At 71.7% G+C, this 54,045-nt stretch carries 61 protein-coding genes (2 of these 61 cut by a window edge); 37 read left to right on the plus strand and 24 right to left on the minus strand.

Annotated features, from left to right (window positions below; translation table 11 throughout):
• A protein-coding gene (locus IH45_RS0102445) for an NAD(P)H-binding protein (protein ID WP_030660455.1) crosses the window boundary here: on the minus strand, nt 1-252 show its 5' portion. 603 nt of this gene lie to the left of the window's left edge; 252 of the gene's 855 nt are visible here — the first part of the coding sequence; it begins with the start codon at nt 250-252; its stop codon lies off the left edge, out of view.
• Between the two features lie 327 nt (nt 253-579).
• Here IH45_RS0102445 and IH45_RS0102450 point away from each other — a divergent pair, with 327 nt between their 5' ends.
• The gene (locus tag IH45_RS0102450; protein WP_234440400.1) at nt 580-1,962 is read left to right on the plus strand and encodes an LmeA family phospholipid-binding protein; all 1,383 of its coding nucleotides are present in this window, start codon (nt 580-582) and stop codon (nt 1,960-1,962) included.
• 110 nt (nt 1,963-2,072) lie between these two features.
• On the opposite strand, the gene IH45_RS0102455 is transcribed toward IH45_RS0102450, so the two are convergent.
• From IH45_RS0102455 to IH45_RS0102480, 6 genes are all read right to left on the minus strand, one after another.
• Entirely contained in the window at nt 2,073-3,500 is a 1,428-nt protein-coding gene (locus tag IH45_RS0102455; RefSeq protein ID WP_030660461.1) for a sensor histidine kinase, read from the minus strand.
• Nucleotides 3,501-3,643: 143 nt separating this feature from the next.
• On the minus strand, nt 3,644-4,381 hold the full coding sequence (locus IH45_RS0102460; RefSeq protein ID WP_030660464.1) for a response regulator transcription factor: 738 nt from the start codon (nt 4,379-4,381) through the stop codon (nt 3,644-3,646).
• A gap of 161 nt (nt 4,382-4,542) precedes the next feature.
• The gene (locus IH45_RS0102465) at nt 4,543-4,842 is read right to left on the minus strand and encodes a hypothetical protein (protein WP_030660467.1); all 300 of its coding nucleotides are present in this window, start codon (nt 4,840-4,842) and stop codon (nt 4,543-4,545) included.
• A gap of 286 nt (nt 4,843-5,128) precedes the next feature.
• Complete coding sequence (locus IH45_RS0102470) at nt 5,129-6,295, minus strand: S1C family serine protease (protein WP_030660470.1); 1,167 nt, start codon at nt 6,293-6,295, stop codon at nt 5,129-5,131.
• Nucleotides 6,296-6,440: 145 nt separating this feature from the next.
• Complete coding sequence (locus tag IH45_RS0102475) at nt 6,441-7,511, minus strand: LacI family DNA-binding transcriptional regulator (RefSeq protein WP_050514468.1); 1,071 nt, start codon at nt 7,509-7,511, stop codon at nt 6,441-6,443.
• A 24-nt stretch (nt 7,512-7,535) separates the two neighbouring features.
• Entirely contained in the window at nt 7,536-8,375 is an 840-nt protein-coding gene (locus tag IH45_RS0102480) for a response regulator transcription factor (protein ID WP_030660474.1), read from the minus strand.
• 293 nt (nt 8,376-8,668) lie between these two features.
• Between IH45_RS0102480 and IH45_RS0102485 the strand changes: the two genes are divergently transcribed.
• Complete coding sequence (locus tag IH45_RS0102485) at nt 8,669-9,529, plus strand: alpha/beta hydrolase (RefSeq protein ID WP_030660478.1); 861 nt, start codon at nt 8,669-8,671, stop codon at nt 9,527-9,529.
• Nucleotides 9,530-9,626: 97 nt separating this feature from the next.
• Here IH45_RS0102485 and IH45_RS0102490 read toward each other — a convergent pair whose 3' ends face one another.
• Together IH45_RS0102490 and IH45_RS0102495 are read right to left on the minus strand one after the other, a co-directional pair.
• Complete coding sequence (locus IH45_RS0102490) at nt 9,627-11,528, minus strand: ABC transporter ATP-binding protein (protein ID WP_234440403.1); 1,902 nt, start codon at nt 11,526-11,528, stop codon at nt 9,627-9,629.
• 59 nt (nt 11,529-11,587) lie between these two features.
• Nucleotides 11,588-13,321 carry an ABC transporter ATP-binding protein gene (locus tag IH45_RS0102495; RefSeq protein WP_030660484.1) on the minus strand — a complete coding sequence of 578 codons (1,734 nt, stop codon included), beginning with the start codon at nt 13,319-13,321 and terminating at the stop codon, nt 11,588-11,590.
• Between the two features lie 229 nt (nt 13,322-13,550).
• Here IH45_RS0102495 and IH45_RS0102500 point away from each other — a divergent pair, with 229 nt between their 5' ends.
• From IH45_RS0102500 to IH45_RS01000000143025, 7 genes are all read left to right on the plus strand, one after another.
• Nucleotides 13,551-13,814, plus strand: coding sequence for a MoaD/ThiS family protein (locus IH45_RS0102500; RefSeq protein ID WP_208853437.1), 264 nt, complete (start codon nt 13,551-13,553; stop codon nt 13,812-13,814).
• Nucleotides 13,815-13,822: 8 nt separating this feature from the next.
• On the plus strand, nt 13,823-15,346 hold the full coding sequence (locus IH45_RS0102505) for a hypothetical protein (protein WP_030660487.1): 1,524 nt from the start codon (nt 13,823-13,825) through the stop codon (nt 15,344-15,346).
• A gap of 185 nt (nt 15,347-15,531) precedes the next feature.
• Nucleotides 15,532-16,242, plus strand: a complete 711-nt coding sequence (locus IH45_RS0102510; RefSeq protein WP_030660497.1) for an LmeA family phospholipid-binding protein — start codon at nt 15,532-15,534, stop codon at nt 16,240-16,242.
• Between the two features lie 260 nt (nt 16,243-16,502).
• Nucleotides 16,503-16,610, plus strand: coding sequence for a putative leader peptide (locus IH45_RS1000000150935; protein ID WP_394298653.1), 108 nt, complete (start codon nt 16,503-16,505; stop codon nt 16,608-16,610).
• Between the two features lie 133 nt (nt 16,611-16,743).
• Entirely contained in the window at nt 16,744-17,589 is an 846-nt protein-coding gene (locus IH45_RS0102515; protein WP_030660500.1) for a sulfurtransferase, read from the plus strand.
• Between the two features lie 57 nt (nt 17,590-17,646).
• A complete protein-coding gene (locus IH45_RS0102520; RefSeq protein WP_030660503.1) occupies nt 17,647-17,934 on the plus strand; it encodes a DUF1416 domain-containing protein in 288 nt (95 codons plus the stop codon).
• Between the two features lie 122 nt (nt 17,935-18,056).
• A complete protein-coding gene (locus IH45_RS01000000143025) occupies nt 18,057-18,344 on the plus strand; it encodes a DUF3099 domain-containing protein (RefSeq protein WP_030660506.1) in 288 nt (95 codons plus the stop codon).
• A 35-nt stretch (nt 18,345-18,379) separates the two neighbouring features.
• Here IH45_RS01000000143025 and IH45_RS0102530 read toward each other — a convergent pair whose 3' ends face one another.
• Entirely contained in the window at nt 18,380-18,745 is a 366-nt protein-coding gene (locus IH45_RS0102530) for a DsrE family protein (protein ID WP_030660509.1), read from the minus strand.
• A gap of 281 nt (nt 18,746-19,026) precedes the next feature.
• Here IH45_RS0102530 and IH45_RS0102540 point away from each other — a divergent pair, with 281 nt between their 5' ends.
• The 6 genes from IH45_RS0102540 to ygfZ all read left to right on the plus strand — a co-directional run bounded on the left by IH45_RS0102540 (nt 19,027) and on the right by ygfZ (nt 24,347).
• A complete protein-coding gene (locus tag IH45_RS0102540; RefSeq protein ID WP_030021049.1) occupies nt 19,027-19,590 on the plus strand; it encodes a heme-binding beta-barrel domain-containing protein in 564 nt (187 codons plus the stop codon).
• A 290-nt stretch (nt 19,591-19,880) separates the two neighbouring features.
• Nucleotides 19,881-20,912 (plus strand): FecCD family ABC transporter permease, encoded by a 1,032-nt coding sequence (locus tag IH45_RS0102545; protein WP_234440404.1) that lies wholly within the window; start codon nt 19,881-19,883, stop codon nt 20,910-20,912.
• A 64-nt stretch (nt 20,913-20,976) separates the two neighbouring features.
• A complete protein-coding gene (locus IH45_RS0102550) occupies nt 20,977-21,771 on the plus strand; it encodes an ABC transporter ATP-binding protein (protein WP_030660516.1) in 795 nt (264 codons plus the stop codon).
• An 8-nt stretch (nt 21,772-21,779) separates the two neighbouring features.
• Nucleotides 21,780-22,826, plus strand: coding sequence for an ABC transporter substrate-binding protein (locus IH45_RS0102555; protein WP_030660519.1), 1,047 nt, complete (start codon nt 21,780-21,782; stop codon nt 22,824-22,826).
• Between the two features lie 36 nt (nt 22,827-22,862).
• Nucleotides 22,863-23,318: a Fur family transcriptional regulator gene (locus tag IH45_RS0102560; protein WP_030660523.1), complete on the plus strand. Its 456-nt coding sequence runs from the start codon at nt 22,863-22,865 to the stop codon at nt 23,316-23,318.
• A gap of 48 nt (nt 23,319-23,366) precedes the next feature.
• Nucleotides 23,367-24,347, plus strand: coding sequence for a CAF17-like 4Fe-4S cluster assembly/insertion protein YgfZ (gene ygfZ, locus IH45_RS0102565; protein ID WP_030660526.1), 981 nt, complete (start codon nt 23,367-23,369; stop codon nt 24,345-24,347).
• A 60-nt stretch (nt 24,348-24,407) separates the two neighbouring features.
• Here ygfZ and dtd read toward each other — a convergent pair whose 3' ends face one another.
• Entirely contained in the window at nt 24,408-24,833 is a 426-nt protein-coding gene (gene dtd, locus IH45_RS0102570; RefSeq protein ID WP_030660530.1) for a D-aminoacyl-tRNA deacylase, read from the minus strand.
• A gap of 311 nt (nt 24,834-25,144) precedes the next feature.
• Between dtd and IH45_RS0102575 the strand changes: the two genes are divergently transcribed.
• The 9 genes from IH45_RS0102575 (at nt 25,145) to IH45_RS0102615 (ending at nt 33,030) form a co-directional block, all read left to right on the plus strand.
• On the plus strand, nt 25,145-25,693 hold the full coding sequence (locus tag IH45_RS0102575; RefSeq protein WP_394298655.1) for an RsiG family protein: 549 nt from the start codon (nt 25,145-25,147) through the stop codon (nt 25,691-25,693).
• Nucleotides 25,694-25,750: 57 nt separating this feature from the next.
• On the plus strand, nt 25,751-26,731 hold the full coding sequence (locus tag IH45_RS0102580) for an asparaginase (RefSeq protein WP_030660535.1): 981 nt from the start codon (nt 25,751-25,753) through the stop codon (nt 26,729-26,731).
• Between the two features lie 88 nt (nt 26,732-26,819).
• Nucleotides 26,820-28,061: a GNAT family N-acetyltransferase gene (locus IH45_RS0102585; protein ID WP_030660537.1), complete on the plus strand. Its 1,242-nt coding sequence runs from the start codon at nt 26,820-26,822 to the stop codon at nt 28,059-28,061.
• A 118-nt stretch (nt 28,062-28,179) separates the two neighbouring features.
• A complete protein-coding gene (locus IH45_RS0102590; protein ID WP_030660540.1) occupies nt 28,180-28,611 on the plus strand; it encodes an ankyrin repeat domain-containing protein in 432 nt (143 codons plus the stop codon).
• 146 nt (nt 28,612-28,757) lie between these two features.
• On the plus strand, nt 28,758-29,450 hold the full coding sequence (locus tag IH45_RS0102595) for a FadR/GntR family transcriptional regulator (protein WP_050514469.1): 693 nt from the start codon (nt 28,758-28,760) through the stop codon (nt 29,448-29,450).
• The gene (locus tag IH45_RS0102600) at nt 29,447-30,736 is read left to right on the plus strand and encodes an MFS transporter (RefSeq protein WP_234440401.1); all 1,290 of its coding nucleotides are present in this window, start codon (nt 29,447-29,449) and stop codon (nt 30,734-30,736) included. The genes IH45_RS0102595 and IH45_RS0102600 overlap by 4 nt, the downstream gene beginning before the upstream one ends.
• On the plus strand, nt 30,733-31,866 hold the full coding sequence (locus IH45_RS0102605; protein WP_030660549.1) for a GDSL-type esterase/lipase family protein: 1,134 nt from the start codon (nt 30,733-30,735) through the stop codon (nt 31,864-31,866). The genes IH45_RS0102600 and IH45_RS0102605 overlap by 4 nt, the downstream gene beginning before the upstream one ends.
• Nucleotides 31,867-32,007: 141 nt before the next feature.
• Nucleotides 32,008-32,574 (plus strand): NADPH-dependent FMN reductase, encoded by a 567-nt coding sequence (locus tag IH45_RS0102610; protein WP_030660552.1) that lies wholly within the window; start codon nt 32,008-32,010, stop codon nt 32,572-32,574.
• A gap of 96 nt (nt 32,575-32,670) precedes the next feature.
• Nucleotides 32,671-33,030, plus strand: a complete 360-nt coding sequence (locus IH45_RS0102615; protein ID WP_030660555.1) for a winged helix-turn-helix transcriptional regulator — start codon at nt 32,671-32,673, stop codon at nt 33,028-33,030.
• A gap of 24 nt (nt 33,031-33,054) precedes the next feature.
• On the opposite strand, the gene IH45_RS0102620 is transcribed toward IH45_RS0102615, so the two are convergent.
• A complete protein-coding gene (locus IH45_RS0102620; protein ID WP_030660558.1) occupies nt 33,055-33,270 on the minus strand; it encodes a hypothetical protein in 216 nt (71 codons plus the stop codon).
• 126 nt (nt 33,271-33,396) lie between these two features.
• Complete coding sequence (locus IH45_RS0102625; protein WP_032916654.1) at nt 33,397-34,782, minus strand: carotenoid oxygenase family protein; 1,386 nt, start codon at nt 34,780-34,782, stop codon at nt 33,397-33,399.
• Nucleotides 34,783-35,131: 349 nt separating this feature from the next.
• Between IH45_RS0102625 and IH45_RS0102630 the strand changes: the two genes are divergently transcribed.
• Both IH45_RS0102630 and IH45_RS01000000143030 read left to right on the plus strand, forming a co-directional pair.
• Nucleotides 35,132-35,986 (plus strand): putative protein N(5)-glutamine methyltransferase, encoded by an 855-nt coding sequence (locus IH45_RS0102630; RefSeq protein WP_030660564.1) that lies wholly within the window; start codon nt 35,132-35,134, stop codon nt 35,984-35,986.
• 308 nt (nt 35,987-36,294) lie between these two features.
• A complete protein-coding gene (locus tag IH45_RS01000000143030) occupies nt 36,295-36,771 on the plus strand; it encodes a hypothetical protein (protein WP_050514470.1) in 477 nt (158 codons plus the stop codon).
• Between the two features lie 93 nt (nt 36,772-36,864).
• On the opposite strand, the gene IH45_RS0102640 is transcribed toward IH45_RS01000000143030, so the two are convergent.
• From IH45_RS0102640 to IH45_RS0102655, 4 genes are all read right to left on the minus strand, one after another.
• Nucleotides 36,865-39,255, minus strand: a complete 2,391-nt coding sequence (locus tag IH45_RS0102640; RefSeq protein ID WP_030660567.1) for an ATP-binding cassette domain-containing protein — start codon at nt 39,253-39,255, stop codon at nt 36,865-36,867.
• A 189-nt stretch (nt 39,256-39,444) separates the two neighbouring features.
• The gene (locus IH45_RS0102645; protein WP_030660570.1) at nt 39,445-39,858 is read right to left on the minus strand and encodes a VOC family protein; all 414 of its coding nucleotides are present in this window, start codon (nt 39,856-39,858) and stop codon (nt 39,445-39,447) included.
• 121 nt (nt 39,859-39,979) lie between these two features.
• On the minus strand, nt 39,980-40,420 hold the full coding sequence (locus tag IH45_RS0102650) for a helix-turn-helix domain-containing protein (protein ID WP_030660574.1): 441 nt from the start codon (nt 40,418-40,420) through the stop codon (nt 39,980-39,982).
• 4 nt (nt 40,421-40,424) lie between these two features.
• Nucleotides 40,425-40,661, minus strand: coding sequence for a hypothetical protein (locus tag IH45_RS0102655; RefSeq protein WP_158812873.1), 237 nt, complete (start codon nt 40,659-40,661; stop codon nt 40,425-40,427).
• A gap of 115 nt (nt 40,662-40,776) precedes the next feature.
• Here IH45_RS0102655 and IH45_RS0102660 point away from each other — a divergent pair, with 115 nt between their 5' ends.
• A complete protein-coding gene (locus tag IH45_RS0102660) occupies nt 40,777-41,145 on the plus strand; it encodes a hypothetical protein (protein ID WP_030660580.1) in 369 nt (122 codons plus the stop codon).
• A 4-nt stretch (nt 41,146-41,149) separates the two neighbouring features.
• Here the strand turns inward: IH45_RS0102660 and IH45_RS0102665 are convergent, their stop codons facing one another.
• On the minus strand, nt 41,150-41,755 hold the full coding sequence (locus IH45_RS0102665; protein ID WP_050514471.1) for a hypothetical protein: 606 nt from the start codon (nt 41,753-41,755) through the stop codon (nt 41,150-41,152).
• Between the two features lie 207 nt (nt 41,756-41,962).
• Between IH45_RS0102665 and IH45_RS0102670 the strand changes: the two genes are divergently transcribed.
• The gene (locus IH45_RS0102670; RefSeq protein WP_030660587.1) at nt 41,963-42,523 is read left to right on the plus strand and encodes a GNAT family N-acetyltransferase; all 561 of its coding nucleotides are present in this window, start codon (nt 41,963-41,965) and stop codon (nt 42,521-42,523) included.
• A 75-nt stretch (nt 42,524-42,598) separates the two neighbouring features.
• Here IH45_RS0102670 and IH45_RS0102675 read toward each other — a convergent pair whose 3' ends face one another.
• Nucleotides 42,599-42,964 carry a winged helix-turn-helix transcriptional regulator gene (locus IH45_RS0102675; protein ID WP_050514472.1) on the minus strand — a complete coding sequence of 122 codons (366 nt, stop codon included), beginning with the start codon at nt 42,962-42,964 and terminating at the stop codon, nt 42,599-42,601.
• A 64-nt stretch (nt 42,965-43,028) separates the two neighbouring features.
• Here IH45_RS0102675 and IH45_RS0102680 point away from each other — a divergent pair, with 64 nt between their 5' ends.
• Both IH45_RS0102680 and IH45_RS0102685 read left to right on the plus strand, forming a co-directional pair.
• Nucleotides 43,029-43,892: an SDR family oxidoreductase gene (locus IH45_RS0102680; RefSeq protein WP_030660594.1), complete on the plus strand. Its 864-nt coding sequence runs from the start codon at nt 43,029-43,031 to the stop codon at nt 43,890-43,892.
• Between the two features lie 83 nt (nt 43,893-43,975).
• Nucleotides 43,976-44,326 (plus strand): YybH family protein, encoded by a 351-nt coding sequence (locus IH45_RS0102685; protein ID WP_030660597.1) that lies wholly within the window; start codon nt 43,976-43,978, stop codon nt 44,324-44,326.
• Between the two features lie 59 nt (nt 44,327-44,385).
• Here the strand turns inward: IH45_RS0102685 and IH45_RS0102690 are convergent, their stop codons facing one another.
• Both IH45_RS0102690 and IH45_RS0102695 read right to left on the minus strand, forming a co-directional pair.
• On the minus strand, nt 44,386-44,760 hold the full coding sequence (locus IH45_RS0102690) for a VOC family protein (protein ID WP_030660601.1): 375 nt from the start codon (nt 44,758-44,760) through the stop codon (nt 44,386-44,388).
• A 92-nt stretch (nt 44,761-44,852) separates the two neighbouring features.
• A complete protein-coding gene (locus tag IH45_RS0102695; protein ID WP_030660604.1) occupies nt 44,853-45,413 on the minus strand; it encodes a hypothetical protein in 561 nt (186 codons plus the stop codon).
• Between the two features lie 126 nt (nt 45,414-45,539).
• On the opposite strand from IH45_RS0102695, the gene IH45_RS0102700 reads away from it, so the two are divergent.
• The 4 genes from IH45_RS0102700 (at nt 45,540) to IH45_RS0102715 (ending at nt 47,732) form a co-directional block, all read left to right on the plus strand.
• The gene (locus IH45_RS0102700; protein WP_030660607.1) at nt 45,540-46,058 is read left to right on the plus strand and encodes a hypothetical protein; all 519 of its coding nucleotides are present in this window, start codon (nt 45,540-45,542) and stop codon (nt 46,056-46,058) included.
• Between the two features lie 187 nt (nt 46,059-46,245).
• Nucleotides 46,246-46,659 (plus strand): helix-turn-helix domain-containing protein, encoded by a 414-nt coding sequence (locus IH45_RS0102705; protein WP_030660611.1) that lies wholly within the window; start codon nt 46,246-46,248, stop codon nt 46,657-46,659.
• Nucleotides 46,660-46,693: 34 nt separating this feature from the next.
• Nucleotides 46,694-47,293, plus strand: a complete 600-nt coding sequence (locus tag IH45_RS0102710; RefSeq protein ID WP_030660615.1) for a hypothetical protein — start codon at nt 46,694-46,696, stop codon at nt 47,291-47,293.
• Between the two features lie 97 nt (nt 47,294-47,390).
• Nucleotides 47,391-47,732 carry a DUF2516 family protein gene (locus IH45_RS0102715; RefSeq protein ID WP_030660617.1) on the plus strand — a complete coding sequence of 114 codons (342 nt, stop codon included), beginning with the start codon at nt 47,391-47,393 and terminating at the stop codon, nt 47,730-47,732.
• 84 nt (nt 47,733-47,816) lie between these two features.
• Here IH45_RS0102715 and IH45_RS0102720 read toward each other — a convergent pair whose 3' ends face one another.
• From IH45_RS0102720 to IH45_RS1000000150570, 3 genes are all read right to left on the minus strand, one after another.
• Nucleotides 47,817-49,259 (minus strand): PP2C family protein-serine/threonine phosphatase, encoded by a 1,443-nt coding sequence (locus tag IH45_RS0102720; RefSeq protein ID WP_030660620.1) that lies wholly within the window; start codon nt 49,257-49,259, stop codon nt 47,817-47,819.
• 451 nt (nt 49,260-49,710) lie between these two features.
• Nucleotides 49,711-50,736, minus strand: a complete 1,026-nt coding sequence (locus tag IH45_RS0102725; protein ID WP_030660622.1) for a C40 family peptidase — start codon at nt 50,734-50,736, stop codon at nt 49,711-49,713.
• A gap of 207 nt (nt 50,737-50,943) precedes the next feature.
• Entirely contained in the window at nt 50,944-51,066 is a 123-nt protein-coding gene (locus tag IH45_RS1000000150570) for a hypothetical protein (RefSeq protein ID WP_267885116.1), read from the minus strand.
• A 254-nt stretch (nt 51,067-51,320) separates the two neighbouring features.
• On the opposite strand from IH45_RS1000000150570, the gene pstS reads away from it, so the two are divergent.
• The 3 genes from pstS to pstA all read left to right on the plus strand — a co-directional run.
• Entirely contained in the window at nt 51,321-52,448 is a 1,128-nt protein-coding gene (pstS, locus tag IH45_RS0102735; protein WP_030660625.1) for a phosphate ABC transporter substrate-binding protein PstS, read from the plus strand.
• 115 nt (nt 52,449-52,563) lie between these two features.
• The gene (gene pstC, locus IH45_RS0102740) at nt 52,564-53,559 is read left to right on the plus strand and encodes a phosphate ABC transporter permease subunit PstC (RefSeq protein WP_030660627.1); all 996 of its coding nucleotides are present in this window, start codon (nt 52,564-52,566) and stop codon (nt 53,557-53,559) included.
• Nucleotides 53,556-54,045, plus strand: partial view of a phosphate ABC transporter permease PstA gene (gene pstA, locus IH45_RS0102745; protein ID WP_030660630.1) — the 5' end (the start) only. The gene runs 590 nt beyond the window's last position; the window shows 490 of its 1,080 coding nt (coding positions 1-490); it begins with the start codon at nt 53,556-53,558; the stop codon falls past the right edge of the window. Before pstC ends, pstA begins: the two co-directional genes overlap by 4 nt.

The raw sequence follows: 54,045 nt of genomic DNA on the forward strand, positions 1-54,045 counted from the left end.
CGCCGCGTCCACGACGGTACGGGCCGCGTCGCCGCCGCCCGCCGCGAGGTTGAGGAAGAGCGCGTCGGCGCCGTTCAGGGCCGGTTCGAGCGAGGCCGGGTCGGTGAGGTCGGCCCGTACCGTCTCGGCTTCGGCCGGCAGTCCGGCCCGCTCGGGGTCGCGGGTCAGCGCGCGTACGGCGGCACCCTCCGCGAGCAGGTGATCGACCAGACTGCGGCCGATGTTGCCGGTGGCGCCGGTTACTACGATCATCGCGGGCTCTCCTGGTGGTGTGGCACGGATGCGGCGTCTTTCGACTGCTGCTGACTTCGGTCAACGTCGGGGCGCGCGGGGAATTCCCGTACCGCGGAGATACTCCGCGCGGCACCGGTCCGGCACGCCTCCGCCCCTCATGGCGACCGGTTTTGGCCATGCGGGCGGGACAAGCCCGCGCATACCTCACTTACCGCCAGTAGGACTTGCGTTCGAGGGTTGTACGCATGGTGGGATGTCCTGATGCGCATCCCCACACGCATACCCTCACCTTCCTCGAACCCTCCCCCCACACCAAGCACAGACGAACAGGGCAGCACGGGCGATATGGGCAGTACAGCCGGTACGGGCGGAGACGACGGAAAGCGTCAGAACGGCGGCGGCGATCCCGGCCGCGCCTCGGGCGATGGCGACACCGCACGCTTCGAGAAGATCAACCCGTACGCGGATCTCGCCGCGCTGGCCGACCCCGAACCGGACCCGGACGCGGAGCCCGCGAGCGGTCCGACGCGGCTGAACCGGCGTACATACCTGAACGAGCGGGACGAAAGCGACGACCCGCTGGGTCTGGGCCTGCGCTCCGAGGAGGACGATCCGGAAGCCTGGGCGCCGCCGAACCACCGCCGCCGCAAGCGCGGGATCAGCCGCTTCGCGGCGGCGCCGAAGACGGCGAAGCTGCTGGTCGCGGTCCTGGTGTGCGTGGCGTTCCTGGCACTGTCCGACCGGTTCGCCGTGCTGTACGCGCAGCATGCGGCCGCGGAGAAGCTGAAGGAATCGCTGCATCTGAACGCCGCGCCGGAAGTGGACATCAAGGGGTTTCCGTTTCTGACGCAGGTCGTCGGCAAGCGGCTGGAGCAAGTGGATGTCACCGTTCCGGACCTGGCGGCCGACCGGGTGTCGCTGGCCAAGGTCGAGGCGTCCGCGAAGGACGTACGGCTCGACGGCGACCTGCCCACCTCCCTCACGGGCGCCACGGTCGGCAGCATGCAGGGCACCGTGCTGCTGTCGTTCGACGACATGAACCGGGAACTGGGCGCCTCACAGGTCAAGTTCAGTGAGCTCGGGCCGAACTCCGTGCGCGCGGTGGGGCAGCTGCCCATCGCCGGGCACGAGTTGCGCGTACAGGCGGAGGCGCACATCCGGCAGGCCGGTGACCGCGGGATCAGCACGGACATCGGCAAGATGCGGCTGGACATCGCGGACGTGGCCGTCTACCGGCCGGGCACCGGCAAGGAGGATGGCCTGCGGCTGACCCGTAAGGCCGCGGCCGAGGTGAGCCGGCAGGCCGCCAAGGTGAAGGCCATGCTGGGCGTGCCGGCCATCGCGGAGCGCCTCGGCATTCCGCAGCAGGCCATCGACGAGGCACTGCGCAGCGAGGAGAAGCTGCACGAGCTGACCGGGGCGCCGCGCTTCATCGAGCAGCTGATGCAGGTCAACCTCGTCGACGTGGTGGTCGATCATCCGTGGCTGCTCCAGAAGGTCGGCATCGATCCGAAGATCCTGGGCGCGCTGTCCGGCCTGACCAAGCCGCAGCTGGCCGACCGGCTGTCGCTCTCCTTCCGGCTGCCCAAGACGCCCGGTGACGTACGGCTGCGGGACATCTCGGTGGAGCGGGACGGAATCCGGGTGAAGTTCTCCGGGGCCGGGCTGCCGATCGGGAGCGCGGCCAAGGACAAGGGGAACGGTAAGGGGGAGGGGAAGGGGAAGTAGGGCGAGCGCGCGCTGTGCCGAGCGCACGCGCTGCGCGGGGGCCGTGCCAGGCCGCGCCCGGCCGTGTCAGCCCGTGCCGGGGTCGCGGAAGCGGCCCCGGCACGGCCTCCTCAGCCCTCCGGCAGGTCCGGCGGCGGCGTGGCCGCCCCCGGCAGGCGCAACAGGGCCTCCGCGCCGCCGCCCGCCGCCGCCAGCAGCTCCACCGTGCCGCCCGCCTGGTACGCCGTGCGCGCCACGATCGACAGGCCGAGCCCGCTGCCCGGCAGGCTGCGGGCCGACGGTGAGCGCCAGAACCGTTCGAAGACGTGCGGCAGCTCCTCCTCGGGGATGCCGGGGCCGTGGTCGCGTACCCGCAGCTCACCCTTGCGCAGGCTGACCTCGACGGCGCCGTCCTCCGGACTGAACTTGACCGCGTTGTCCAGCAGGTTGACCACCGCACGCTCCAGCGCGGCCGGTTCGGCCCGTACGTACCAGGGGTCCAGCTCGGCGGTGATGTCCAGCGTCGGGCCGCGCAGCCGGGCGCGGCGCAGGGCCGAGTCCACGATGTCGTGCAGCGCGACGACCGGTACGCCGGCCGAGCCGCCCGGCCCGGTCTCCGGCGTACGGGAGAGTTCCTGGAGGTCGCCGATGAGCGCGGCCAGCTCCCCCATCTGCGCCTTCACCGAGGACAGCAGCGCCTGCTTGTCCCCGGCGGGCAGCTGCCGTCCGGACTGCTCGCTGCGCACCAGCAGGTCGATGTTGGTACGCAGGGAGGTCAGCGGCGTGCGCAGCTCGTGCCCGGCGTCCGCGATCAGCTGCTGCTGGAGGTCGCGGGAGGAGGCCAGCGCGGCCGTCATGGAGTTGAAGGAGCGCGAGAGCCGGGCGATCTCGTCCTCGCCCTCGGCCGGGATGCGGATCGTCAAGTCCTCCGTACGGGCGACATGTTCGACGGCTTCGGTGAGCCGGTCCACGGGTCGGAGGCCCGCGCGGGCCACCCACAGGCCGGCGGTGGCGGCGCCCAGCACGCCGATGCCGGTGACGATCAGGAGGATCAGGGCGAGCTGGCTCAGGGGCTGGGTGACCGGGTCCATGGGGGTCGCGATGGAGACCGCGACCCGGTGGCCGGACGCGTCGAGCAGCGGGCCGCGGTACGGACGGGTGATCACCCTCATCTCGGTGCCGTTGGCGGCCCGGGTGGTGTGCAGCGCCTGCTCGGACCGGCCCCGCGCCACGGCCACGTCGGACGACTCCACGGGGATGCGGGTCTTCTCCCACCAGGTGCAGACGCTGCCGTCGGACATCACGATCTGCACCGTGTACGGCGTGGGCAGCCGCAGCTGCACGTTGTCCGGCACCGGGCTGTTGCACCTGCCGGCCAGGTCCTGCACGTACTCGTCGGCCACCCCCTGGCGGCTCAGCGTCTCGTCGACCTGTTCCGTCAGCCGGTCCCGGGTCACCACCCAGCAGGCGGCGGCCGAAGCGGCCACGGCGACCGCCACGGCGACGGCGGTCAGCACGGCCAGCCGGGAACGCAGCGGCAGCTGCCGGTAGCGGTGCACCACGCGCTCCTTCAGGCGCCGCCATACGCTGCCGCCCTGGGCCGGCTCTCCCAGGGCCGGGCCTCCCGGCGCCGGACCGCCCGGAGCCGGGCCTGCCGGGCCCGTACCGCCGGAGGCCGCACCGTCCGGAACCGCTCCCCGTCTCATTCAGCCCCGCCCTCGGCCCGCAGCACGTACCCCACCCCGCGCACCGTGTGCACCAGCCGCGGTTCGCCGCCCGCCTCCGTCTTGCGGCGCAGGTACATCACGTACACGTCCAGGGAGTTGGAGGTCGGCTCGAAGTCGAAGCCCCAGACCGCCTTGAGGATCTGCTCGCGGGTGAGCACCTGGCGCGGGTGTGCGAGGAACATCTCCAGCAGCGTGAATTCCGTGCGGGTCAGCTCGACCTGCCGGTCGCCGCGGGTCACCTCCCGCGTCGCCAGGTCCATCCGCAGGTCGGCGAAGGTCAGCGCGTCACCCTCCGCGGGCTGCGCGCCGGCCGCGGCCGCGTACGAGCTGCGGCGCAGCAGCGCGCGGATCCGGGCGAGGAGTTCGTCCAGCTCGAAGGGCTTGACGAGGTAGTCGTCGGCGCCGGCGTCCAGCCCGGTGACACGGTCGCCGACCGTGTCGCGGGCGGTCAGCATCAGGACCGGTACGGTCACCCCGCTCGCCCGCAGCCGCCGGGCGGCCGTCAGCCCGTCCATCCGGGGCATCAGCACATCGAGGACGATCAGTTCGGGGTCGTACGAGGCGACCTTCTCGACCGCGTCGAGGCCGTCGACGGCCTGCTCTGTCCCGTACCCCTCGAAAGCGAGGGAGCGCTGCAGCGCCTCGCGGACGGCCGGCTCGTCGTCGACGATCAGGATGCGGGCGGGCTGATCACCGTGCTCGGCGGGGCTCATTGCTCTGACTACCTCGGGTGTCGATGTGGGTGGCTGACCGGGGATTCCGCGGTCCTGCCCGTCAGCCTCGCACGTCGGCGGCCGGGGTGTGCCGCTCGGCACGGTGTTCAGGTCGTACGGGGGGTATGGCGCCGTGCGGTCGGGATACGGGGGCGTGGCGCTCACCTCCGTGCGGCGGCCCGGGGCGGCCGGGCCGGGCCCGCCGCGCCGGGCCGCTTGGGGCGGGTACGCGCCGCCGCCGCGACTTCGGCCGGGCGTTCCACGCGGGCTCCCGACACCCGTGCCTCGGCCTCCGCCAGGTCGAGGGCCAGATCCAGGTCGGCGGGCCCGGTACGGGCGTCCGCGCCGTGGTCGACGGTCCACACGCCCGCGCTGCGGCGTTCCTCGCCGGCGCTCCAGGCGATGGCGGCCGCGAGGGCGCGGCGGGCACGGTGGACCGGGACGGTGATCTTGCGGGCCATGGGGGCCTCCTCGTACGTGAGGTTCAGGATCGGGAGGGAGGGAGGGAGGGGCGGAGCAAGGAGGCAGGAAGCGGGAGGCAGCGGGAGGCAGAAGGAAGGGGCCGGGGCGGGAGGGCGGCGGGTCAGGGAAGAAACGTTTCAGAAGCGGTGCCGAAGATGGGGCCGGAGACAGGACCGGAGGTGGTGCCGGAGGTGGTGCCGGAGACGGGACCCAGAGGCGGGACCGGAGCCGGTTCCGCGAGCGGCCCCGGAAGACGGCGTACGCATGGCCGTCCGCCGCACCACCTCAGCTGCTCTGGCTGCCCCCCGCCCGCAGCTTCGCCAGGTCCGCCTTCACCGTGTTGATCGGGATCGCGAAGCCGAGGCCGACGCTCCCCGCCGAGCTGCTGCCCTGCGCGGAACTGGGCGAGTACATCGCCGAGTTGATGCCGATGATCCGGCCCTTCATGTCGATCAGCGCGCCGCCGGAGTTGCCGGGGTTGAGCGCCGCGTCGGTCTGGATGGCCTTGTACGTGGTCTTCGACTGGCCGGTGTCACCGTTGTACTGGTTGCCGCCGAACTCGAACGGCCAGCCCGGGCCGCCCTGCTCCTGCTGCCGCTGCCGCCCCTCGTCCTTGGGGACCGTCACATCCCGCTTGAGCGCGGAGACGATGCCGCTGGTGACCGAGCCGGTGAGGCCCTCGGGCGAGCCGATCGCGACAACCTCGTCGCCCACCGCCAGGTTGTCGGAGTTGCCGAGCGAGGCGGTGGTGAGGTTCTTGGCGCCCTTGACCTTGATCAGCGCCAGGTCCTTGTCCGGGTCGGTGCCCACGACGTCGGCCTGCTTCTTGCTGCCGTCGCTGAAGGTGACCTCGACCGAGGACGCGCCGGCCACCACGTGGTTGTTGGTGACGATCTCGCCGTCCGGGGTGATCACCACGCCGGAGCCGGTGGACTGACCACTGGACGTGCGCGCCTTGATCTCGACTATGGCGGGGCTGACCGCCTTGGCGACCGCCGAGACGCCGCCGCTCTTGGACGAGCCCGCGTTGACGGCCGGGGTGGTCGTACCGGCCTGCGGACGGTCCGTGGCGCTCCCTATGAGCGCGGCGCTGCCGCCGCCGATCAGGCCGGAGGCCAGTGCCACGGCCGCGATCAGCGCGACCGGGCGGCGGGCCCGGCGGCGCGGCGCGGGCGCGCCCGTACCGGTGGCGTCGGGGCCTTCCGGACCACCGGGGCCGCCAGGGCCGCCGAAACCGGCCGTACCGCCCGGACCGCCGGGGCCCGTGGGGGTGTCCTGACCCGCGGAAGCGCCCACCGCCGACATCTGCGCGCCGTACGGGGGGTGGGGCGGGGGCGGCGGATAGCCCGCCCCGCTCGCCCCGCCGCTCGTCCCGCCCTGCGCCTGCGGCCCGTGGGCGTAACCCTGGTACTGAGGTGTTTCGTCGCCGCTTCGGCGGTAGGTCTCGGTCATGTACCCGACTTTGCGAGCCGACCATGAGAACCGTCTGAGAACGCCCTGAGAGGCCCGACAGAAGTAGGTATGCCCGGTGTAAGGAAGATCAGCCGCGGGGCTGCCGGGCGGCCTCGGGACAGCCGGTCACGCGCGAGCCGGCCGGTCAGGCGCGAGGTGACTGATCGACGCTCGGCACCGAGCCGCCGGCCGCCGGACCGCAGCCGCACGAGCCCCGGACCACCAGCCGCGCCGGGAACTGCCGCAGCCGCTCGCGCCGCGACCCGACCACCCGCAGGCCGTCGTCCAGCACCAGGTCCACCGCGGCCCGCGCCATCGCCACCCGGTCCGAGGCGACCGTGGTCAGCGGCGGGTCGGTCAGCGCGGCTTCCTTGACGTCGTCGAATCCGGCCACGGCCAGTTCGCCCGGTACGTCGATGCGCAGCTCGCGGGCGGCCCGCAGGACGCCGATGGCCTGGTCGTCGGTCGCGCACATGATGGCCGGCGGCCGGTCGGGGCCGGCGAGCAGTTGCAGGGCGACCCGGTAGGCGTCGTAGCGGTTGTACGGCGCCTGGAAATACCGGCCTTCGAGCGACTTTCCGGACTCCTCCATCGCCCGGCGCCAGCCCTCCAGGTGGTCGGTGACCGGGTCGCCGGACTTCGGGGTCTCCTCCGTACCGCCGAGGAAGGCGACGTACGGGTGGCCGTGCTCCAGCAGATGCCGGGTCGCCAGCTGCGCGCCGCCGATGTCGTCCGTCATCACGGCCACGTCGTCAATCGCGTCGGGGCGCCGGTGCAGCAGCACCACCCGGGCGTCCCACGCGTCGATCTCCGCGGCGGCGTGCTCGCTGGGCCCCTGGCTGATCAGGATCAGGCCCGCCACCCGCATGCCCAAGAAAGCGCGCAAATAGTGCACTTCGCGCTCGTCCAGATAGTCGGCGTTGCCGACCAGGACCATCTTCCCGCGCTCGGCGGCCGCCTGCTCGACGGCGTGCGCCATCTCCGCGAAGAACGGCTGCCGGGTGTCCGGCACGATCAGACCTATGAGGTCCGTACGCCGGGACGCCATCGCCTGGGCCACCCGGTCGGGGCGGTATCCCAGTTCCTTGATCGCGGCGAGCACCCGCTCGCGCGTGGCCGGGGCGACCGGCCTCGGTCCGTTGTTGATGACGTAACTCACCACGGCGGTCGAGGTACCCGCCAGTTTTGCCACATCATCCCGCGTCACCTTGGCCACGCGCGGCAGTCTACGCGGGTGGTTCTACCGCTCGGCAGGCCGAGCGGCGGCGGCTTCCCTCCCGGCACCGGCGCGCGAGGGCGCCGTGCGGCGCGCGCCCGCGCCCGCGCCGTCCTCCGAGCCGTCGCCGTTCGCCGCGGCCCGGCCGCTGCGCTTGTCCTGCGGCTCCCGGTCCTCCGCCGTACGCTCGGGCTTCTCCGGGGTCACGAAGCGGTAGCCGACGTTGCGCACGGTGCCGATCAGCGACTCGTGCTCCGGGCCGAGCTTCGCGCGCAGCCGCCGTACATGGACGTCGACGGTGCGCGTACCACCGAAGTAGTCGTAACCCCAGACCTCTTGCAGCAGCTGGGCGCGGGTGAAGACGCGGCCGGGGTGCTGCGCCAGGTACTTCAGCAGCTCGAACTCCTTGAAGGTCAGGTCCAGGACCCGGCCCTTGAGCTTGGCGCTGTAGGTCGCTTCGTCCACCGAGAGATCGCCGTTGCGGATCTCCATCGGGCAGTCGTCGGCGGTGATCTGCTGGCGGCCCATGGCCAGCCGCAGCCGGGCCTCGACCTCGGCCGGGCCCGCGGTGTCCAGCAGGACGTCGTCGATGCCCCAGTCCGCGGTGACGGCGGCCAGCCCGCCCTCGGTCACCACCAGGACCAGCGGACAGCCCGGGCCCGTGGAGCGCAGCAGCTGGCACAGCGACCGTACGTGCGGCAGATCACGCCGCCCGTCGATCAGTATGACGTCGGCGCCGGGGGTGTCCACCAGGGCCGGGCCCTCGGCGGGGGCGACCCGCACGCTGTGCAGCAGCAGGCCGAGCGCGGGCAGCACCTCCGTCGAGGGCTGGAGGGCGTTGGTCAGGAGCAGCAGCGAGCTCATCGCCGATCACCCGCCCGGGTCCCGGCCGGCCGTTTACTGCCCTTCGTGTCCTGCACGCTTCGCTCGCCCATTGCGTCTGGTTCCTCCTCGGTCCCTGCGAACGGGGCCCCTCCCATGACGTTCTTCCCGGCCATGGGGGCGTCTGCGGCACTGCTTCCTACGGACGGGCTCCGCTGCCGCCCGGAGGGCCCTGCGGAGCGCCGGTGCTCATCGGCGCGTGAACGCGTTTCAAAGCACAAAAGGACCCGGGGGCAACGCTGCCCGGATCCTTCTTGCCCAGCAGAATAGCCCACATGACTTCCGGACCCGAGGCGGATTTTGCGCGATCTTGTGTTCCGTCGATCACTTCGAGTGGCCGGCGCACGTCGTTGTTGACGGAGGACGGGGTCCGGATCGAGGCCGCGTACACGCCTCCGCGCGCCCCCGTGGGCGCCCCCTCGGACGGCCTCGCCGTGGTCCTCGCGCACGGCTTCACCGGAGCGCTGGAACGGCCCGCGCTGCGCCGCGCGGCCGAGGTCTTCGCCCAGCATGCGGCCGTGATCACGTTCTCCTTCCGGGGCCACGGGCGGTCCGGCGGGCGCTCCACGGTCGGCGACCGCGAGGTGCTGGACCTGGCCGCGGCGGTCGGCTGGGCCCGGGCCCTGGGCCACCGCCGGGTCGCGACCGTGGGCTTCTCCATGGGCGGCTCGGTTGTCCTGCGGCACGCCGCGCTGTTCGGAGGGGCGCGCGGGGGGCGCACGGATGCGCGGACCGACATGGTGGTGTCGGTGAGTGCTCCCGCGCGGTGGTTCTACCGGGGTACGGCCTCGATGCGCAGGCTGCACTGGGTGGTGACGCGGCCCACGGGGCGCCTGGTGTCCCGCCTGGGGCTGAGAACCCGCATCCATCCGGAGGACTGGGACCCCGTACCGCTCTCCCCCGTCGCGGCCGTCCCGCGTATCGCCCCCACCCCGCTGCTGATCGTGCACGGCGACCGCGATCCGTACTTCCCGCTGGACCATCCGAGGATGCTCGCCGCTGCCGCCGACCCGGACACCGCGGAGCTGTGGCTGGAGCGCGGCTTCGGCCACGCGGAGAACGCGGCGCCCGAGGCGCTGCTCGAACGTATCGCTGCGTGGACGGCCGAACGGGCGACGGAGCGGGACGGGAACTGACGACGGCAGCCCGTACCGTGGATTCGGTACGGGCCGCCGTCGGTGCTCCCGTTCGCTCGGCCGCCGGTCACCCGGCCGCCGGTCACTCGGCTCCCGGTTATTCGGCTTCCGCCACCGGCTCCGCGAACTGTGCCGCGTACAGCCGTGCGTAGGCGCCGTCCGCGGCCAGCAGCGCGTCGTGGGTGCCCTGCTCGACGATCGCGCCGGATTCCATGACCAGGATCAGGTCGGCGTCGCGGATCGTGGAGAGCCGGTGGGCGATGACGAAGCTGGTGCGGCCGGTGCGCAGCTGGGCCATGGCGTGCTGGATGAGGACTTCGGTGCGGGTGTCGACGGAGCTGGTGGCCTCGTCCAGGACCAGGATCGCGGGTTCGGCGAGGAAGGCGCGGGCGATGGTGATCAGCTGTTTCTCGCCCACCGAGACGTTGGCGCCCTCGTCGTCGATGACGGTGTCGTAGCCGTCCGGGAGGGTGCGGACGAAGCGGTCCACGTGGGTGGCCTTCGCCGCCTCGATGATCTTGTCCATGGAGGTGCCCTCGGGCGCGCCGTAGGCGATGTTCTCGGCGATGGTGCCGCCGAAGAGCCAGGTGTCCTGGAGCACCATGCCGATGTTGGAGCGCAGCTCCTCACGGCTCATCGCCTGGATGTCCACGCCGTCCAGGGTGATCCGGCCGCCGCGCACCTCGTAGAAGCGCATGAGCAGGTTGACCAGCGTGGTCTTGCCGGCACCGGTCGGGCCGACGATCGCGACGGTCTGGCCCGGGTGGACGGCCAGCGACAGCTCGTCGATCAGGGGCTTGTCGTCCTCGTAGCGGAAGGAGACGTCCTCGAAGACGACGTGGCCGCTGATGTGCGCGGGGCGCGCGGGCGCGGCGGCGTCCGGCTCCTGCTCGGCGGCGTCCAGCAGCTCGAAGACCCGCTCCGCCGAGGCGACGCCGGACTGCACCAGGTTGGCCATCGAGGCGACCTGGGTGAGCGGCTGGCTGAACTGCCGGGAGTACTGGATGAACGCCTGCACGTCGCCGATGGACAGCGCGCCGGAGGCGACGCGCAGGCCGCCGACCACCGCCACCAGGACGTAGTTCAGGTTGCCGATGAACATCATCGCGGGCTGGATGATGCCGGAGATGAACTGCGCCTTGAAGCCCGCCTCGTACAGGTCCTCGTTCTCCTTGCGGAACAGCTCGGCGGACTCCTTCTGCCGGCCGAAGACCTTGACCAGGGAGTGGCCGGTGTACATCTCCTCGATGTGCGCGTTCAGCTTGCCGGTGGTCTTCCACTGCTGGACGAACTGGGGCTGCGCCCGCTTGCCGACCTTGGTGGCGACGACGACCGAGACCGGGACGGTGACCAGTGCGACCAGCGCGAGCAGCGGCGAGATGAAGAACATCATCGCCAGCACGCCGACGATGGTCAGCAGCGAGGTGAGGATCTGGCTCAGGGTCTGCTGGAGGGTCTGCGCGATGTTGTCGATGTCGTTGGTGGCGCGGGAGAGGACCTCGCCGCGCGGCTGCTTGTCGAAGTAGCGCAGCGGCAGCCGCGCCAGCTTCTCCTCGACCTGCTCGCGCAGCCGGAAGACGGTGCGCTGCACCACCCGGGTGGCGATGCGGGCCTGGACGAAGCCGAAGACCGAGGCGCCCACGTAGATCAGGAAGACCCACATCAGGACCGTGCCGACGGCGTTGAAGTCGATGCCCTGGCCGGGGACGACCGGCATCGTGCCGAGCATGTCGGCCAGCCCGTTGTCGCCCCGGTCGCGCAGGTGGGCGACGGCCTGGTCCTTGGTGATGCCGCCGGGCAGCTGCCGGCCGACGATGCCCGCCACGATCAGGTCGGTGGCGTGGCCGAGGACCTTGGGGCCCAGCACGGACAGCGCGACGCTCAGCAGGCCGAGCACCACGGCCACCCACATGACGGCGCGCTCGGGCCGCATCTGCCGCAGCAGCCGCAGACCGGAGCCGCGGAAGTCCATGACCTTCTCGGTGGGCTGGCCGCCCATCATGCGTGCGGGCCCCGCGGCGGGCGCGGGCCCGCGCCGCTGTGGCGCCTGGTGGCTACTCACGCGGCCTCCTGCTCGGTGAGCTGGGACAGGACGATCTCCCGGTACGTCTCGTTGTCCGCCATCAGTTCGGTGTGGGTGCCGGTGCCGACGACCCGGCCCTCGTCCAGGACCACGATGCGGTCGGCGCCGCGGATGGTGGAGACCCGCTGGGCGACGATCACGACGGTGGCACGGCCCGTCTCGCGGGCCAGCGCGGCCCGCAGGGCTGCGTCGGTGGCGTAGTCCAGGGCCGAGAAGGAGTCGTCGAACAGGTAGATCTCCGGTTTGCGCACCAGTGCCCGCGCTATGGCCAGACGCTGCCGCTGCCCGCCGGAGACGTTGCCGCCGCCCTGGGCTATCGGCGCGTTGAGACCGCCGTCCATGGCCTCGACGAAGTCGCGGGCCTGCGCGGTCTGCAGCGCGTGCCACAGCTCCTCGTCGGTGGCGTCCGGGTTGCCGTAGCGCAGGTTCGTGGCGACGGTCCCGGAGAAGAGGTACGGCTTCTGGGGGACGAGGCCGATGACGGAGGCCAGCGTTTCGGGGGCGAGGGTGCGCACGTCCACGCCGTCCACCAGCACCTGGCCGCCGGTCGCGTCGAACAGCCGGGGCACCAGGCCCAGCAGGGTGGACTTGCCGCTGCCGGTGGAGCCGATGACGGCGGTGGTCTCCCCCGGCCGGGCGCGCAGCGAGATGTCCTTGAGGACCGGCTCCTCGGCGCCCGGGAAGCGGAACTCCACCCCGCGCAGTTCCAGTTCACCGTGCCGGCGCAGCTCGGTGACCGGGGCCTTCGGCGGGATGACGCTGCTGTCGGTGCCCAGCACCTCCTCGATGCGCTCGGCGCAGACCTCGGCGCGCGGCAGCATCATCACCATGAACGTCGCCATCATGATCGACATGAAGATGTACATCAGATAGCTGAGGAAGGCGGTCAGCGCGCCGATCTGCATGCCACCGCTGTCGATGCGGTGCCCGCCGAACCAGACCACCGCCACGCTGGAGACGTTCACGACCAGCATGACCAGCGGGAACATCAGCGACATCAGCCGGCCGGCGCGCAGCGAGACGTCATACAGGTCGTGGTTGGCACCCGCGAAACGCTCACGCTCGTACCCGTCGCGCACGAACGCCCGGATGACCCGTATACCGGTGATCTGCTCGCGCAGCACCCGGTTGACGGTGTCGATGCGCTCCTGCACACCGCGGAACAGCGGGCGCATCCGGCGCACGATCAGCGACACCAGGACCGCCAGCACCGGCACGATGACCAGGATCAGGCCGGACAGCGGCACGTCCTGGTTGAGCGCCATCACCACGCCGCCGACGCACATGATGGGCGCCGCGACCATCATCGTGAACGTCATCAGGACCAGCATCTGGACCTGCTGCACGTCGTTGGTGGTACGGGTGATCAGGGACGGCGCGCCGAACCGGCCCACCTCACGGGCGGAGAAGGACTGCACCCGGTCGAAGACCGCGGCCCGGATGTCCCGGCCCAGCGCCATGGCCGTACGGGCGCCGAAGTACACCGCCCCTATGGAGCAGCAGATCTGCAGCAGCGTCACGCCGATCATGACGCCGCCGAGACCGACGATGTAGCCCATGTCCCCCTTGATGACGCCGTCGTCGATGATGTCGGCGTTCAGGGTGGGCAGGTAGAGGGTGGCCAGCGTCTGGATGAGCTGGAGCAGCACGATCAGGGATATGGGGCGCATATGGGGTCGCAGATGCGCCCGCGCCAATCGGACCAACACCTTTCGAGCCTAAGCGAGCGATGACCACCGGCAATCGAATTTCCCGGCGCCACCCGAACGGGCCAGAGGGTTTTGCCAGAACTTGTCCGGACACCCGCCGCGGTCGACCGGAACGGGGGGCCTCGCGGCGTACGCCATCATGGAGGCACCCTGAACGACGCGACGACGTGACCACGTAACGACGCACGACGAACGACGAACAACGACGAACGACGACGAAGAGGCCGCCGTGACAACAACAGGCACCGTGCGCTACTGGGCCGCGGCGAAAGCCGCCGCCGGCACCGCCGAGGAGCCGTACGCGGCGGCGACGCTCGCCGAGGCGCTGGCCGCGGCGCGCGAGCGGCACGCCGCGAACCCGGAGTTCGCCCGCGTCCTGCTGCGCTGTTCGTTCCTGGTGGACGGGGACCCGGTCGGCAGCCGCGATCACGCGGCCGTCCGGCTGGCCGAGGGCGGCACCGTCGAGGTCCTGCCGCCGTTCGCGGGAGGATGAGCGAGAGCATGAGCGAGAACCAGTCGCCGAATCCGTACGGGTCCTACGGGCCGTACGAGCCGCAGGACCAGCAGCAGCCGCAGCGCCCCGCCCCCGACCCGCAGGCGCCGTACGGGGCGCCCGGGACGTACGAGAACAGCGGTGCGTACGGGGCGCAGGAGTCGCAGTCGTACGGCGGTTACGACGGCACGTACGGCCAGGCGCCGCAGCAGCCGTACGGGCAGCAGCCGCAGCAGTCGTACGGACAGCAGGCATACGGAACCCCGCCGTACGGGCAGCAACAGCACCAGCAGCATCCCCCGCAGCACAACTACGACGCGTACGGGCAGCCCCAGCAGACGGCCTGGCCCGCGGCGGCCGGACAACAGCAGCAGACCGGGCAGTACGGACAGCCGGGGCAGGGCGGGCAGTCCGGCCAGTACGCCACCGGCCACGACGGCCGTCCGGGCTACGGCCAGGCCCCGGCCCAGGGCACTTCGTACGGACAGGACGCCTACGCCACGGGCGGCGGCCAGGACGACCCGCAGACCCAGATCTGGACGGCGCCGACCTGGGAGACCAGCACCGACCTGCCGGTCGTGAACCGACCCGGCCCGGGGACCGACCCGTCGGCCGCGGAAACCTCGTACCTGCCGAAGCAGAGCCCCGTGCCGGCCGCCGCGCGCAGCCCCCAGCCGCAGCCCCAGTCCCCGCCGCAGACCGGCGCGCGGTCGCGGCACCGGGGCGCGGCGGAGCCCGAGCGGCCGTCGGACGGGCCCGCGCCCGACCTGTCGCAGCTCGCGCCCAACCAGCGCGCCCGCGCCGAGGGCCGGTCGCCGATCATCCCGCCCGGCCTCCAGCCCGCGGCCGTCACCGCCGCGCTGGCCGCGCTCCTGGCGCTCGCCGCGCCGCTGCCCCGGGTGGCCCTGATGGTGCCGGTGGTGCTGCTCCAGGCCGTCACCGCGGCCGGCTGGTTCCGCCTCAACGGCATGTGGCCGGCCCGGCAGGGCATCGCGCTCGCCTTCCTGGCAGGTGTGACCACCGACATCGCGCTGCTGGCCACCGACCGCGAACAGGCGCCCGTGGTCGCCATCGGCACGCTCGGCGTCTGGTGCCTGTTCGTGCTGATCCTCCAGCTGCGCAACCGCAGCAGCGCCGACGAGCGGATGTACGCGCTGACCGCGGGCCTCACCTCGACCGCCCTCACGGTGCTGGCCGCCGGCCAGCTGGCCGCCGCGGCGAGCGCGGTGACGGTGGGCTGCGTCGCGGTGGCCGTGGCCACCCTCGCCCGCGCGCTGCCGCTGCCCCCGGTCCCGTCGCTCGCCGTCGCCCTGCTCGGCGGCGCGGGCGCGGGCATCGCGGCCGGCCAGCTCACCGGCCTGGGCGCGGCCGGCGCCCTGCTCGGCCTGGTGGCCGCGGGCTGCGCCCTGATCGGCCTCCGCGTGGCCAGCTACGACTACCCGTCCCGCTTCGTCCACCTCACCGCGGGCGTGGCCCTGCCGCTGACGCTGGCGGCGCCGGCGGTGTACGTCCTGGGGCGGGCGCTGGTCTGACACACCGGTTCACGGGCGGGCCCGGTGTTACGCGGGTCCGCCCGCCCCCCTGCCGGAGGTGGTGCCCCGGACCGCGAAGATCCGTCTCCCCGCACCGGCCGGTTAGGCTCACGGGAACAGACCGGGGGTCTGACCCGGTACGAAACCGGGCCGAAATCGGCCCCACGCCTGGGGGTAGTGGTTCGATGCGCGCACTGAAAGTGCTGTTGGTGATCGTCGTGATACTCGGCGGCCTGTTCGTGGCCGCCGACCGGGTGGCCGTGAACATCGCCGAGGACAAGGCCGCGGACAAGATCCGCAGCAGCCAGGGGCTGGACCGTACGCCCGAGGTCTCGATCGCCGGCTTCCCGTTCCTGACGCAGGTCGCGAACCGCAGCCTGGACGAGGTGGACGCCAGGATCGACGGCTTGAACGCCACCGCCGAGGGCCACACGCTGCGCATCCAGCAGCTGTCGGCGCAGTTCCACGACGTGAAGCTGACCAGCGACTACACCTCGATCGAGAGCGCCGCGAGCGCGACCGGCGAGGCCCGTATCTCGTACGCGGACCTGACCACCGCGTCCGGCAAGAACGTCAAGGTGAGCTACGGCGGCGAGAAGAACGGCAAGAGCCAGGTGAAGATCTCGCCGAACCTGCCGAACCTGCCGATGCTGAACGCGCTGGAGGTCACCGGCACGGTGAGCGTCACGGGCGGCGACACCGTACGGCTGCGCGCCGACAAGCTCCCGGCCCTGTGCTCGCAGCTGTCCGCCTGCCGCGACCAGGTCCGCGCGCAGACCGACCACGAGTGGAAGCTGGACCGGCTGCCCGGCGGTCTGAAGCTGGACAAGGTCGTCTCGACGCGCGACGGCATCTCGATCTCGGCCAGCGGCACGAACGTCAAGATCCAGGGCTGAGAGCCGGTGCCGTGACCCCGGCCGGGGCTCCCCCCACCCCCGGCCGGGGCGGTAACGGTACGGATCGCCGCGAAACACCCCGGCCGTCCGGGCACTGAGACACCCCGTCCCGCACGCCAGACCGACACCGCAGCGGAGGCCGCTCCGGGGTGCCCCGCAAGCCTCTTCCGGCCACCCCTCGTACCGCCATACGGACGAAGCCGTCTCAACATCCGACACACCGGTGACACGTCAAGCCGTCCCTCCCTACGATCGGTCGCATGCAGAGCTCTCTGAGCGGTCCCCGTCACCGGGGACAGGCGAATCTCACGAAGCGGCGGGCAGTCGACCTGTGCCGCGTCGCCGCCATGCTCTGTCGCACTGCCTGACGGGCGGCCTCTCCCCCCGTACACGCCCGGCCCCACTGAGGCCACCCCTGCCACTTCCCACGCAGCGCCGCGACCCTCGCCGCAGCGCGCATCGGCGTACGCGTGCCCCGCAACTGCCCCGGAGGAGAACAACATGAGCCGTAGCGACGTCCTGGTGGACGCCGACTGGGTCGAGGCCCACATCGACGACCCCAAGGTGGTCGTCGTCGAGGTCGACGAGGACACCTCGGCCTACGACAAGAACCACATCAAGAACGCCGTCCGCATCGACTGGCAGAAGGACCTCCAGGACCCGGTGCGCCGCGACTTCGTCGACCAGGCGGGCTTCGAGAAGCTGCTCTCCGAGAAGGGCATCGCCAACGACGACACGGTCGTCCTCTACGGCGGCAACAACAACTGGTTCGCCTCGTACGCGTACTGGTACTTCAAGCTGTACGGCCACGGCAGCGTCAAGCTGCTCGACGGCGGCCGCAAGAAGTGGGAGCTGGACTCCCGCGACCTGGTCGACGGCTCGCAGGTGCCGAACCGCCCGAAGACCGACTACAAGGCGAAGGCCCAGGACACCTCCATCCGCGCCTTCCGGGACGACGTCGTCGCCGCGATCGACAACCTCAACCTGGTCGACGTGCGCTCCCCCGACGAGTTCAGCGGCAAGCTGCTCGCCCCCGCGCACCTGCCGCAGGAGCAGTCGCAGCGCCCCGGCCACGTGCCCAGCGCCCGCAACATCCCGTGGTCGAAGAACGCCAACGACGACGGCACCTTCAAGTCGGACGACGAGCTCAAGGCCCTCTACGAGGCCGAGAACGTGGACCTGGCCAAGGACACCATCGCCTACTGCCGCATCGGCGAGCGCTCCGCGCTCACCTGGTTCGTCCTGCACGAGCTGCTCGGCCAGACCAACGTCAAGAACTACGACGGCTCCTGGACCGAGTACGGCTCGCTGGTCGGCGTGCCGATCGAGCTCGGCGCCGCGAAGTAGGCGCACCGCCGCAGTACCGCCTCCCCGTACCCCTCAACCCTCCAAGGAAGTACCGACATGTGTGGAGCACAGGCCGGCGGCCCGGACGCTTCGACCATCAAGCCGGGCGAGACCACCATCCAGGGCAGCGTGACCCGCGACGGCCAGCCCGTCACCGGTTACGTGCGCCTGCTGGACAGCACCGGCGAGTTCACCGCGGAGGTCCCCACCTCGGCGACCGGTCAGTTCCGCTTCTACGCGGCCGAGGGCACCTGGACGCTGCGCGCGCTGGTCCCGGGCGGGACCGCCGACCGCACCGTGGTCGCCCAGAAGGGCGGTCTCGCGGAGGTCGCCATCGCCGTCTGACGACGGCATCCATACGTACACGCGTACGGCCGGAGGGCCGCACCCCAGGGGTTTGGACGCCTTGGCTGGGGGTGCGGCCCTCCGCGCTTCCCAGGCACCCCCGCCGGACCTACGGTGGAAGCATGTCCGCGCACCAGCGACCGCCCGCGCAGCGCCGGCACCGCCGGTACTTCGTCCTGATGGGCGTGTGCATCGCCCTGTTCGTGCTGGCGTGGGGCGTGGTACGGCTGTGGTCCGTACCGGCGGCCGTGGCGATGTGCGTGGTCGCCATGGTCATCCCGCCGTTCGCGGCGATCATCGGCAACCGGCGGGAGCCGGGTGAGCGCTGGTGGGACGAGTCGGGCGACCCGGAGTCGGACCGGTGGTGGCGCGAGCTGGACGACCACGGCCCCGGGTCCGGCCGCCGCTGAGCCGCGGCCCCGGACCACCGCCCCCGGTACACGCCTCAGTAGACCAGCGCCTGCACCCCGTCCGGCATGACCTCGCTCACGAAGACCTGTGCCCCGGCGATCCGGGCGCCCTCGATCAGGTCCTTCTCCTCGATGTCCCGGCGGGCCGCGCACTGCGTGCACACGGTGACGGTGCCGCCGCCCGACACGATCCCGTCGATCAGGTCCGGCAGCGGGGCCGAATGCGGCAGCTCGAACTCCGCCGCGCGCCCCGGCAGCGCGAACCACGCCGACTCGCCGGTCAGCCACAGGGACACCTGCACCCCGCTGGCCACGGCCACCGCCGCCACCGTGAACGCCTGCGAACACCGCTCGGGCGCGTCCGCCCCCGCCGTCACCTTGATCACCAGCTTCTTCGCCATACCCGCACTCTAGAGCGCCTCCGCACGTCCCCGGTCGCCCGCGCGCCGGGCGGGACCGACCTCACAGCGCCGGGCCCGACCGCGCCGACTAGACTCGCTCCCGGTCCGTAACACCTCACTGACGTCCGAGGAGCGCGCTCGTGCTTGAGGCAGTCTTCACCACCCTGCTCGTCCTGGTCGCCGTCGGCGTCGTCGCCTTCGCCGGGCTGACCTGGAAGAAGCTGTACCAGGGCCAGCGCTAAAGATTTAAACCCTTCCCCCGAAACAGATCGCCTGAGCTGATGATCGAGATCCCTTCCGACCTGAACCCGGCCCTCGTGCCCCTCGCCTTCCTGCTGGGCAACTGGGAGGGCGCGGGCGTCGCCGACTTCCCCGGTTCCGAGAAGTGCAACTTCGGCCAGGAGGTCACCTTCACCCACGACGGCCGTGACTTCCTGGAGTACACCTCGCACAGCTGGGTGCTCGACGGCGAGGGCAAGAAGGTCGCTCCGCTGGAGACCGAGTCCGGCTACTGGCGCATCGACAAGGACCGCAAGGTCGAGATCGTGATGATCCGCGACGGGGGTGTCGCGGAGGTCTGGTACGGCGAGCTGGCCGACCAGAAGCCGCAGATCGACCTGGCCACCGACGCCGTCGCGCGCACCGCCGCCTCCGGCCCGTACACCGGCGGCAAGCGCCTGTACGGCTACGTGAACAGCGACCTGATGTGGGTCGGCGAGAAGGCCACCCCCGAGGTGCCGCTGCGCCCGTACATGTCCGCGCACCTGAAGAAGGTCGTCGACCCGCGCGAGTGGGCCAAGGACATCAAGGACCTGCCGGACGACGGCATCGCGTTCTTCAAGTAGACGCACACCGTCACACTGCGCCCCGCGGGGAAAGTCCGGTGAGAGTCCGGCGCTGACCCGCAACGGTAAGCGGAAGCCTCCTTCCGCGAGCCCGATCGCCCGCGGGGGCGCCCGTTCCTGACAACTCGCCGTGGACTGCGAGGGGACTTTCGCCGCCGGCCTCGCGCCACGCGCCGTCACCCCGAGCGTACGGACGCGGCCCGAGCCGAAGGCGTACGTCCTTGGCCGCCCCCGCCCGTACCGCCGCTCCCCCGGAGCCCGCCCGCGGGCCGCGCCGTGCCGCCGCTCCGGTGCGTACCGTCCCGCTGGCCGCCGGGCTCGTCCTGGCGCTGCTCGTCTCGCTGCTGTGCGGCGTCGGATTCGGCGCCTCCGGCGTCGGCTGGGCCGATGTACTGCGCTATCTCGGCGCGGGGCTCAGCGGCGGCACCATCGCCCCGGACGAGGTCTCCGCCTACACCATCGTGTGGGAGCTGCGCTTCCCGCGCGCCGTGCTGGCCGCCGTGGTCGGCGCCGGGCTCTCCGCCATCGGCGTCGCCGTGCAGGCCCTGGTGCGCAACGCGCTCGCCGACCCGTTCGTGCTCGGCATCTCCTCCGGCGCCGCGGTCGGCGCCAACGCCGTCCTGCTCTTCGGCTCGCTCGGCGCGCTCGGCGTCTGGGCACTGTCCACCGCCGCGTTCGGCTCGGCGCTGCTGGCCATGGTCCTGGTGTACGCGGCGGCCCGCAGCGCGCACGGCCTGACGCCGCTGCGCCTGGTCCTGACCGGCTCCGCGATGTACTACGGCTTCTCCGCCGTCTCCACGCTGATGATCTTCGCCCACGACCACGGCGAGGCGGCGCGCTCCGCGATGATGTGGCTGCTCGGCAGCCTCAGCGGTGCGGGCTGGGGCTCGGTGCCGGTCGCCGCGGCGGCGGTGGCCGGGGGGCTGCTGTACCTGATGCTCTCCGCGGGCCGCCTGAACGCGCTCGCCATGGGCGACGAGTCGGCCGCCGCGCTCGGCGTGGACCCGGGGCGGCTGCGCCGGGAGCTGTTCGCGGTCACGGCGGCCGTCACCGGCGCGGTGGTCGCGGTCAGCGGGGCGATCGGGTTCGTCGGGCTGATGGTGCCGCATGTGACGCGGATGCTGGTGGGCGCCGGGCACCGCCGGGTGCTGGTGGTGGCGCCGCTGCTGGGCGCGGTGCTGCTGGTGTGGGTGGACGTCCTGTCCCGGGTGCTGCTGGCGCCCGTCGAGCTGCCGGTCGGGGTGATCACGGCCGTCATCGGGGTGCCGTGCTTCGTGCTGCTGATGCGGCGGCGGGGTTACGCGTTCGGGGGCGGGGCGTGATGCGGGGACATGGCAGGCCGTACGCGATACGGGGACACGGCACGTCATTCGGAGGCGAGGTCTGATGCGGCTCGATATCGACGCGGTGTCCGTGGACGTGGCCGGGGCCCGGCTCGTGCACGACATCACCCTGCGCGCCGGCAGCGGCCGGGTCGTCGGGCTGGTCGGGCCCAACGGCAGCGGCAAGTCCACGCTGCTGCGCTGCGCGTACCGCGCGCTGCGCCCGGCCGCCGGAGCGGTACGGCTCGATGGCGCCGAACTGCACGCCATGGGCGTACGCGAAAGCGCCCGCCAACTGGCCGCGCTGCCGCAGGAGTCGGCGACCGAGTTCGGCTTCACGGCCGCCGAGGTGGTCGCGATGGGGCGGCTGCCGCACCAGCGCGGATCGGGGCGCCCCAGCGCCGCGGACCTGCGGGTGTGCGAGCGCGCGCTGGAGCGTACCGGCGCCGCGCACCTGGCCGGGCGCGCCTTCCTGAGCCTGTCCGGCGGCGAGAAGCAGCGCGTCCTGATCGCCCGCGCGCTGGCCCAGGAACCGCGGGTGCTCGTACTGGACGAGCCGACCAACCACCTCGACATAGCGCAGCAGTTGGAGCTGCTGACGCTGGTACGGGACAGCGGGCTGACGGTCCTGACCGCGCTGCACGACCTCAATCTGGCGGCCGGGCACTGCGACGACCTGTACGTCATCTCGCGCGGCCGGATCGTCGCCTCCGGCGCGCCGCACGACGTACTGGCCCCGGAGCTGCTGGCCGAGGTGTTCGGGGTGCGCGCGCACCGCGTACCGCACCCGGAGACCGGCGCCGTACAGCTCCTGTTCGACCGCCTGCCCAGCCGCACCGACGCACCGACCACCTCGTGAGGCCCCTTATGCGCACCCGCCACCGCTCCGCCGCCCTGCTCACCGCTCTCGCGCTCGCCGCGCTCACCGGCTGCGGCGCGCACGTCGCCGAGGGCGGGAAGGGCGACTCCGCGAAGGCGTCCGGAGCCGGTTCCGGGCACTACCCGGTCACCGTCGAGAACTGCGGCACGAAAACCACGTACGACAAGGCCCCGCGCCGGGTGGTCACCAACGACGTCGGGATCGCGGACATCATGTTCGCGCTCGGGCTGGAGGACCACATGGCCGGGTACGTGATGCCGGCGTACCGGGGGAAGATCGACGCCGTCGCCTGGAAGGACGCCTACGGCAAGGTGCCCTGGCTGTCCAAGAAGGCGATCACCAAGGAACTGGCCCTGGACGCCAAGGCCGACCTGGTCTTCGCCGGCTGGAACTACGGCTTCGGTGAGGACAGCGACGTCACCCCCGCCTCCCTGAAGAAGCTCGGCATCGGCAGCTACGTCCTGACCGAGTCCTGCCGCAACGGGGCCGACGGCGACAAGGGCACCGCGCGCGGCGTGATGCCGCCGCTGGACGCGCTCTACACCGACCTGAGGACGCTGGGGAAGATCTTCGACGTCGAGGACCGGGCGGACGCGCTGATCGCCACGTACCGCAAGCAGGTCGCCGACGCGCAGGCCAAGGCGCCGAAGGACGGCGCGCGGCCGACCGTCTTCCTGTACGACGGCGGCCAGGACAAGCCGATGACCTCCGGCCGCTTCGCCGGGCCGCACGACATCATCACCAAGGCCGGCGGCGACCACGTGATGAAGGACCTGAAGGACTCCTGGACCACGGTGGGCTGGGAGACGGTGGTCGAACGCGACCCCGACGTGATCGTCATCAACGATTACGGCACGCCGACCGCCGAACAGAAGAAGTCATTCCTGAAGTCGTACGCGCCGCTGAAGAACGTCTCGGCGGTCAAGAACGACCGCATCTACGTCATGGACTACGCCGACCTGGTGGAGAGCCCGCGCAATCCCGCGGCCGTCACGGCACTGTCCGGCTACCTGCGGAGCGTAGGCGGGCACTGAGACCCCTCGGTGCCGTGCCCCTCCTACACTGTGAGCGTGGTGAGCAGCGACTGGCAGAGCGACCTCCGCAAGCGCGGGTACCGGCTGACCCCGCAGCGACAGCTCGTGCTGGAGGCGGTGGACAAACTCGAACATGCCACCCCGGACGACATCCTCACCGAGGTGCGGCGGACGGCGGGCGGCGTGAACATCTCCACCGTCTACCGGACGCTGGAGCTGCTGGAGGAGCTGAACCTGGTCAGCCATGCCCACCTCGGGCACGGCGCGCCCACGTACCACCTCGCCGACCGGCACCACCACATCCACCTGGTGTGCCGGGACTGCACGGAAGTGATCGAGGCCGATCTGTCGGTGGCCGAACCGTTTACGGCGACGCTGCGGGAAACGTTCGGCTTCGACACGGACCTGAAGCACTTCGCGATCTTCGGGCGCTGTGCGGAGTGCACCGGCAAACACTCGGCGAAGGTGCCGGACGGCGGGCCGGGCGCCTGACGCACGGGGGCGCGGCGGCCACCTGCGCACCGGTCGTAGGCTGGGGGTATGCCGCGCCAACGTGAAGCCAGTCCGCTGCTGTCGCTGCCCGGTGCCGTTCCGGCCGAGGCCCCCGACGAAGGAGTCGCCGCCCACTACGGCGACCTGTTCCGCGAACAACGCGCCCTCGCGGACGGCCGTGGCTTCGTGGACCTCTCGCACCGCGGCGTGGTCACCGTCAGCGGCCCCGAGCGGCTGAGCTGGCTGCACCTGCTGCTGACCCAGCACGTCACCGAGCTGCCGCCCGGCCACGCCACCGAAGCACTGATCCTCTCCGCCAACGGCCACATCGAGCACGCGCTGTACCTCGTCGACGACGGGGAGACGACGTGGCTGCACACCGAGCCGGGCGACGAGGAGCCGCTGCTCGCCTACCTGGAGAGCATGAAGTTCTTCTACCGGGTCGAGATCGCCGACCGTACGGAGGAGTACGCGGTCGTCCACCTCCCCGCCGGCTCCATCGCCGAGGCTCCGGAGGACGCCGTCGTACGGGAGACCGCGCACGGCCGGGACCTGTTCCTGCCGCGCGGCGAGCTGGAGTCCTTCGCGGCGGCCAACGGGCCGGCCGCCGGCACCCTGGCCCTGGAGGCGCTGCGCGTGGAGGCGCACCGGCCGCGGCTGGGCATGGAGACCGACCACCGCACCATCCCGCACGAGCTGGGCTGGATCGGCACCGCCGTGCACCTCCAGAAGGGCTGCTACCGCGGCCAGGAGACGGTGGCCCGCGTCCACAACCTGGGGAAGCCGCCGCGCCGCCTGGTCTTCCTGCACCTGGACGGCAGCGAGGTGCACCTGCCGCCGCACGGCGCGCCCGTACGCCTCGCCGCCGACGGCCCCGAAGGCCGCCAGCTCGGCTTCATCACCACCTCGGCCCGCCACCACGAGCTGGGCCCCATCGCCCTGGCCCTGGTCAAGCGCAACGTCCCCGTGGACGCGGAGCTGCTGGCGGAGAGCACGGCGGCGGCGCAGGAGGCCGTGGTCGAGCCGTAAGCGGCCGGATGCGGCGCCCGCCGGACCGGCGGGCGCCCGGGTCCCCGCTCAAGTCCCCGCTCAGACCTCCAGCAACACCGTGAACGGCCCGTCGTTCGTCAGGCTCACCTTCATGTCCGCGCCGAAGCGGCCCGTGGCGACCTCCGCGCCCAGGGCGCGCAGCTGAGTGACGACCTCGTCCACGAGGGGTTCGGCGACCGGACCGGGCGCCGCCGCGTTCCAGGTGGGCCGACGGCCCTTGCGGGCGTCACCGTAGAGAGTGAACTGGCTGACCACCAGCAGGCCCGCACCCGTGTCCGAGCAGGACTTCTCGCCGTCCAGGATGCGCACCGACCACAGCTTGCGGGCGAGCTGCGCCGCCTTCGCCGGGGTGTCGTCGTGCGTGACCCCGACCAGCACGCACAGCCCTTCTCCGACGATCTCCCCGACCGTCTCGCCGTCCACCACGACGCGTGCGCCGTCGACCCTCTGCACCACTGCTCGCATACCGCCCATGATGCACCGGGCCCCGCGGGCCGTTGACAGCCGTCCCGGCCCGGGGCCGTTCGGGTGCCATGGCCATGGCTGGCCCTGCGGGGGCCCCGCCCGCAGTGGCACGATGCGTGCACGCGGTGTGTTTCACGGTCAACCTGCCCGTGCGACCGCACCGGACGAGGGGACGGAAACCACTCATGAGCACTGCCGGTTCCGGGCACACACCCGGTCCCGTACCGACCGCCCGTACGGCGCCGGCCTCGGCCCGTACGACCACGACGGCCCAGGCGCACCCCGGGCCCGCCCGCACGGAGGACGGTCCCATGGTCCAGGCAGGCACGGCGGCGGCACCGCACCGCGCCCCGCTGCAACGCGACCGCTTCCGCCCGGTTCCCCGGCCCGACCTGAACGGGCTGAGCCTGCCCGACCTGCGGGTGCTGCGGCGCGAGGCGCAGCGGGAGGAGGCCGACCTGAGCTATGTGCGGCGCCTGCTCCAGGGCCGGATCGACATCCTGCGCGCCGAGAGCACCCGCCGCACGGCCCCGCACTCGCCGCTGCTGGACCGCCTGCCGGAGATCCTGGCGGACGGGCCGTCGCGGCACCGCTCCTCGGCCCGCCACGTGACGCTCGGCATGCCGCACAGCGAGGAGTACCGCCAGCTGGCGGAGCAGATGCTCGGCGAGGTGGAACTGTCGGACCTCACCGCCCGTACGGACCAGGAACTGCACGACGCGATGTGCCGCCTGGTCCGCTATGAGCAGCAGGTCTCGCGGCGCCGCCAGTCCCTCCAGCGGACCGCCGACGATTGCAGTGCGGAGATCGCGCGCAGGTACCGTGAAGGCGAAGCACAAGTAGACGACCTGCTCTCCTGACCCCGCGGCCACCGGTTCCGGGAGGAGCGCGGGCCACCTCCCGGAAGGCCGCCGCCGATGAGCACTGCCCCCGTTACCGACGGGTCCGCCCCGTCCGGTATATCCCCCGTCCTCGCCGAGGTCGTGCGTTCGGGCTTCGTCGAGGGCCGGCACCGCGGATCGCTGGTGGTCCTGGCCGCGGACGGCAGCGTCGAGACCGCACTCGGAGATGTCACCTCCCCGGTCTTCCCGCGCTCCGCCAACAAGCCGATGCAGGCCGCGGCCATCCTGCGGGCAGGCCTGGACCTGTCGGGCGAGCGGCTGGCGCTGGCCGCGGCGAGTCATTCGGGCGAGGGCTTCCACCTCGACCTGGTGCAGAAGATGCTCAGCGAGCACGGCCTGTCCACGGATCAGCTGCGCACCCCGCCGGACCTGCCGCTGGACCCGGCGGAGGCGGAGACGTACCTGGCGTCCGGGCGGGTGCGCGAGCCGCTGACGATGAACTGCTCCGGCAAGCACGCCGCGATGCTGGCGGCCTGCGCCGCCAACGGCTGGCCGCTGGACTCCTACCTCCACCCGGAGCACCCGCTCCAGCAGCTGGCGCTGGAGGCGGTGCGCTCCGCGAGCGGCGAGCGCGTCGAGCACATCGGTACGGACGGCTGCGGCGCCCCGCTGATGGCGATCTCGCTGACCGGCCTGGCCCGCTCCTTCCGGCACTTCGTGCTGGCCGAGCCGGGCACGCCGGAGCGGCGGGTGGCCGACGCGATGCGCGCGCACCCGGAGTACGTGGCCGGCACCCGCCGCCCCGACACCTGGCTGATGCAGGCGGCGCCCGGCGTGCTGTCCAAGATGGGCGCGGAGGCCGTGCAGGCGGTGGCGCTGCCGGACGGGCGCGCGCTGGCGTTCAAGGTGGACGACGGGGCGACCCGTACCCTCGGCCCGATACTCGCCCGCGTCCTGCGCGAGATGGGCGTCGAGTCGCCGGTACTGGCGCGGATCGGGGAAGCACCGCTGCTGGGCGGCACCGAACGCGTCGGGGAGATCCGCGCGGCGTTCTGAGGCGCTGCCGGGTGCCCGTACGGCCGGGCACCCGCCCTCCCCCGAAATTGCCGCGACGGCGGTACAGGGCCGTGGCTACCGTACGCGCATGGACATCGAGGTGCGTACGGTCGGCGACGACGACCTGCCCGAGTGGATACGGGCCATGGAGGTGGGCTTCCTGCGGGCGCCCAAGGCCTCCGAGGAGCAGATCGAGTATCGCCGCACCCGCTATGACCCGGCCCGTACCCAGGGCGCGTACGACGACGGCCGCTGTGTCGCCACGTTCCGCAGCTTCGCGCAGGAGCTGACCGTCGTCGGCGGGGCGCCGGTGCCCGCCGACGCCGTCTCGAACGTGACGGTCTCCCCCACCCACCGGCGGCGCGGCCTGCTCAGCCGGATGATGGCCAACGACCTGCGGCTCGCCAAGGAGCGCGGGGACGCCCTCGCCACACTGATCGCCGCGGAGTTCCCGATCTACGGGCGGTACGGCTTCGGCCCGGCCGCCTGGGCCACCGAGTGGCAGATCGACGTGGCGCGCGCCGGGCTCGACCCGCGCCACGCGGGCCCGGACTGCGGCGGCCGGATCGACTTCGCCGACGCCACCGAAGTGCTGGAGGCGGGCCCCGCCCTCCACGACCGCTTCCGGGCCCGGCAGCCCGGCGCGATCGACCTCTCCCACGACTGGTGGCGGGAGCTGACCGGCGCGAACCCGCGCCCGTACAACCCCGCCAAGGACCGCTTCCACGCCCTCTACCGCAGCCCGTCCGGCGAGGTCGAGGGCCTGGTCTCGTACCGGGCGGACGACACGTGGGAGCGCAAGCTGCCGCAGAACACGGTCACCGTCGACCGCCTGACCGCGCTCACCCCGGCCGCCGAGCGGGCCCTGTGGCGGTTCCTGTGCTCGATCGACTGGGTCATGTACGTCAAGTCCGGCTTCCGCGGTCCCGACGACCTCCTGCCGTACCACCTCGGCGACCCGCGCGCGGCGAAGATCGAGCAGCACGCCGACTACCTGTGGATCCGGCCGCTGGACATCCCCCGGCTGCTGGAGGCCCGTACGTACCCGGCCGAGGGCTCCCTCGTCCTGGAGATACGGGACGCGGCGGGGCTGGCCGACGGCCGCTTCCTGCTGGAGGCCGGCCCATCGGGCGCCACCTGCACACGCACGACCCGAAGCGCTGAACTGACCCTCGATGTACGCGACTTCGCGGCCCTCTACCTGGGCGACGAGTCCGCGGTACGCCTCCACGCGCTGGGCCGCATCACCGAAGAGCGCCCGGGCGCCCTGACGACCTCCGACCTCCTGCTGCACACCGCCCGCCGCCCCTGGTGTCCGGAGGTCTTCTGACCGGCACCGCGCGCCGGGAGCCGGGCGGTGGTGTGCTGCATAAGGTGGCGGAAACAAGTAACGGCCCAGGCGGAAGTTGCAGGACACCGCCCACCACCGGAGCAGGAGGACGGCGACCATGAGTGACGCGAACACGGAGCCACAGGGTCCCGACACGACCGAGCACGCCCACGACCCCGAGGTGCTGCAGCTCGCGGCCAAGGTCTTCGACCTGGCCCGGCACGGCGACACCAGCACCCTCGCCGCCTATGTGGACGCCGGGGTCCCGGCCACGCTCACCAACGACAAGGGCGACTCCCTGGTAATGCTCGCCGCCTACCACGGCCACGCCGACACCGTGGCGGCCCTCCTGGAGCGCGGCGCCGACCCCGACCGCACCAACGACCGCGGCCAGACCCCGCTGGCCGGCGCCGTCTTCAAGGGCGAGGACGCGGTCGTACGGCTGCTGGTGGCACACGGCGCGGATCCGGCCGCGGGGGCGCCGTCGGCGGTGGATACGGCGCGGATGTTCCAGAAGGGGGAGTTGCTGGGGTTGTTCGGGGTGGAGTGAGGTCGGGTGCACTGAGTTCAGGTGCACTGAGGTCAGGCGCACTGAGGCGGCGGGCGGCAGCGTCCCGCCGCGCTCACCTGAAAAGTAGGAAGTTAGGCTAGCCTAACCAAGGGATGATGATTCCTTCTTTTCGGAGGTGAGCGCAGGTGCGCGCAGTACCGCGATCGGCGCTGGTCGAGGGCACCATCGAGCGGCTGAAGACCCAGATCGTCAGCGGCCGGTGGCCCCTGGACAGCAGGATTCCCGTCGAGGACGACCTCGTGGAGGAGCTTCAGGTCAGCCGCGGCACGCTGCGGCAGGCCGTACAGGCTCTGGTGCATGTGGGGCTGCTGGAGACCGCCCAGGGGCGGGGGACGTTCGTGCGCGGTACGCACGAGGTCGACACGGTGCTGCACCGCTACCTCGCCGACGCCGAGCTGCGCTCCGTACTCGAAACCCGGCGAGGCCTGGAGGTGGAGGCCGCGGGGCTCGCCGCCGAGCGCCGCGGCCAGGCCGACCTCGACCGCCTCGCCGCCGCGCACGAACGCCAGACGGCCGCCCACCGGGACGGCAGGGGCGGTGAGTTCAACCGGGCCGCGGTGGAGTTCCACTCGGCCGTCGTGGAGGCGGCGGGCAACCCCGTGCTGGCCCGCCTGTACAACACCATGCTCGGGTCCATACGGGACTCGGTCCGCCTCGGCGGGGTTCGCAGCCCTCAGGAGCATTACGGAGACCCTGGGCACGCCCGCATCCTGCGGGCGATCCGCGACGGCGACCCGCAGGCCGCACGGGAGGCCGCGGCCGAGCACGTCACCACCTTCCTGACCGCTCTCGCCCCCACGCACGAGGGCCCCCGATGACGCCCGGCACCGAGTCCGCCCGGCCCCACGAACCACACGTCCTGTTCTCCCGCGCCGCCGTCCTGGCGTCCTGCCTCGGCATGGTGATCATCGGTGCGCTGCTCGCCCTGTACGGGCCGGTGGTCCCCGCGCTGCGCGACCGCTTCGGGTTGGCGGAGTCGACGGCGGGCCTGGCGCTGGCCGCCCAGTCGCTCGGCGCCGTGGCGGGCGTTCTCGGGTTCCACTCCGTCCACCGGCGAATCGGCAACCGCGCCCTGCTGGCCTCCTCCTACCTGACCATGCTGGCGGGCACGGTCACCTTCGCACTGTGCGACATGTGGCCGCCGATGCTGGCGGCCGCCTTCGTCACCGGGCTCGGCCTCGGCGGCGTCGACTTCGCCATCAGCCGTCTGTTCCTCATCGGGCTGGGCGCCCGCGGCCCGGCCCTTCTGAACGTGGCCCACGGCTGTTTCGGCCTGGGCACCGTCCTGGCCCCGGCCTCGATCGCCGTGATCGGGCCGGATCGTTACGGCTCCGCGTTCATCGCCCTGGGACTCCTGAGCCTGATTCCCCTGGCCTGCATACGCGGCGTCCGCAACCGCCCGACCCCCGCCGAGCTCGCCGAGGCCGCCCCCGCCCCGGCCCGCCGCCCCGGCGGCGGCCGCCTGGCCGCGGTGCTCACCGGGTTCGTCGCCCTGTACCTGCTGCACTTCGCCGTACAGAGCGGCATCGGCAACTGGGAACCCACCCACCTGCACGTCCTCGGCCACAGCATGACCACCGCGACCGTCGCGACGTCGGTGTACTGGCTGGCCATGACCATCGGCCGCTTCCTGGTCGCGCCGCTCGCCCGCCGCTGGTCGGCGGCCGCGATCGTCACCACCGCGTGCGCCCTGATGACCGCCAGCGTCCTGCTCCTCCCGCTGCCCGGCCTCGCGCCCTGGGCCTACGCCGCGGCCGGACTGTGCATCGGCCCCATTTTTCCCAACGGCCTGAACTGGCTGAACCGCTCCGCTCCCGCCACGGGCAACGCCATGGCCTACGTCATCGCCGCGGCGATGCTCGGTTCCGTCGCCTTCCCGCCCGCCCTCGGCGCGGTCATCCAGGCGTACGGCGTCGCCGCCCTCCCGGTCACTCTGGCCGCCCTGTGCCTGCTCACCCTGGCCGTCAGCGTGGCGCTCGCCGCACGCCCGCACCGCACCGCAACCCCGACGGCAGCGCCCCGGGAAGGGCCCGCGGCTCCCGCCACGGCGGTCGCGCGGCAGCAGGAAACAACTCTCACCCCCCAGGAGAAAGACGCATCATGACAAAGCAGTGGGTGGCCGGCTTCCGCAGCGCGGTGATCAGCCCGTACGAGAAGGTCCAGCTCAACCAGCCGCAGGGCTTCCACGACCAGACGGTGCGCCAGGTACTGCACCTGGCCGGCGGCGGCGAGCGGATACGCGTGCATCTCTCCAACCGTTACGGGCGCGCCTCCCTGACCATCGCCGATGCCCGGGTGGCCTTACGCAAGCACGCGGACGAGATCGTCACGGAAGCCGACACCGGGCTGCGATTCGAGGGGGCCGGGCATGTGACGGTCCCGGCCGGCGCCGAGGTCGTCAGCGATCCGGTCGACCTGCCGGTACAGGCCGGCTCCGACCTGGTGCTCAGCCTCCATCTGCCGGACGGGACCGGCCCGGCCACCTACGCGCACATGCCCGCCGAGTCCGCCTACATCGCCGGCGGCAACCGGGCCGGCGCCGCGGCCCTCCCCGGAGCCGAGCAGGTCCACGGCCGGTTCTACGTGACCGGCGTCGACGTCCTGACGGCTCAGGACACCGCGGTCACCGTCGCGTTCGGGGACTCCTGGTTCGAAGGCGTCGGCACCACCCACGGCGCCAACCAGCGCTCCGTCGACGCACTCAACCGGCGCCTGGAGCACGGCTGGGCCGTCAACCAGGGCATCGCCGGCAACCGGCTGCTCACCGACGAGATCGGCGAGCACGCCCTCGCCCGCTTCGATCGGGACGTGCTGTCCGTACCCGGCGCGGCCCACGTCCTGCTCAACTTCGGCATCAACGACCTGGGCCTGCCCGGGATGCTCGGCCTGCCTCCCGCCACCGCCGAGGATCTGATCGCCGGATTCACCGAACTCGCCCGTCGCGCGCACGAGGCCGGGCTGTCCGTCCACGCGGCGACCATCGGCCCGTTCGCCGGCGCGGTCTACCCGGGCCACAACACCCCCGAGGGCCTCGCCGCACGGCGCCGGGTCAACGAGTGGATCCGCACCAGCGGCACCTTCGACTCCGTCTTCGACGTCGCAAACGCCGTGGCCGACCCCGACCGGCCGGACCACATCCGCGCCGAGTTCGACAGCGGCGACGGAATGCATCTCAACGACAGCGGCGCCCGGGCCATGGCGGCGACCGTCGATCTCGACGCACTCAGCCGCTGACGAACGGCCGGGCGACGCCCTCGCCGTGGCCCCAGGCCAAACCTTCAGGCCAAACCTTGACATCAACTTTGGTTGAGGTTTTAGCGTCGGGTCCTGAAGCCGACCGCCGGCTCCACGCCACCGCCTTCAGGAGGACCCGTCATGCCCGAGCGCCCCTTCACCCTGGCCGTCATCGTCGGCAGCACCCGCGAGGGCCGGTTCGCGCCCGTGGTCGCGAACTGGTTCGCCGCGCACGCCGGACGGCGTGACGACGTCGTGGTGGACGTCATCGACCTGGACGAGGTCCGTCCGTACGAACTGCGGCCCGGCAGTGAGGAGATGGAGACCTATGCCAAGCGGGTCGGCGCGGCGGACGCGTTCGTGGTGATCACGCCGGAGTACAACCACTCCTTCCCCGCCCCGCTCAAGCACGCCATCGATCTGCTGCACCAGCAGTGGCAGGCCAAGCCGGTCGGCTTCGTGTCGTACGGCGGGGTCTCCGGCGGCCTGCGCGCCGTCGAGCAACTGCGGCTCGTGTTCGCCGAACTGCATGCCACGACGGTGCGCGAGACGGTGAGCTTCCCGATGGCCGGGCGCCTCTTCGACGAGGGCGGGCAGCTGCGCGATGCCGAGGACGCGGACCGGGCCGCCGTCGTCCTGCTCGACCAGCTGGCCTGGTGGGCGCTGGCGCTGCGCGAGGCGCGCGAGGCGCGGCCGTACGGGGGCTGAGACCGCGCGGCGGTGGGCGGGCCGGTCCCGCCCTCCCCGCGCGTGCCGCTGCCTTACGATTCCTCACGTCCGGCGGCGAACGAGGGGGACACGGTCATGAGCCGACGCAAGGGCCCGTACGAGTGCGGTCTGGACGCCGCCGTGGACGTCATCGGCGGCAAGTGGAAGGTCCTGCTGCTGTGGCAGCTGGCCCAGGGGCCGCAGCGCTTCGGCGAACTCAAGCGCGCGCTGCCGGACATCAGCGAGAAGGTGCTGATCCAGCAGCTGCGCGAGATGGAGACCGACCGCATCGTGCACCGCGAGGTCTATCACCAGGTCCCGCTGAAGGTGGAGTATTCGCTCACCGAGCTGGGCGCCTCGCTCAACACTGCGCTGGAGCCACTCGGCCTGTGGGGCCGGGTGCACATGGAGGAGATCGAGGCGACGTACGGGGAGCGCCACCCGCGTGCGTGCTGAGGGCCGGCGTCCGGTGCGAGCCGTTCACGGCTGCTGCTGCGCGCGCTCCTCCCCGTATCGCTCCCGGGCCAGGGCCAGCGACCGGTCGAAGCCCCGCTGGGTGGCTTCGCACCAGTGCATCAGGTCGGCCAGGACCCGCTGAAGGGTCTCGCTCGGGCTCGTCCGCCAGCCCTCCTCGGAGAGTGTGTACGCCTCCAGGGCCGCGCCCGCGCGCTTGAGCGGTTCGTCGTTGCCGGTCATGCCGTTCCCTTTCGTCCGCTGACCCGCCCAGCGTACCAATGCAAGCGCATCGGAAAAGGAAAAGGGGGTGGGGAGATCACTCGCGGTCCGGCGTCCGGAGGTCACTCCCGGTCCGGTGTCCAGAGATCACTCCCGGTCCGGTATCCAGTTCCCGTGGAAACCGACCGGCACCCGCACCGGCAGGTGCACCCGGGCGACCGGCTCGCCCGTGAAGTCCTGGGCCGCGAGGATGACGAGGTCCGTGGCATCGCGCTCCGGGGCGTGGACGTACGCCAGCAGCCAGCCGTCGTCCTCGGCGGCGTCCGGGCCGGCGGGCACGAACACGGCCTCGCCCACACCGCCCTGCGGGGTGAAGCGGCGCACCTCGCCGACGCCGCGCTCCAGGTCGTACTTCACCAGCCCGCACCCCACCCGCTCGATCCCGGGGAGCCGGGACGCCCGCAGATCCGGATCGTCGGACTCCAGCACCGCGTAGCCGTACCGGTGGGGCAGCGTGAGCCGCCGCGGGTCCACGCGTGGCTGCTCCACCGGCCGCTCGTCCAGCTGCTCGCGGTGGACCCGGCCCGCCCGGAGGTCCACGGTCCAGCGTTCCAGCGCGGGCGGCGCCCCGTCCGGCCCGGTGCGCCCCTTCGCGAACAGCCGCTCGTAGCGCACGAGATGGACCACGATCCGGCCGCTGCCGTCCTCGCTCTCGTACGCGTTCATCGGGTGGAAGACGAAGCACGGGTCGAGCTCCAGCCACCGCACGTCCGCCGCCCGCCCCTCCCGCGGCAGCACCCCCAGCCGGGCCGGGCGCTGCGCGTCCCACACGTAGGGGAAGGACGGGCCGACGCCGACTGCGCCCGGGTTGAAGACCACCGGCAGGTCGTACAGCAGCACATGCCGCTCGGTCAGTGAGAAGTCGTGCATCATCGGCCGCCCCTCGACCGGGACGTCCACGCGGCGCCGGACCCGGCCGTCCGTCCCCACGACCAGGTACTGCACGTACGGCCAGGCCCAGCAGTACGCCACGCAGTGCAGCTCGTCGGTGTCCGGGTCGATCGTGGTGTGCGCGGCGAGGCCGCCCGGCAGGGTGCCGGCGAAGTCGAAGGGGCCCACCGTGTCCAGCTCGGCGTCCACCTCGTACGGCAGCGCGCCGCCCTCGACCAGCGCGAGGAGGCGCCCGGCGAAGCGGATGACATGGCTGTTGGGCGCGAAGTCCATGTCCAGGTGGCGCGGGCCGTGCAGGATCTTCTCGCCCAGGCGCATCGCCATGGCGTCGGAGCGCACCCAGCGGTTGCGGTACCACTCGGCCCGGCCGCCGCGCAGCCGGACGCCGTGCAGCATCCCGTCGCCGCTGAACCAGTGGTACGCCGCCGGGTCGTCCACGCCCAGCGGGTTCGGCCCGTTGCGTACGTAGCGCCCGTCCAGCTCCTCCGGTATCCGGCCGGTCACGGCCATGTCGTACGCGGTGGTCTCCTCCTTCACCGGAGCGAACAGGCCCCGCATATACGGATTTCCGGCACCCGCCATCGCCGCCCACCTTCCCGGCCCCGCCCCGCCGTGACCCCCCGGTCACCGCCTCCCGCGGCAGCACCCCGCCTCCACCCTCCAGCCACCGCACCGCCGCGTCGAGACCAGCGGCGGGCCCGGAGGCGTGAACGGCACCCCGCGCGCCCCCTACCGGAACCGCCCGGCGGCCGCCTGCCACGTCATCGCGCCCGGCTTCGGGTAAGGTGACCGCCTCAAGCAGTGCACGACTGAGGAGGTGAGACCCATTACCGCTGTCCAGGCGGGGTGCTCTCACCTCACGGCTGTACGGTCCCTGAGCGGCAGGTGACCGCGAGAGCGCCCTTCGGCACCCCGAAAGGCCCGAACTCGCATGTCACACCACCTGTCTTCGCCTTCCTCCGCCGTCCCGGCCCCACTGCCCTCCCTCGTCACCAGACTCCGCGCGGCAGGCTGCGTCTTCGCCGAGGACGAGGCGGAACTCCTCGTCGCCACGGCCCGCACGCCCGCCGACCTCGCCGCCATGACGGACCGGCGCGTCGCCGGATTCCCGCTCGAACAGGTCCTGGGCTGGGCGGAGTTCTGCGGCCGGCGGATCGCCGTGGACCCCGGCGTCTTCGTACCCCGCCGCCGCACCGAATTCCTCGTCGGCCAGGCCGCCGCCCTCGTACGCGCCGTCCCCCGGCCGCGGCCCGTCGTCGTCGACCTGTGCTGCGGTACGGGCGCGGTGGGCGCGGCGCTGGCGGCGGCCGTCGGCAGCGCGGATGACATGCCTTCCGCGCACATCGAACTCCACGCCGCCGACATCGAACCCGCCGCCGTACGGTGCGCCCGCCGCAACATCCCGCCCGCCACGGGCCGGGTGTACGAGGGCGATCTGTACGCCGCGCTGCCGCCCGGCCTGCGCGGGCGCGTCGACATCCTGGTCGTCAACGCCCCGTACGTGCCGACCGATGCCATCGGCCTGCTGCCGCCGGAAGCGCGCGACCACGAGCCGCGCGTGGCGCTGGACGGCGGCGCGGACGGGCTCGACGTCCAGCGCCGGGTGGCGGCCGAGGCGGCTCGGTGGCTCGCCCCCGGCGGCCACCTGCTGATCGAGACCAGCGAACGCCAGGCGCCGCACACCCTCGACGCCTTCCGGCGCCACGGGCTGCGCACCCGGCTGGCCGCTGACGAGGATCTGTGCGCGACGGTCGTCATAGGGGCGCGGCCGGGCACGGCGCCCTGACGGCGGCGCCGTACCCGAAATTCCGTTGTCCGGCCGGAGCCGGGTCGGCAGCATGGCGCCCCATGCAACGTCACGAGTACGCGGGCCCGTTGGCGCTGCGCGCCATGCAGAGCCTGGCCGTCCGCACCTTTCCGGCGACCGGATACCGCCACATCGGTGACCTCGCCTGAAACTGGTGCCTGGCGCTCGACCGCTCCGTCCACTGCCCGACGGCGGTCTGGAGCGACGGCGGCCGGACGCTGGCGTGGGGCTGGCTGGAGCTGCCCGGCGGGCTGCTGCTCCAGGTCGATCCGGAGCGGCCGGAGCTGGTGCATGACGTGCTGGACTGGGCGGAGGCGGCGGCCGGTGCGGCAGCGGATGCAGCGACCGGGGCGGCGGAATCCGGCCCGCTGAGTGTCGAGGTTGCCGACACCGAGCGGGCCGTGATCGAGGCGCTGGAACTGCGGGGGTACGTACGGGAGACCGGCGGGCCGGGCACAGGCCCCGCCACCGGCCCGGACACCCACCCGTACATGACCTGCCTCGGGCGCCCCCTCACCGGTGATCTCCCGCCCCTCCCCCGCCTCCCGGACGGCTACGCGATCCGCGCCCAGCGGGATGACGCGGATGTGGCGGGCCGGGCCGTATGCGCCGCCGTCCTGCACGCCTTCGCCCGGGCCGGTGGCCACCGCGCGGTCGTGCAGGCCCGCGGTGACGCCGCCTATCCGGTGCCCAAGCGGCTGTACGAGTCACTGGGCTTCACCGCGTATGCCCGGACGTACACGTACACCCGGGCGTCCACGTAACCCGGGCGTCCACGTAACCCGGGCGTGTACGTAACCCGGGCGTCCACGGACCCCCGGTACGCGCACGCCCGGACCTACGCCCGGGCCGGCCGGTCAGGCGCCCACGTAATCCGCCAGGTGCTCGCCGGTGAGGGTCGCGCGCCCGGCGACCAGGTCGGCGGGGGTGCCCTCGAAGACGATCCGGCCGCCGTCGTGGCCCGCGCCCGGGCCGAGGTCGATGATCCAGTCCGCGTGGGCCATGACCGCCTGGTGGTGCTCGATGACGATGACCGACTTGCCGGAGTCCACCAGGCGGTCCAGCAGGCCGAGCAGCTGCTCGACATCGGCGAGGTGGAGGCCGGTGGTCGGCTCGTCCAGGACGTAGACGCCGCCCTTGTCCCCCATGTGCGTGGCGAGCTTCAGGCGCTGCCGTTCGCCGCCGGACAGCGTGGTGAGCGGCTGGCCGAGGGTGAGGTAGCCGAGGCCGACGTCGGCGAGCCGCTGGAGGATCTTGTGGGCCGCCGGGAGGCGCGCCTCGCCCGCGCCGAAGAACTCCTCCGCCTCGGCCACCGGCATCGCCAGCACCTCGCTGATGTCCCGGCCGCCGAGGTGGTACTCCAGCACCGACGCCTGGAACCGCTTGCCCTCGCAGTCCTCGCAGGTGGTCGCCACACCGGCCATCATCGCCAGGTCGGTGTAGATGACGCCGGCGCCGTTGCAGGCCGGGCAGGCGCCCTCGGAGTTGGCGCTGAACAGCGCCGGCTTCACGCCGTTGGCCTTGGCGAATGCCTTGCGGACCGGGTCGAGCAGCCCGGTGTACGTCGCCGGGTTGCTGCGCCGCGAGCCACGGATCGGCGCCTGGTCCACCGCGATCACACCCGTATCCGCCGGGATCGAGCCGTGCAGCAGCGAGCTCTTGCCGGAGCCCGCGACACCGGTGACCACGCAGAGCACCCCGAGCGGGATGTCGACGTCCACGTCCCGCAGATTGTTCGCGGTGGCGCCGCGGACCTCCAGCGTGCCGGTGGCCCCCCGCACCGACTTCTTGAGCGAGGCGCGGTCGTCCAGGTGGCGGCCGGTGACGGTGCCGCTCGCCCGCAGCTTCTCTACGGTGCCCTCGAAACAGACGCTGCCGCCCGCCATGCCGGCGCCCGGGCCGAGGTCCACCACGTGGTCGGCGATCGCGATCGTCTCCGGCTTGTGCTCCACGACGAGCACCGTGTTGCCCTTGTCGCGCAGCCGCAGCAGCAGGTTGTTCATGCGCTGGATGTCGTGCGGGTGCAGGCCGACGGTCGGCTCGTCGAAGACGTAGGTGACATCGGTGAGCGAGGAGCCGAGGTGGCGGATCATCTTGACGCGCTGCGCCTCGCCGCCGGAGAGGGTGCCGGCCGGGCGGTCGAGCGAGAGGTAGCCGAGGCCGATCTCCGTGAAGGAGTCGAGCGTGCCCTGCAGTGCGGTGAGCAGCGGCGCCACCGAGGGGTCGGCGAGGCCGCGCACCCACTCGGCCAGATCGCGGATCTCCATCGCGCACGCGTCCGCGATCGAGATCTCCTTGATCTTCGAGGAGCGGGGGCCCTCGCTGAGCCGGGTGCCGTCGCAGTCGGGGCAGGTGGTGAAGGTGACGGCCCGCTCCACGAACGCCCGGATGTGCGGCTGCATCGCCTCCTTGTCCTTGGCCAGGAACGACTTGGTCACCCGCGGGATCAGACCCTCGTAGGTCATGTTGATGCCCGCGATCTTCATCCGGGTCGGCTCCTGGTGGAGGAGGGCGTGCAGCTCCTTCTTGGTGAACTTGCGGATCGGCTTGTCCGCGTCGAACAGGCCCGACTCGGCGTAGAGCCGGGCGTTCCAGCCGCCCGCCGTGTAGCCGGGGATGGTGAACGCGCCCTCGGAGATCGACTTGGTGTCGTCGTAGAGCTGGCCGAGGTCGATGTCGGAGACCTTGCCGCGGCCCTCGCAGCGGGTGCACATGCCGCCGGTGCGGCTGAAGGTCACCTTCTCCGTCTTGGTCTTCTCCCCGCGCTCGACCCGGAACCCGCCGCTCGCCGACACCGAGGCGGTGTTGAAGGAGTACGCGCCGGGCGGGCCGATGTGCGGCTCGCCGAGCCGGCTGAAGAGGATGCGCAGCATCGCGTTGGCGTCGGTGGCGGTGCCGACGGTGGAGCGGGGGTCGGAGCCCATCCGCTGCTGGTCGACGATGATCGCGGTGGTCAGCCCGTCCAGGACGTCCACCTCGGGGCGGGCCAGGGCCGGCATGAAGCCCTGCACGAAGGCGCTGTACGTCTCGTTGATCAGCCGCTGCGACTCGGCGGCGATCGTGTCGAACACCAGCGAGCTCTTGCCCGAGCCGGACACCCCGGTGAACACCGTCAGGCGGCGCTTCGGGATCTCGATGCTGACGTCCTTGAGGTTGTTCTCGCGCGCGCCGTGCACGCGGATCGCGTCGTGGCTGTCGGCGGCGTGCCGCGCAGCCGGCCGCGCATCCGTCTTCGGGCCCGTGCTCATACGTTTCTCCCTGTGTGAGGCGGCGCCGCCGCCGCGGTTCCCCCGTCGGCGTCGCCTGTTTCCGAGTGGCAGCTTGCAGCCGTACGACCGGTTCGCGCCGGTCACGCCCCGATCCGGTCCGGGCCCGATCCGGGCCCTGTCCGGTCCGGGCCCGCCGCCGGCCGGTGCGGTCACCGGCCGGCGCCCGGTTCACTTCTTGCGCTGAGCGAAGCGCAGCATATTGCCCGCGGGGTCGCGGAAGGCACAGTCCCGGACCCCGTACGGCTGGTCGACCGGCTCCTGGAGCACTTCGGCGCCCGAGGCCTGGACGCGCTCGAAGACGGCGTCCACGTCGTCGGACGAGAAGATCACGCCGCGCAGCATGCCCTTGGCGAGCAGCTCCGCCATGGCCTGCCGGTCGGCCGGCGAGGCGTTCGGGTCCGCGAGCGGCGGCTCCAGCACGATCTCCACGCCGGGCTGCGACGGCGAGCCGACCGTCACCCAGCGCATCCCCTCGAACTTGACGTCGTTGCGCACCTCCAGGCCGAGCACGTCGCGGTAGAAGGGCAGCGCCTTGTCGTGATCGTCGACGGCGATGAAGCAGGTGGAAAGGTGAATGTCCATGCGCAACACGCTACGGCGGGGCCGTGCGCCGCGCTTCTCCATTCGTGACCGGTTGGAGGCGGGCACCGGGTGGGGCTCCGGGCGGGTTCCGGACGGGGCTCCGGGCGGGGCTCCGGGCGGCTCAGCGGTCGCCGCCGTCGCCGCCGTCACCGTCAGCGGCGGGCGGCGGCCCGTTCCGCACCGGCCGCGTGTAGATCTTGGCGACACAGGCCGGAATCGCCGCCCCCGGCTCGTGCGAACGCGCCCGGTACGCGCTCGGGCTCTCCCCCACCAGCTCGGTGAACCGCGAACTGAACGACCCCAGCGACGTACACCCCACCGCGAAGCAGACCTCCGTCACCGACAGGTCCCCCCGCCGTAGCAGCGCCTTGGCCCGCTCGATCCGGCGCGTCATCAGGTAGCTGTACGGCGTCTCCCCGTAAGCGGCACGAAAACTCCGCGAGAAGTGCCCCGACGACATATGCGCCGCCCGCGCCAGCGCCGGCACGTCCAGCGGCTGCGCGTAGTCCCGATCCATCAGGTCCCGCGCCCGCCGCAGCTGGACCAGGTCTTGCAGATTCACCGGGTCAGGATCGCACGGAGCGCGTGGCGGACGCTGTGACCTGCGCGGCTTCGCGCTCGGCGACGAACTGGTCGAGGAGGCCGAACAGGGTCTTGATCGCGTGGTCGTCCTGCTCGGGGAGACAGGTGCTGCATACGTATTCCCTCTCTCCGAAGGTATGGCGCGCGTGGTCTGTCCCGGAGCCGGGGGCGCTCATCAGATCGCCCAGCTCATCGGGCGACCTCCCTTGAACGTCGAGCAACAGCTCATGGTCGTGCGCCCGGTGCAGGCACCGGAGCAGGTAGGTTGCTCCGGTCAGATGGTGACAGCAGCCCGCACCCCAACTGGCCACGGGTGACGAGGCGGAGGACCGGATCATGAGGCGCGAAGACCTTGCGGCCATGCTCGGCGGACAGACGTCGGCATGCGGGGCCGCGCGGGAGGCGCTGCTCGCCGGGGGTGCTTTCATCGTCTGGGACGGTACGGTCACCGCCGGCCGGCTCGCGCAAGTCTACCGGGCCCGGCTCCGCCGCACCCTACGGCGCGGCCGGCCGACACAGGGCCTCGCCGCCACCGTCCAGATCCTCGAAGATGCGGAGCAGCGCCCGCTTCGTATCGGCCGGATCGACACCGCGGACAGGTCGTGGTCGTTCACGCTCTTTCTCGACGCTGCGGCGACTGCCGTAGTGGCCTGTACCGGCGTCGCGTTGGGCGTCCGGTCCTCGTCAGGTACGGACCTCACGTAACGCCTCAACCCGCGCGGGAAGGGGCCCGGCCCGCTGCTCCCTTCCGCGTCCGAACCCGCTCAGCAGCCCACGCCCACGCCCCCACCAGCACGGCCGCACCGGCCGCGTACACCGGTAGCCACAGGGTCGTGGTGGCGGACAGGCAGTCGGCCACGGCGGCATGGCTGTGGGCGTCCTGGGCCTGGGCCAAGGCGGCGCCGTCGCGGCCTGCCAGGTTCGCCAGTGCCGCCTCCGTGCGGATGCTCTCGTACGTACCCAGCGCGGGGCATCTGGCACGGGTGCCCGGCATCGGGAACAGCCATGACCAGCGTTGCAGCATGGGGGCCAGCGCGATCGCCACGCACAGGCCGACGACCAGCGAGTACGCGGCCAGGTTCCGTACGGACGCGGACCAGAGGCCGGGCCGCCACGTCGGCAGCCGGTAGAAGGAGAAGATCACTGCCAGCAGCGTGACGCCGATGTAGGTGGCGAACCACTGCCACGAACCCTGCGCGAGCGCGGCCGTCAGCACGGCGGCCAGTCCGATGCCGATGACGCCCGGCTGGCCGGCGTCATGGCCGGAGCTGTCGGGTGCCGGGCTCCGGGCTCCTCGGCGGCTGAGATCGTCCACGGTTGCTCCTGCCTGGTCCGGCTCTCAGCATCCGGACACATCGCACCGACGGCCTGCCGCCATGCCGGAACGGCCCGGAGGACTGGCCCAAATGGAGGGCTCTCGCCTGGTTTTCAGCTGATATCCAGCCGGGCGGACCGTCTCTTTCCCACGGACCGCGGCGAATTCCGGTGGCGCTCCGCCGCCGTCACCGGCCAGGATCGCGGCATGCGTGCCTTCCTGGAAACCGGCCGGCTGGTGCTGCGCCCGTTCACCGCCGACGACACCGACCGCCTCTTCGCGCTCGACAACGACCCGGACGTCATGCGCTTCATCAACGGCGGCCGGCCCACGAGCCGCGAGGCGATCGTGGAGCGGACCTTGCCGCGGCTCCTGCACGACCACCCGTGTTTCGCGACGCGCGGCTTTTGGGCGGCGCAGGAGAAGAGGGCCGGGGTTTTCCTGGGGTGGTTCGAGTTCCGGCCACTGGAAGACGACAGCCCCGCCGTGGTCGAACTCGGCTACCGTCTCAACAAGGCGGCTTGGGGCCGCGGTTACGCCACCGAAGGAGCCCGAGCGCTCATCGACAAGGGTTTCACCGAACTCGCGGTGGAGCGGGTGACCGCGAACACCATGGCGGTCAATCGGGCGTCTCGGCGGGTGATGGAGAAGTCCGGCCTGTCCTTTCTCCGCTCCTTCACCGGCGACTGGCCGGAGGCAATTCCCGGCTCGGAACACGGTGAGGTGGAGTACGTACTCACGCGGGACGAGTGGGAGCGGCGGCGTTAGGGCACTTCTCCGGGGTCAGCGCGCAGACCGGAGAAATCGCCTGCGGGGGTCTGACCATCCAGCAGTGACGGCGTTTCAGTCGGCGTTCTTCTCCGCAAGGGCGGCGGGCCCATGGAGGTGGGGGTCCTGGACGGATTCGCCCCACTGCGCCATCGCATCGAGCACCGTGCGCAGTTGCTGTCCGAGCGGCGTGAGCTCGTATTCGACGCGCGGTGGCACCTCTGCGTGGACGGAGCGGGTCACGATCCCGTACGCCTCGAACCTTCGCAGTCGGCTGGTCAGAGTATGCGGGCTGATTCCGGGAAGCGCGTCGCGCAGTTCGGAGAAACGGCGCTTGCCCGGCAGCAGCTCGCGTACGACCAGGGTCGCCCACGGCCCTTCCAGTACGGCCAGGAACCGGGCGACCCCGCATTCGGGAAGTCGGGGGATGTTCGTGGTCACACCGCGGACACTACGCCATTGGTGCAGTTGATGTAATCGATGCATCGTGTGCACTAATGGCTTCATGAGCTACGTGATCCATGGCGCCGCAGGTGCTCAGGGCGCCCCCGTGCTGGCCAAGTTGACGTCCGCCGGCAAGCCGGTCGTGGCTGTGGGCCGCAAGCCCGGAACCCGCCCCGACGGCACTCCGGTCGTCGCAGCCGACTACACCTCCGTCCAGGATCTGGCCCGCATCTACGCGGGGGCCGACGGCGTCTTCGTGCATCTGCCCGTCACCGCCGAGGAGGACCGGCTGGCCTACGCACACAGCATCGTCGCCGCCCTCTCCCGGGCGAGGCCCCGCCGGGTGGTGGTCTCCACCAGCGGAGAAATCGTCGACGGCCCCCACCCACAGCTCCTGGCCCCGCATGGCTCCGCCATCCGGACCCTCATACGCGGCCTGGCAGAAACCGGCCTGTCGCACGCGGTGATCGCGCCACGGCTCTTCCTGGAGAACCTGCTTCTGCCGTTGGTCCTGGACACCATGCGCACCCGGGGAAAGCTGCGCTATCCGCCGGCCGCGGACTTCCCGGTCTCCTGGTCGTCACACCTGGACAACGCCGATGTCGTCGCCGCCCTGTTCGACCGCCCCGACATCACCGGCACGATCGGCGTGGGCCAGTACCCGGGAATTACGGGCCCGGACCTCGCCCGGGTCTTCTCCGACCACCTCGGCCGGCACGTCGCCTATGAGCCGCTCACCCCCGAGGAGTTCGGCCGCCTGGTCACCCCCGTCGTCGGAGGCGCGGGAGCGGCCGCGGTCACCGCTCTGTACCAGCGGCTCGCGACGGCGCCGGACCACACCATCAGCGAGCACAACAGCGCCCAGCGGATTCTGGGTCTGAAGCCGCGCACCACCGCCCAGTGGCTCGCGCAGGTCGGCCTGTAGCCGACCGGGAGCGCTCTTGGCAAGAACACTCCCCCGGTCGGCCCCACCGGCGACTCCACCCCATCCACAGCAGAGGAAAGAACATGAAGCCGCAAGATGTGCACCGGCTCTTCGCCGAATACCTCAAGGACCGGGACCTCGACGGGTTGGGTTCCCTGTTCGATGACCATGCCGTCTTCATACCGGGAGCGGGACACGAGCCGGTCCGCGGCAGGGAAAGCATCAAGAAAGCGCTGAAGCCCTACCTCGACTCACCCGGCACCATGGAAATGGGGGCTACGTCAGTCCACCAGAACGGCGACTTGGCCATGGTCGAGGCGAGATGGCGGATCACCGGCGAGGACGGCATCACCGAAGGAAAGGCGCTTGAGGTAATGAAGAGGACGAGCGCGGGAAACTGGGTATACGTCATCGACAACCCCTACAGCGTCTGAGGGTCGTCGACCCGGCGGGTGCAGCGCATGCTGCACCCGCCTGAAGACGAAGGCGCCGCTCAGCTCAAGCGGGCCCGCAGCAGGCAGAATTCATTGCCCTCGGGGTCGGACAGAACATGCCAGGGCTCATCGCCGCTCTGGCCGACGTCGGCCGGCCGCGCCCCGAGTTTCAGGAGGCGTTCGAGTTCGGCGTCCTGGTCGCGGTCGGTGGCGTTGACGTCGAAATGCAGCCGCAACTGCCCCGTCCTGGGCTCGGCGGCGGGCACGAAGACCAGGGTCGGCTGCAATCCGCCGAACCCTTCCCGTGGTCCGATCTCCACCGCGCCGCCGTCATCGGGATCGAGCACGACGAAGTCCAGCACCTCGCACCAGAACGCCGCCAGCCCTTGCGGGTCCCGGGCGGGAATTATCAGTTCGGAAATGCGACAGGCCATGGCCAGACCCTACGGGGCATCAACTGCGTCCGGGTAGACCTGTGCTGGCTTTCGCTGGGCGAACAGCCGGGCGCAGATCGGGCCAGTGGCCGCTATGCAGGATCACGCGATGATTGCCCAAGGCTTCCCGGGCGGAAGGCTGCGTCCGGGGCCAAGACTTCACCGTCTCGGACATCCACATCGGGGAAGACGCCGCCGAAGATGCCGGCATGGGCCGTGCGGTAGGGCATCGCTTCCGGGTAGCGCAGGCGCAACGTGGCAGCCCGCATGTGGAGCGTGTCGACGGTGGGTCCGCCCACGGCCTTGCGCACCTGCTTGCTCCCTTCCCGCGACCAGATGTTCAGGCTGGTGAGCCGGAGCAGCGGCCTGTCCTGCTCATCGAGCAGGGCCAGCCAGTCCCGCGCGCTGATTGTTACCGACGTCGAGGTGCGGGGCGTAGAGCACCGTGGCGATGTCCCCGCGGGAATGCGGAGCTCCCTGCCGAGGATGCCGCGGTGCCGGACCTCCTTCTCCGTCACGGTGACGCTGCACGGACGGCCGATACGAGCCAGGACGAGGACGCACACGAGCGCCGTGACCGCGGCGACGAGCAGGTCGACCGACCCCAGCCAGAGCCCGGCAGGCAGACCGGCCACCACGAGGACGCCCGCCACGGCCCAGTGGTACCGCGTCGAGGCCCCTGAGTTGCCCGGCGCCTTCGAGGTTGACGGTGCCCCGTTTGTCAGTGGCTTCCGGCAGAATTTAGAGAGGGGGCGGCGACCAACAGCAGGAGAACAACAATGGCGAGTGGTGGTTTCAAGGTCAACAAGCAAGGCATCAGGAGGATGATGCGAGAGATCCAGCGCGAGATGGACAAGCACCCGGTCACGGCGAAGGTCGAGTCAGACACCTCGGGAGTGTCTTTCGGCGGCAACAACATCTTCAACGGGCCCGTGATCCACGGAGACGTCAACGGTGCCCAGCTCGCCTGGGGTAACGCAGTTGCCCATCAGACACAGAGCCAGCAGCAGATCGCGCCCGGATTCGAAGCTATCGCTCAGGCCGTGGTCGACGCCCTGCGCGAACTGCCCGCGATGGGTGTCTCCGAGGAAGACCTCGAAGATGCAGCCACCGCCGGTGAAGAGGTCCTGAACGAGGTCGTCCAGGCGGAACCGGACCGTGGAAGGATCCGCCGCGCGGTGGCAGCGTTGAAGGGGTACTTCGCGCCCATTGCCACCGGCGCGGTAACCGCCGCCGCTGCCGCTGGCTCCGAAGAGTCGGCTCGGACTGTCATCGAACGTCTCAGCGCCGCTCTCTAGCGCCGAGAGTCCGCATAGCCAGAACCCCTGGGATTCGATCACTTCGTCGATCAGTTCCAGGGGAATGGTCGCTTTTGCTGGGACCGGACAGCCGGCTTCGCCGGTGAAGCCTCCGCCCCCACCCCGACACAACCACTTTTGCTAGCACCCGCTTGCAATAGTTAGCACGATGCCGCACCATCGGGGTATGGCATCACTCAACGTCGGCAACCTCGGCGAGTTCCTGCGGGAGCAGCGGCGCAATGCGCAGCTCAGCCTGCGGCAGCTCGCGGATGCCGCCGGGGTGTCCAACCCGTATCTCAGTCAGATCGAGCGCGGGCTGCGCAAGCCGAGCGCGGACATCCTGCAGCAGCTGGCCAAGGCGCTGCGGATCTCCGCCGAGACGCTGTACGTGCAGGCCGGGATCCTCGACGAGCGGAAGGTGGACGGGGTCGAGGTGCACACCGCGATCCTCACCGATCCGGCGCTGACCGAGCAGCAGAAGCAGGTGCTGCTGCAGATCTACGAGTCCTTCCGCAAGGAGAACGGACACGGGAGCGGGAGCGGCGGCACGCCCGCCGCGGACGCCCGAGAGGCCGACGGTGACCCGCACGCCACCTGAGCGACCGACCACCGATTCCAGGAGGAACCACGCCATGGCCATCACCGACGACGTCCGCAAGGCGCTGACCGACCCGACTCCGCTGTACGCCATCGCCGGCACCGTGGACTTCGCCGCCGAGAAGGCCAAGGAGATCCCGGGCCTGGTCGAGAAGATCCGCGAGGAGGCCCCCAAGCGGTTCGAGGCCGTCCGCAACACCGACCCGAAGACCGTCCAGGACCGCGTCAGCAAGGAGGCGAAGGAGGCGCAGGACTGGATCACCCGGCAGCTGAGCCTGCTCGACGCCGACTTCAAGAAGCTGAGCCAGCAGACGCAGGACCTCGTGCTCCAGGGCGTGGGCCGGGCGGCCGAGGCCGCCGTCAAGGCGCGTGAGGGCTACGAGGAGATGGCCGAGCGCGGCCGCAACGCGGTGCAGACGTGGCGGTCCGAGACCGCCGAGGCCACCGAGGACCTGGCGGTCGCGATCGAGCCGGAGCCCAAGCAGGAGCCCGTGACGGAGCCCGGCTCCGAGGGCGTGGCGGCTTCCGACGAGGCGAGCGGCACCGACGCGAAGGCGGCTGCCGCCAAGAAGACCGCCGCCACGAAGAAGACGACGGCCAAGAAGACCACGCCGTCGAGCGAGACCGGCAAGTAACGCATCCGGCGGCCGCGGGCCGGGCACGCGCCGCGTGTCCGGCCCGTTCTCCGGGTACGGTGGGGCGGCGACGGACCGAGTCGAACGGGTGGTGGCAGTGCTGATCTACGGATTCCAGAACGTGCTGAGCTGGGTGCAGCTGGCCCTGGCCGTGTACGCCGCCGCGATGCTCGTGGACGCGGCCGTACGGCGCGAGGACGCCTACCGGGCCGCCGACAAGCAGACCAAGGGCATGTGGCTGATCTTCCTGGTGATCGCCACGGCGCTGCTGTTCCTGCTGCCGCTGATGTCGTTCCTGCCGATCATCGGGCTGATCGCGGTGATCGTCTACACGGTCGACGTACGGCCAGCGGTCAAGGGGGTCTCCGGCGGCCGGGGCCCGCGCCGCGGCGGCGGGTCGAGTTCGGACGGGCCGTACGGGCCGTTCAACGGGCGGTAGAAAGGTTTCGGCCCCGGTCCCGGCCCTGGCCCCGGCCGCGGCCCCGACTCCGGCCCTGGCCACGGCCGCGACAGAGCCCGTACGTCAGCTCCGCACCCGTCCCCGGTCCAGCAGGAGTACGGCCACATCGTCCGTCAGTTCCCCGCCGTTGAGGTTCCGCACCTCCGTGACCGCCGCGTCGAGCAGCTGCTCGCCCCGTAGTCCGGCGGCCATCTGACGGCCCACCAGTTCGGCCATGCCTTCCTGGCCGAGGCGTTCCCTGCCCTCGCCGATGCGGCCTTCGATCAGGCCGTCCGTGTACATCATCAGGCTCCAGGAGCCGCCCAGCACGACCTGGCGGCGCGGCCAGCGGGCGCGCGGCAGCAGGCCGAGGGCCGGGCCGCCTTCCTCGTACGGGAGCAGTCGCGGCGCGCCGCCGGAGCGGGCCAGCAGGGGCGCGGGGTGGCCGGCCAGGCAGACACCGGCGTGGCGCCCGTCCGGCGCTATGTCCACCAGGCACAGCGTCGCGAAGATCTCGTCGTCGGCGCGCTCGTTCTCCAGGACCTTCTGGAGGGTGGACAGCAGCGCGTCACCGCACAGGCCGGCGAAGGTCAACGCGCGCCAGGCGATGCGCAGTTCCACGCCGAGGGCGGCCTCGTCGGGGCCGTGGCCGCAGACGTCGCCGATCATCGCGTGGACCGTGCCGTCGGGCGTGCGCACCGTGTCGTAGAAGTCGCCGCCGAGCAGCGCGCGGCTGCGGCCGGGGCGGTAGCGGGCCGCGAAGCGCAGGTCGGAGCCGTCCAGGAGGGGTGTGGGCAGCAGTCCGCGCTCCAGGCGCCGGTTCTCCTGGGCCAGGATCCGGGATTCGGTGAGCTGGCGCTGCGCGAGGTCGGCGCGCTTGCGCTCGACGGCGTACCGCACGGCCCGGCTGAGCACCGAACCGTCCAGCTCGTCGCGGAAGAGGTAGTCCTGCGCGCCGACGCGGACCGCCTCGGCGCCCCGCTCGGCGTCGGCCTCGGCGGTCAGGACGAGGACGGCGTGGGCGGGGGCCATCCGCAGGACCGCGCGCAGGGCGCCCAGTTCGTCGCGTCCGCCGCCCTCCTCCGGCGCGGGGCCGTCCCGGTCCGCGCGTTCCGGCGCGCCCTCCGGGGCCAGATCGAGCAGGATGCAGTGCACGTCGTCGGTGAGCAGCCGCTCGGCCTCGGTGAGGTTACGGGCCGTACGGACGCGGACCCGGCGGCCTTCCCAGTCCCGCATCTCGGGCACCGAGCTGGAGGGGTCCTCGCCGATGAGCAGCAGGGTCAGCCCGCCGTCACCGGGACGGGCGGGGATGGCCGGGGATGCCGTGGGAGAAGGGGCGTCGGCAGGGGCATCGGTTCCGGGGGCGGGGGATTCCGTCGAGGCCGGGGCCTCCGCGGCGGCCGTGGGGGTGTCCGCCGGCTCCGCCGCCGCCCCGTCCGCGCGCGCCGCGTCGTCGCGTGCGTCGCCCGCCGGCGCTGCCTCGTGCGGCAGCACGGCCGTCCGCTGGCGCGGTATCGGTACGGACATGCTCTGCTTCCTTCCCTCCCCCGAGGGTGCGCGGGCCCGCCGAACGGCGCGCCACTGTGCCCGGTTCCGCCGCCGCCCGGCGGTCGGTCCGGGCGGTGCGCCACCGGGCACCGAAACGCGACCATAGCGCTAGCGCCGAGGGCTGCGGAATGGCCGACGGCACCCCGCCGTTGGCATATGCCGTCCGCCACAGGCGGTTTGACCTGGGAAAGGATGACTGCGGAATGACGAACATCACCTCGTGAACGGCACGTCAGCCCTCCACGCACCGTGACGAAACGCACGTGTGTGTCACGCTCTGTAGAGGACAGTGAACCGTACCGCCCTACGGGGACAAGTGAACCGTGCCCCTACGGAGACAAGTGAACCGTGTCGCCCTACGGGGACAGGGGCGGGGTCGCGGCGCTCTCCGCACGGCCCCGCTCGCCCCGCTCGCCCCGCCCCGCGCCCGTCACTTGTCGGGCCGCACGACCCCGAGGATCGGCATCGACCCGGCACCGGCGAGCGTGACCTGCCGTCCCGGGCGCGGCGCGTGCACGATCGCGCCGTCGCCGACGTACATGCCGACGTGGCTCGCGTCGCCGTAGTAGATGATCAGGTCACCGGGGCGCATGTCCTTGATGTCGATACGCGGCAGCTGCCGCCACTGCTCCTGCGAGGTACGGGGAACGGCCTTGCCGGCCGCCTCCCAGGCGCGCATGGTCAGCCCGGAGCAGTCGAAGGTGTCCGGGCCCTCGGCGCCCCACACGTAGTCCTTGCCGATCTGCGCCGTCGCGTACGCCACGGCCTTCTTGCCGGCCGCCGAGGCATGGGCGTTGATGTCCTTCAGGACACCGGAATCCAGCCATTTCTGCTGTTCCAGCAGAGCCCGCGCGTCCTCCAGCTTCCGCAGCCGCTCCTTCTCCTCGGCGGCCAGCCGGGATTCCAGCTCCTGCGCCGCTTCGACCTTCTTGCGGATGTCGAGCTGCGCGGCCTCCTTCTTCCGGCGGTTCTCCTCCAGCCGCTCCCAGCGGTCGGTGGCGTCCTGCGAGTAGCCCTCCAAGGCGGATTTGGTGCGTCCGAGCTGAGCGATCAGGTCGTTGGCGGCGTGCTGGCTCTTGCGTACCAGCGTGGCGTCGTCGAGGAAGCGCTCGGGGTCCTTGTTGAGCATCAGGCGGGCCTCGGCGGGAATGCCGCCGCCCCGGTACTGCGCGCTGGCCAGCGCGCCCGCCTGGCGCTTGAGGTCGTCCATCCGCCGCTGCGTCCGGTCGATGTTCTGCGCCAGCTTGACGATCTCCTTCTGCTGGAGATCCACCTGCTCCTTCGCCGCGTTGTACGCCTCGGTGGCCTGCTCCGCCGCGCGGTAGAGGTTCTCCAGCTGGGTGCGGACCTCCTCCAGGCGCTTTTCGGACACGGTCGGCGCGGGGTCCGCGTACGCGGTCGGCGCCGTCCCGGCGAGCATCCCCGTCACGCCCAGCACCACGGCCGTCGCCGCCACCACGGCGCCCCGCAGCCCCCGCGCGCCCGGCCGGCTCCCCGTACCCCACCGCCTCGGCGCACCGGTCCGCAGCGCCGTGCCCGTCGCCCCCGCCGTGCCCTTGGCGCTCCGTACATCCCGTATGCCGTACACACCGCGAATACCCCGCCCTGCCCCCTGCCGCCCCACCAGCCACCTCCGGCTTGATCCGCACCGATTCGTGCACCCCTACAGGCGCGGATGCTGCCATACCGACGGGTAATCCGACAGGGCGACGCCGAGGATTCCGGGCAGTACGAACGCCGCCCCCAGCTGTCGGCCGAGGTTCACCCCACGTTCACTCTCCTCCATCGGCAGCTTCACCTGATCTGCCTAATTTCGGCCGTACCGAGCGGCGCGCCACTCCTTCGGGGCGAGCGCGGCACGGCATTGCTGGGCCACCGGGCAACCGGTTCCGGCGGCCCTTGTTCCACCGCTCCGGCCGCCGCACAGTGACCGGCATCGGGTCGCCCTCCAGGTGACCCCTGGGGTCACCGTCCCGGTGACCACACCTGTCTCCACCGCACGCCGAAGAAGCGGCGCGCCCCAGGAAGGAACTCACGACAGTGAAGCAGCTGCAGCGCAAGAACCGGGTTCGCGCCCTCGCCGTCGGCGCTCTCGCCGTCACCGGTGCCCTGACCCTGTCGGCGTGCGGCTCCGACGACACCAGTGGTGGCGGCGGTGCGGCGTCGGCAGCGAAGACCGGCAACATCAAGTGCGAGGGCAAGGGCAAGCTGCTCGCCTCCGGCTCCTCCGCGCAGAAGAACGCCATGGACGCCTGGGTGCAGGCGTACGCGGGCGCCTGCAAGGACACCAGCATCAACTACCAGCCCACCGGCTCCGGCGCGGGCATCACCACCTTCCTCCAGGGCCAGACCGCCTTCGCGGGCTCCGACTCGGCGCTCAAGCCCGAGGAGGTCGAGAAGTCCAAGAAGATCTGCAAGGGCGGCCAGGCGGTCAACCTGCCGATGGTCGGCGGCCCGATCGCGGTCGGCTACAACGTGCCCGGCGTGGACAGCCTCGTCCTGGACGCCCCGACCCTCGCCAAGATCTTCGACTCGGAGATCACCAAGTGGAACGACGAGGCGATCAAGAGGCTGAACCCCGAGGCGAAGCTGCCGGACCTGAAGATCCAGGCGTTCCACCGCTCGGACGACTCCGGCACCACCGACAACTTCACCAAGTACCTCAAGGGCGCGGCGCCCGACGCCTGGAAGCACGAGCCGGCCAAGACGTGGGCGGGCAAGGGCGGCCAGGCCGCGTCCGGTTCGGCCGGCGTGTCCTCGCAGGTGAAGCAGACCAGCGGCGCGATCTCCTACTTCGAGCTGTCGTACGCCACGGCCGGCAAGATCAGCACGGTGAAGCTGAACACCGGCGCCAAGGCCCCGGTCGAGGCCACCGTCGACAACGCCTCCAAGGCCATCGCCGAGGCCAAGCAGGTCGGCCAGGGCAGCGACCTGGCCCTGAAGCTGAACTACACCACCAAGGCCGAGGACGCCTACCCGATCACCCTCGTCACGTACGAGATCGCCTGCGACAAGGGCAACAAGGCGGAGACGCTGCCCGCCACCAAGTCCTTCCTGACCTACATCTCCAGCAAGGACGGCCAGAACGCCCTGAAGGAACTGGGCTACGCGCCGCTGCCGACCGAGATCGCCGAGAAGGTCCGCTCGGCCGTCTCCGCGCTCTCCTGACCCACCGGGCGGCGGCCCGCGCACCCAGGCCCTGTCGGACCTGGCGCCGGCCGCCGCCCGTCCGGTGCACCGCCGCGCCAGGAGCCCCCGCCGGGCTCCGCAGACCGGAGAAACCATGAATTCAGCACCCTCGATATCCAGCGCCCCACCACCGTCCGCGCCGCCCGCCTCCTCGGTGTCCGGCAAGGCGGTACGCCCCGGAGACCGGATCTTCCTCGGCCTCTCCCGCGGCTCCGGCATCGCCCTCCTGGTGATCATGGCCGCCATCGCGGCCTTCCTCACCGTCCGCTCGGTGATCGCCATCTCCGGTGACCACGCGAACTTCCTGACCTTCTTCGAGTGGAACACCTCGGGCCCCGAGCCGAAGTTCGGCATCGCGGTCCTCGCCTTCGGCACCGTCGTCAGCTCGGTGATCGCGATGGTCATCGCGGTCCCGGTCGCGGTCGGCATCGCGCTGTTCATCTCGCACTACGCGCCGCGCAGGCTGGCCTCCCCGCTCGGCTACGTCATCGACCTGCTCGCCGCGGTGCCCAGCATCATCTACGGCCTGTGGGGCGCCCTCTTCCTCGTCCCGCACCTGACCGGCCTCTACAGCTGGCTGGACGACTACCTCGGCTGGACCGGGATCTTCTCCTACGACGACCAGGCCCCCCGCGCGCTGTTCACCGTCGGCATCCTGCTCGCGATCATGATCCTGCCGATCGTGACCAGCGTCAGCCGCGAGGTCTTCCTCCAGGCTCCGAAGATGCACGAGGAGGCCGCGCTCGCGCTCGGCGCGACCCGCTGGGAAGTCATCCGCATGTCGGTGCTGCCGTTCGGCCGCTCCGGCGTCATCAGCGCCTCGATGCTCGGCCTGGGCCGCGCGCTCGGCGAGACGATGGCCGTGGCCACCGTGCTGTCCCCGGGCTTCCTGATCAACGTCAGCCTGCTCAACCCGGGCGGCGGCACCTTCGCGCAGAACATCGCCAGCAAGTTCAGCGAGGCCGACGAGTTCGGGCAGGACGCCCTGATCGCCTCCGGCCTCGTCCTCTTCGTCATCACGCTGCTCGTCAACGGCGCGGCCCGCCTGATCATCGCCCGCCGCAAGGAGTACTCGGGGGCCAACGCATGAGTAACACGGTCACCACCCGGCGGCCGGTCGCCGACAGCGCCCCGCTCCCGGTCTCCCTCAAGCAGCCCCGGCTGCCCCGCTGGGCTCCGGCCGCCATCGCCGTGGCCGCGGTCGCCGTGGGCTGCGGCATCGGCCTGGTCGCCGGCCTCGAAAGCCGCATCCAGTGGGGGCTGATCGGCGCGCTGCTGTTCATCCTCGGTACGTACGTGCTCGCCGCCGCCGTCGAAGGCGTACGGCAGGCCAAGGACCGCCTCGCCACCAGCCTGGTGTGGATCTGCTTCGTCCTGGCCGTGGTCCCGCTGGCCTCCCTCATCTGGGAGACCGTCGTGCGCGGCATCAAGGTCCTCGACGGCTACTTCCTCAGCCACTCGATGGGCACCCTGCCCGACGCGCTGCCCGGCGGCGGCATCTACCACGCGATCATCGGCACCCTCCAGCAGGTCGGCCTCGCCGCCCTGATCGCCGCGCCGATCGGCCTGCTCACCG

Source organism: Streptomyces rimosus subsp. rimosus (genome assembly GCF_000720725.1).
GTDB lineage: Bacteria > Actinomycetota > Actinomycetes > Streptomycetales > Streptomycetaceae > Streptomyces > Streptomyces rimosus_A.

Coding starts and splice junctions, on each gene's coding strand:
- IH45_RS0102450 (WP_234440400.1), top strand. CDS start 580: ATGGGCAGTACAGCCGGTACGGGCGGAGACGACGGAAAGCGTCAGAAC.
- IH45_RS0102460 (WP_030660464.1), bottom strand. CDS start 4,381: ATGAGCCCCGCCGAGCACGGTGATCAGCCCGCCCGCATCCTGATCGTC.
- IH45_RS0102465 (WP_030660467.1), bottom strand. CDS start 4,842: ATGGCCCGCAAGATCACCGTCCCGGTCCACCGTGCCCGCCGCGCCCTC.
- IH45_RS0102470 (WP_030660470.1), bottom strand. CDS start 6,295: ATGACCGAGACCTACCGCCGAAGCGGCGACGAAACACCTCAGTACCAG.
- IH45_RS0102480 (WP_030660474.1), bottom strand. CDS start 8,375: ATGAGCTCGCTGCTGCTCCTGACCAACGCCCTCCAGCCCTCGACGGAG.
- IH45_RS0102485 (WP_030660478.1), top strand. CDS start 8,669: ATGACTTCCGGACCCGAGGCGGATTTTGCGCGATCTTGTGTTCCGTCG.
- IH45_RS0102490 (WP_234440403.1), bottom strand. CDS start 11,528: ATGGGCGGCCAGCCCACCGAGAAGGTCATGGACTTCCGCGGCTCCGGT.
- IH45_RS0102505 (WP_030660487.1), top strand. CDS start 13,823: ATGAGCGAGAACCAGTCGCCGAATCCGTACGGGTCCTACGGGCCGTAC.
- IH45_RS0102510 (WP_030660497.1), top strand. CDS start 15,532: ATGCGCGCACTGAAAGTGCTGTTGGTGATCGTCGTGATACTCGGCGGC.
- IH45_RS1000000150935 (WP_394298653.1), top strand. CDS start 16,503: ATGCAGAGCTCTCTGAGCGGTCCCCGTCACCGGGGACAGGCGAATCTC.
- IH45_RS0102515 (WP_030660500.1), top strand. CDS start 16,744: ATGAGCCGTAGCGACGTCCTGGTGGACGCCGACTGGGTCGAGGCCCAC.
- IH45_RS0102520 (WP_030660503.1), top strand. CDS start 17,647: ATGTGTGGAGCACAGGCCGGCGGCCCGGACGCTTCGACCATCAAGCCG.
- IH45_RS01000000143025 (WP_030660506.1), top strand. CDS start 18,057: ATGTCCGCGCACCAGCGACCGCCCGCGCAGCGCCGGCACCGCCGGTAC.
- IH45_RS0102530 (WP_030660509.1), bottom strand. CDS start 18,745: ATGGCGAAGAAGCTGGTGATCAAGGTGACGGCGGGGGCGGACGCGCCC.
- IH45_RS0102540 (WP_030021049.1), top strand. CDS start 19,027: ATGATCGAGATCCCTTCCGACCTGAACCCGGCCCTCGTGCCCCTCGCC.
- IH45_RS0102550 (WP_030660516.1), top strand. CDS start 20,977: ATGCGGCTCGATATCGACGCGGTGTCCGTGGACGTGGCCGGGGCCCGG.
- IH45_RS0102555 (WP_030660519.1), top strand. CDS start 21,780: ATGCGCACCCGCCACCGCTCCGCCGCCCTGCTCACCGCTCTCGCGCTC.
- ygfZ (WP_030660526.1), top strand. CDS start 23,367: ATGCCGCGCCAACGTGAAGCCAGTCCGCTGCTGTCGCTGCCCGGTGCC.
- dtd (WP_030660530.1), bottom strand. CDS start 24,833: ATGCGAGCAGTGGTGCAGAGGGTCGACGGCGCACGCGTCGTGGTGGAC.
- IH45_RS0102575 (WP_394298655.1), top strand. CDS start 25,145: ATGGTCCAGGCAGGCACGGCGGCGGCACCGCACCGCGCCCCGCTGCAA.
- IH45_RS0102580 (WP_030660535.1), top strand. CDS start 25,751: ATGAGCACTGCCCCCGTTACCGACGGGTCCGCCCCGTCCGGTATATCC.
- IH45_RS0102585 (WP_030660537.1), top strand. CDS start 26,820: ATGGACATCGAGGTGCGTACGGTCGGCGACGACGACCTGCCCGAGTGG.
- IH45_RS0102590 (WP_030660540.1), top strand. CDS start 28,180: ATGAGTGACGCGAACACGGAGCCACAGGGTCCCGACACGACCGAGCAC.
- IH45_RS0102600 (WP_234440401.1), top strand. CDS start 29,447: ATGACGCCCGGCACCGAGTCCGCCCGGCCCCACGAACCACACGTCCTG.
- IH45_RS0102605 (WP_030660549.1), top strand. CDS start 30,733: ATGACAAAGCAGTGGGTGGCCGGCTTCCGCAGCGCGGTGATCAGCCCG.
- IH45_RS0102610 (WP_030660552.1), top strand. CDS start 32,008: ATGCCCGAGCGCCCCTTCACCCTGGCCGTCATCGTCGGCAGCACCCGC.
- IH45_RS0102615 (WP_030660555.1), top strand. CDS start 32,671: ATGAGCCGACGCAAGGGCCCGTACGAGTGCGGTCTGGACGCCGCCGTG.
- IH45_RS0102620 (WP_030660558.1), bottom strand. CDS start 33,270: ATGACCGGCAACGACGAACCGCTCAAGCGCGCGGGCGCGGCCCTGGAG.
- IH45_RS0102625 (WP_032916654.1), bottom strand. CDS start 34,782: ATGGCGGGTGCCGGAAATCCGTATATGCGGGGCCTGTTCGCTCCGGTG.
- IH45_RS0102630 (WP_030660564.1), top strand. CDS start 35,132: ATGTCACACCACCTGTCTTCGCCTTCCTCCGCCGTCCCGGCCCCACTG.
- IH45_RS0102640 (WP_030660567.1), bottom strand. CDS start 39,255: ATGAGCACGGGCCCGAAGACGGATGCGCGGCCGGCTGCGCGGCACGCC.
- IH45_RS0102645 (WP_030660570.1), bottom strand. CDS start 39,858: ATGGACATTCACCTTTCCACCTGCTTCATCGCCGTCGACGATCACGAC.
- IH45_RS0102660 (WP_030660580.1), top strand. CDS start 40,777: ATGAGGCGCGAAGACCTTGCGGCCATGCTCGGCGGACAGACGTCGGCA.
- IH45_RS0102670 (WP_030660587.1), top strand. CDS start 41,963: ATGCGTGCCTTCCTGGAAACCGGCCGGCTGGTGCTGCGCCCGTTCACC.
- IH45_RS0102680 (WP_030660594.1), top strand. CDS start 43,029: ATGAGCTACGTGATCCATGGCGCCGCAGGTGCTCAGGGCGCCCCCGTG.
- IH45_RS0102685 (WP_030660597.1), top strand. CDS start 43,976: ATGAAGCCGCAAGATGTGCACCGGCTCTTCGCCGAATACCTCAAGGAC.
- IH45_RS0102690 (WP_030660601.1), bottom strand. CDS start 44,760: ATGGCCTGTCGCATTTCCGAACTGATAATTCCCGCCCGGGACCCGCAA.
- IH45_RS0102700 (WP_030660607.1), top strand. CDS start 45,540: ATGGCGAGTGGTGGTTTCAAGGTCAACAAGCAAGGCATCAGGAGGATG.
- IH45_RS0102705 (WP_030660611.1), top strand. CDS start 46,246: ATGGCATCACTCAACGTCGGCAACCTCGGCGAGTTCCTGCGGGAGCAG.
- IH45_RS0102710 (WP_030660615.1), top strand. CDS start 46,694: ATGGCCATCACCGACGACGTCCGCAAGGCGCTGACCGACCCGACTCCG.
- IH45_RS0102720 (WP_030660620.1), bottom strand. CDS start 49,259: ATGTCCGTACCGATACCGCGCCAGCGGACGGCCGTGCTGCCGCACGAG.
- IH45_RS1000000150570 (WP_267885116.1), bottom strand. CDS start 51,066: ATGGAGGAGAGTGAACGTGGGGTGAACCTCGGCCGACAGCTGGGGGCG.
- pstC (WP_030660627.1), top strand. CDS start 52,564: ATGAATTCAGCACCCTCGATATCCAGCGCCCCACCACCGTCCGCGCCG.